General features: G+C 55.5%; 49 protein-coding genes (2 of these 49 only partly in view). 37 read left to right on the top strand and 12 right to left on the bottom strand.

What is annotated here, in order from left to right; translation table 11 throughout:
• The 19 genes from tssF to BH714_RS09060 all read left to right on the top strand — a co-directional run.
• On the top strand, positions 1-449 hold the final stretch of the coding sequence (tssF, locus tag BH714_RS09150; RefSeq protein ID WP_040017737.1) for a type VI secretion system baseplate subunit TssF. 1,423 nt of this gene lie to the left of the window's left edge; only the last 449 of its 1,872 coding nucleotides appear in the window; its start codon lies beyond the left edge, outside the window; the stop codon is at positions 447-449.
• A complete protein-coding gene (gene tssG, locus BH714_RS09145; RefSeq protein WP_040017736.1) occupies positions 446-1,489 on the top strand; it encodes a type VI secretion system baseplate subunit TssG in 1,044 nt (347 codons plus the stop codon). Before tssF ends, tssG begins: the two co-directional genes overlap by 4 nt.
• Before the next feature lie 34 nt (positions 1,490-1,523).
• Positions 1,524-4,139: a type VI secretion system ATPase TssH gene (gene tssH / locus BH714_RS09140; RefSeq protein ID WP_040017735.1), complete on the top strand. Its 2,616-nt coding sequence runs from the start codon at positions 1,524-1,526 to the stop codon at positions 4,137-4,139.
• 24 nt (positions 4,140-4,163) lie between these two features.
• Positions 4,164-5,600, top strand: coding sequence for a serine/threonine protein kinase (locus BH714_RS09135; protein ID WP_040017734.1), 1,437 nt, complete (start codon positions 4,164-4,166; stop codon positions 5,598-5,600).
• Positions 5,601-5,621: 21 nt separating this feature from the next.
• The gene (locus BH714_RS09130) at positions 5,622-6,425 is read left to right on the top strand and encodes a DUF8093 domain-containing protein (protein WP_052445453.1); all 804 of its coding nucleotides are present in this window, start codon (positions 5,622-5,624) and stop codon (positions 6,423-6,425) included.
• The gene (locus BH714_RS09125; RefSeq protein ID WP_040017733.1) at positions 6,409-6,849 is read left to right on the top strand and encodes a hypothetical protein; all 441 of its coding nucleotides are present in this window, start codon (positions 6,409-6,411) and stop codon (positions 6,847-6,849) included. Before BH714_RS09130 ends, BH714_RS09125 begins: the two co-directional genes overlap by 17 nt.
• Positions 6,850-6,983: 134 nt before the next feature.
• The gene (locus BH714_RS09120; RefSeq protein ID WP_040017731.1) at positions 6,984-8,912 is read left to right on the top strand and encodes a type VI secretion system Vgr family protein; all 1,929 of its coding nucleotides are present in this window, start codon (positions 6,984-6,986) and stop codon (positions 8,910-8,912) included.
• A gap of 11 nt (positions 8,913-8,923) precedes the next feature.
• Positions 8,924-9,718: a DcrB-related protein gene (locus BH714_RS09115; protein WP_040017730.1), complete on the top strand. Its 795-nt coding sequence runs from the start codon at positions 8,924-8,926 to the stop codon at positions 9,716-9,718.
• A gap of 2 nt (positions 9,719-9,720) precedes the next feature.
• Positions 9,721-11,061: a PAAR domain-containing protein gene (locus BH714_RS09110; RefSeq protein WP_040017728.1), complete on the top strand. Its 1,341-nt coding sequence runs from the start codon at positions 9,721-9,723 to the stop codon at positions 11,059-11,061.
• Positions 11,061-12,161: an ADP-ribosylarginine hydrolase Tri1 gene (gene tri1 / locus BH714_RS09105; RefSeq protein ID WP_014170531.1), complete on the top strand. Its 1,101-nt coding sequence runs from the start codon at positions 11,061-11,063 to the stop codon at positions 12,159-12,161. Before BH714_RS09110 ends, tri1 begins: the two co-directional genes overlap by 1 nt.
• A 120-nt stretch (positions 12,162-12,281) precedes the next feature.
• On the top strand, positions 12,282-12,731 hold the full coding sequence (locus BH714_RS09100; RefSeq protein ID WP_052445452.1) for a hypothetical protein: 450 nt from the start codon (positions 12,282-12,284) through the stop codon (positions 12,729-12,731).
• A gap of 230 nt (positions 12,732-12,961) precedes the next feature.
• Positions 12,962-13,408 carry a hypothetical protein gene (locus BH714_RS09095; RefSeq protein ID WP_040017726.1) on the top strand — a complete coding sequence of 149 codons (447 nt, stop codon included), beginning with the start codon at positions 12,962-12,964 and terminating at the stop codon, positions 13,406-13,408.
• 508 nt (positions 13,409-13,916) lie between these two features.
• Positions 13,917-15,839 carry a type VI secretion system Vgr family protein gene (locus BH714_RS09090; protein ID WP_040017724.1) on the top strand — a complete coding sequence of 641 codons (1,923 nt, stop codon included), beginning with the start codon at positions 13,917-13,919 and terminating at the stop codon, positions 15,837-15,839.
• Positions 15,832-16,326: a hypothetical protein gene (locus BH714_RS09085; RefSeq protein WP_040017723.1), complete on the top strand. Its 495-nt coding sequence runs from the start codon at positions 15,832-15,834 to the stop codon at positions 16,324-16,326. Before BH714_RS09090 ends, BH714_RS09085 begins: the two co-directional genes overlap by 8 nt.
• 75 nt (positions 16,327-16,401) lie before the next feature.
• On the top strand, positions 16,402-16,956 hold the full coding sequence (locus tag BH714_RS09080; protein WP_223399080.1) for a hypothetical protein: 555 nt from the start codon (positions 16,402-16,404) through the stop codon (positions 16,954-16,956).
• Positions 16,957-16,959: 3 nt separating this feature from the next.
• A complete protein-coding gene (locus BH714_RS09075; RefSeq protein ID WP_040017721.1) occupies positions 16,960-18,039 on the top strand; it encodes a hypothetical protein in 1,080 nt (359 codons plus the stop codon).
• Between the two features lie 73 nt (positions 18,040-18,112).
• A complete protein-coding gene (locus BH714_RS09070) occupies positions 18,113-18,553 on the top strand; it encodes a DcrB-related protein (RefSeq protein ID WP_040017720.1) in 441 nt (146 codons plus the stop codon).
• A gap of 3 nt (positions 18,554-18,556) precedes the next feature.
• Positions 18,557-22,942 carry an RHS repeat-associated core domain-containing protein gene (locus tag BH714_RS09065; RefSeq protein ID WP_167353662.1) on the top strand — a complete coding sequence of 1,462 codons (4,386 nt, stop codon included), beginning with the start codon at positions 18,557-18,559 and terminating at the stop codon, positions 22,940-22,942.
• 8 nt (positions 22,943-22,950) lie between these two features.
• Positions 22,951-23,148, top strand: coding sequence for a bacteriocin immunity protein (locus BH714_RS09060; RefSeq protein WP_040017718.1), 198 nt, complete (start codon positions 22,951-22,953; stop codon positions 23,146-23,148).
• An 81-nt stretch (positions 23,149-23,229) separates the two neighbouring features.
• Here the strand turns inward: BH714_RS09060 and ychF are convergent, their stop codons facing one another.
• Together ychF and pth are read right to left on the bottom strand one after the other, a co-directional pair.
• The gene (ychF, locus tag BH714_RS09055; RefSeq protein ID WP_014170508.1) at positions 23,230-24,324 is read right to left on the bottom strand and encodes a redox-regulated ATPase YchF; all 1,095 of its coding nucleotides are present in this window, start codon (positions 24,322-24,324) and stop codon (positions 23,230-23,232) included.
• A gap of 126 nt (positions 24,325-24,450) precedes the next feature.
• Positions 24,451-25,035 (bottom strand): aminoacyl-tRNA hydrolase, encoded by a 585-nt coding sequence (gene pth / locus BH714_RS09050; RefSeq protein WP_006175913.1) that lies wholly within the window; start codon positions 25,033-25,035, stop codon positions 24,451-24,453.
• 274 nt (positions 25,036-25,309) lie between these two features.
• Here pth and ychH point away from each other — a divergent pair, with 274 nt between their 5' ends.
• Complete coding sequence (ychH, locus tag BH714_RS09045) at positions 25,310-25,585, top strand: stress-induced protein YchH (RefSeq protein ID WP_014170506.1); 276 nt, start codon at positions 25,310-25,312, stop codon at positions 25,583-25,585.
• A 124-nt stretch (positions 25,586-25,709) separates the two neighbouring features.
• Positions 25,710-26,768: a MerR family transcriptional regulator gene (locus BH714_RS09040; protein WP_040017717.1), complete on the top strand. Its 1,059-nt coding sequence runs from the start codon at positions 25,710-25,712 to the stop codon at positions 26,766-26,768.
• On the opposite strand, the gene dauA is transcribed toward BH714_RS09040, so the two are convergent.
• The 4 genes from dauA to lolB form a co-directional block, all read right to left on the bottom strand.
• On the bottom strand, positions 26,754-28,433 hold the full coding sequence (gene dauA, locus BH714_RS09035) for a C4-dicarboxylic acid transporter DauA (protein WP_040017716.1): 1,680 nt from the start codon (positions 28,431-28,433) through the stop codon (positions 26,754-26,756). The two genes, BH714_RS09040 and dauA, sit on opposite strands and share 15 nt — an antisense overlap.
• Before the next feature lie 124 nt (positions 28,434-28,557).
• Positions 28,558-29,505 carry a ribose-phosphate diphosphokinase gene (gene prs / locus BH714_RS09030; protein WP_003856663.1) on the bottom strand — a complete coding sequence of 316 codons (948 nt, stop codon included), beginning with the start codon at positions 29,503-29,505 and terminating at the stop codon, positions 28,558-28,560.
• Positions 29,506-29,631: 126 nt separating this feature from the next.
• On the bottom strand, positions 29,632-30,501 hold the full coding sequence (gene ispE / locus BH714_RS09025) for a 4-(cytidine 5'-diphospho)-2-C-methyl-D-erythritol kinase (RefSeq protein WP_040017712.1): 870 nt from the start codon (positions 30,499-30,501) through the stop codon (positions 29,632-29,634).
• Positions 30,498-31,109 (bottom strand): lipoprotein insertase outer membrane protein LolB, encoded by a 612-nt coding sequence (gene lolB / locus BH714_RS09020; protein WP_040017711.1) that lies wholly within the window; start codon positions 31,107-31,109, stop codon positions 30,498-30,500. The genes ispE and lolB overlap by 4 nt, the downstream gene beginning before the upstream one ends.
• A 201-nt stretch (positions 31,110-31,310) precedes the next feature.
• Here lolB and hemA point away from each other — a divergent pair, with 201 nt between their 5' ends.
• From hemA to kdsA, 6 genes are read left to right on the top strand one after another with little or no spacing between them, the layout of a single operon-like run.
• Entirely contained in the window at positions 31,311-32,567 is a 1,257-nt protein-coding gene (gene hemA / locus BH714_RS09015) for a glutamyl-tRNA reductase (protein WP_014170500.1), read from the top strand.
• 41 nt (positions 32,568-32,608) lie between these two features.
• The gene (gene prfA / locus BH714_RS09010; protein ID WP_020882346.1) at positions 32,609-33,691 is read left to right on the top strand and encodes a peptide chain release factor 1; all 1,083 of its coding nucleotides are present in this window, start codon (positions 32,609-32,611) and stop codon (positions 33,689-33,691) included.
• The gene (gene prmC, locus BH714_RS09005) at positions 33,691-34,521 is read left to right on the top strand and encodes a peptide chain release factor N(5)-glutamine methyltransferase (RefSeq protein WP_040017710.1); all 831 of its coding nucleotides are present in this window, start codon (positions 33,691-33,693) and stop codon (positions 34,519-34,521) included. Before prfA ends, prmC begins: the two co-directional genes overlap by 1 nt.
• Positions 34,518-34,910, top strand: coding sequence for an invasion regulator SirB2 (gene sirB2 / locus BH714_RS09000; RefSeq protein ID WP_025203913.1), 393 nt, complete (start codon positions 34,518-34,520; stop codon positions 34,908-34,910). The genes prmC and sirB2 overlap by 4 nt, the downstream gene beginning before the upstream one ends.
• A gap of 3 nt (positions 34,911-34,913) precedes the next feature.
• The gene (sirB1, locus tag BH714_RS08995) at positions 34,914-35,723 is read left to right on the top strand and encodes an invasion regulator SirB1 (protein ID WP_014170496.1); all 810 of its coding nucleotides are present in this window, start codon (positions 34,914-34,916) and stop codon (positions 35,721-35,723) included.
• A gap of 36 nt (positions 35,724-35,759) precedes the next feature.
• On the top strand, positions 35,760-36,614 hold the full coding sequence (gene kdsA / locus BH714_RS08990; protein WP_014170494.1) for a 3-deoxy-8-phosphooctulonate synthase: 855 nt from the start codon (positions 35,760-35,762) through the stop codon (positions 36,612-36,614).
• Between the two features lie 92 nt (positions 36,615-36,706).
• Here the strand turns inward: kdsA and chaA are convergent, their stop codons facing one another.
• Positions 36,707-37,801, bottom strand: a complete 1,095-nt coding sequence (gene chaA / locus BH714_RS08985; protein ID WP_020882349.1) for a sodium-potassium/proton antiporter ChaA — start codon at positions 37,799-37,801, stop codon at positions 36,707-36,709.
• Positions 37,802-38,085: 284 nt separating this feature from the next.
• Here chaA and chaB point away from each other — a divergent pair, with 284 nt between their 5' ends.
• Together chaB and BH714_RS08975 are read left to right on the top strand one after the other, a co-directional pair.
• Positions 38,086-38,316: a putative cation transport regulator ChaB gene (gene chaB, locus BH714_RS08980; RefSeq protein WP_032680829.1), complete on the top strand. Its 231-nt coding sequence runs from the start codon at positions 38,086-38,088 to the stop codon at positions 38,314-38,316.
• 177 nt (positions 38,317-38,493) lie between these two features.
• A complete protein-coding gene (locus tag BH714_RS08975) occupies positions 38,494-39,189 on the top strand; it encodes a gamma-glutamylcyclotransferase (protein ID WP_020882351.1) in 696 nt (231 codons plus the stop codon).
• A gap of 40 nt (positions 39,190-39,229) precedes the next feature.
• Here the strand turns inward: BH714_RS08975 and BH714_RS08970 are convergent, their stop codons facing one another.
• The 3 genes from BH714_RS08970 to BH714_RS08960 all read right to left on the bottom strand — a co-directional run bounded on the left by BH714_RS08970 (position 39,230) and on the right by BH714_RS08960 (position 41,925).
• Positions 39,230-39,469, bottom strand: coding sequence for a DUF1883 domain-containing protein (locus BH714_RS08970; protein ID WP_014170489.1), 240 nt, complete (start codon positions 39,467-39,469; stop codon positions 39,230-39,232).
• Between the two features lie 211 nt (positions 39,470-39,680).
• A complete protein-coding gene (locus BH714_RS08965; protein ID WP_040017709.1) occupies positions 39,681-41,465 on the bottom strand; it encodes a methyl-accepting chemotaxis protein in 1,785 nt (594 codons plus the stop codon).
• Positions 41,466-41,571: 106 nt separating this feature from the next.
• Positions 41,572-41,925, bottom strand: a complete 354-nt coding sequence (locus BH714_RS08960; protein WP_020882353.1) for a DsrE/DsrF/TusD sulfur relay family protein — start codon at positions 41,923-41,925, stop codon at positions 41,572-41,574.
• Between the two features lie 72 nt (positions 41,926-41,997).
• Here BH714_RS08960 and nasR point away from each other — a divergent pair, with 72 nt between their 5' ends.
• The 7 genes from nasR (at position 41,998) to BH714_RS08925 (ending at position 54,315) form a co-directional block, all read left to right on the top strand.
• Positions 41,998-43,182 (top strand): nitrate regulatory protein NasR, encoded by a 1,185-nt coding sequence (nasR, locus tag BH714_RS08955; RefSeq protein WP_040017704.1) that lies wholly within the window; start codon positions 41,998-42,000, stop codon positions 43,180-43,182.
• A 228-nt stretch (positions 43,183-43,410) separates the two neighbouring features.
• Positions 43,411-44,658, top strand: a complete 1,248-nt coding sequence (locus tag BH714_RS08950; RefSeq protein WP_025203917.1) for a CmpA/NrtA family ABC transporter substrate-binding protein — start codon at positions 43,411-43,413, stop codon at positions 44,656-44,658.
• A 2-nt stretch (positions 44,659-44,660) separates the two neighbouring features.
• Complete coding sequence (gene ntrB / locus BH714_RS08945; protein WP_014170482.1) at positions 44,661-45,542, top strand: nitrate ABC transporter permease; 882 nt, start codon at positions 44,661-44,663, stop codon at positions 45,540-45,542.
• Between the two features lie 9 nt (positions 45,543-45,551).
• Positions 45,552-46,340: an ABC transporter ATP-binding protein gene (locus BH714_RS08940; RefSeq protein ID WP_014170481.1), complete on the top strand. Its 789-nt coding sequence runs from the start codon at positions 45,552-45,554 to the stop codon at positions 46,338-46,340.
• A gap of 11 nt (positions 46,341-46,351) precedes the next feature.
• On the top strand, positions 46,352-50,338 hold the full coding sequence (gene nirB, locus BH714_RS08935) for a nitrite reductase large subunit NirB (RefSeq protein ID WP_080765206.1): 3,987 nt from the start codon (positions 46,352-46,354) through the stop codon (positions 50,336-50,338).
• Complete coding sequence (locus BH714_RS08930; protein WP_040017702.1) at positions 50,335-52,833, top strand: nitrate reductase; 2,499 nt, start codon at positions 50,335-50,337, stop codon at positions 52,831-52,833. Before nirB ends, BH714_RS08930 begins: the two co-directional genes overlap by 4 nt.
• 75 nt (positions 52,834-52,908) lie before the next feature.
• Positions 52,909-54,315, top strand: a complete 1,407-nt coding sequence (locus tag BH714_RS08925) for a YchO/YchP family invasin (protein WP_040017701.1) — start codon at positions 52,909-52,911, stop codon at positions 54,313-54,315.
• A gap of 3 nt (positions 54,316-54,318) precedes the next feature.
• Here BH714_RS08925 and narL read toward each other — a convergent pair whose 3' ends face one another.
• Complete coding sequence (gene narL / locus BH714_RS08920) at positions 54,319-54,969, bottom strand: two-component system response regulator NarL (RefSeq protein ID WP_003856701.1); 651 nt, start codon at positions 54,967-54,969, stop codon at positions 54,319-54,321.
• Entirely contained in the window at positions 54,962-56,758 is a 1,797-nt protein-coding gene (gene narX, locus BH714_RS08915; protein WP_040017700.1) for a nitrate/nitrite two-component system sensor histidine kinase NarX, read from the bottom strand. Before narX ends, narL begins: the two co-directional genes overlap by 8 nt.
• A 309-nt stretch (positions 56,759-57,067) precedes the next feature.
• Between narX and BH714_RS08910 the strand changes: the two genes are divergently transcribed.
• Positions 57,068-57,671, top strand: partial view of a NarK family nitrate/nitrite MFS transporter gene (locus BH714_RS08910; protein ID WP_020882361.1) — the start only. It continues 794 nt past the right edge of the window; the window shows 604 of its 1,398 coding nt (coding positions 1-604); its start codon is at positions 57,068-57,070; its stop codon lies beyond the right edge, outside the window.

Here is a 57,671-nt window from a genome sequence, read left to right as displayed (position 1 = left end):
GCCCAACGCCGCCGCGTCCGGCTCTGGCCGAAGGGTTTAGCACCTGGCGATTGATCAGCCAGCTGCAGATGAACTATCTCAGCCTGATGGACAGCGAAAACGAAGAGGGTGCCGCCGCCCTGCGTCAGCTGTTAGGGCTGTATGCTAACCTGGCGGAGACGCCGGTTGCGCGTCAGGTTGAGGGCGTTCGCCACTGCGTGCTGGAGCCGGTTCACCGTCGCGTCCCGGAGCCGGGTCCGGTGGTCTTTGCGCGCGGGATCGGCATTACTCTGACGGTAGATGAGCGTGCGTTTTCCGGCGCCAGCCCCTGGCTTTTCGGCAGCGTGCTGGAACGCCTGTTTGCCCGTCTGGTGTCCATCAACAGCTTTACTGAATTCACGCTGAAGAGTCAGCAGCGCGGTGAGATTGGCTACTGGGCACCGCGCATGGGGAAAAGGGCACTACTATGAGCGAAGTCGCCTCCGCGCCGCTGCGTGTCCATCGCTTGACGCCGTTGCCGGACGCTTTCTGGCGCGGCATTCGAGAGACGCCGTGGCGCTACGATCTGTTCCAGCTATTAAGACGCATTGATGCCCAGGGCGGTGAACGTTATCCGCTGGGGCGCGCGCCGCTGCCGAAATTTGAGCCGTTACGTATCGGTCAGCAGCCATCGATGAGCTTTGCGCCGTCGACCCTCGCGCAGGTGCGCCAGCGTGAAGAGAACGGGCTGCACGAGGTGTCTATCCTCAGCTTCGGTCTGTTTGGTCCAAATGGCCCGCTGCCTGTCCATATGACAGAGTACGCCCGGGAGCGTATTCATCATCATCAGGACACCAGCCTGAGCGCGTTTGCCGATCTGTTCCATCATCGCCTGACGCTGTTGTTTTACCGTGCCTGGGCTGATGCGCAGCCCGCCGTCTCTCTTGACCGCGCGGACAACAAACGCTTTGAGGGGTACCTGGCATCCTTGATCGGCATGGGCCAGCCGGGGCAGATGACCAAAGGCAGCCTGAGCGCACATGCCCGTTTTACTCATGCCGGACACCTGACCCGTCACGCCCGGGATCCGGAAGGGCTGGAGAAGATCCTGCGCAACTATTTTAACGCCCCGGTAAAACTGGTCACGAACGTGGCGCAGTGGATGCCGCTTTCGCCGCGGGAACAGGCGCAGTTGGGTGAAGGGCGTCGTCTGCCGCGGATGGGAGAATCCGCTTTTCTCGGCGTTGCGGTGCGCGACGTGCAGCACAAGTTTCGTATCGAAATCGGCCCACTGAGCGCGGACGAGTACAACCGCTTCCTGCCAGGCGAAGCGTGGGTCACTGAACTGCGCGACTGGGTACGCCAGTACGCAGGGGTAGAATTTGAATGGGAAACTCGGGTTATTCTGCGCGCCGACGCGGTGCAGGGTGCCTCGCTCGGTAGCGCCGGGCGGTTAGGTTACAACACCTGGCTGGGCCTTCAGCCTCAGCCTGTCCCACGTGGCGATCTGGTGTATCGCGCAGAGCGATAATTTTTCTAACGCATTGTTATCAACGGAACCGAACATGTCAGAAATCAGCCGTGCCGTGCTTTTCGGCAAACTGGATACGCTGTTATTTACCTCACTGGAAAGCGCCACCGCGTTCTGCAAGCTGCGCGGCAACCCCTATGTTGAGCTGGTGCACTGGCTGCATCAGCTGATGCAGCAGCAGGATGGCGATCTGCAACAGGTGATTCGTCATTTTGCCCTCGATGAACAGCAGCTGACGCGCGATATCGTGGCCGCACTGGATGCGCTGCCACGTGGCGCGAGTTCTGTTTCCGATCTGTCAGAACATATCGACAGCGCCGTGGAGCGCGCGTGGGTGTTTGGCTCGCTGAAGTATGGCGTCAGCCGTATTCGCGGCGGGCATTTACTGATTGGCATCCTGAAAACCTGGAATCTGGCTAACGTGCTGAAAAGCATCTCGGCGCAGTTCACCCGCCTTAACGTCGACGTGCTGATCGAGCAGTTTGATGCGATTTGCGCTCAGAGCAAAGAGACGCAGCAGGCGGCCGCTGCCGCGGATACGCCAGCCGGTACGGTGCCTGCCGCACAAGGGACGCTGGCCCAGTATGGTCAGGACCTGACCGCGCGCGCCCGTGAAGGGAAGATTGACCCGGTTGTCGGGCGCGATGAAGAGATCCGCCAGATGGTCGATATTCTGATGCGCCGTCGCCAGAATAACCCGCTGCTGACCGGGGAAGCTGGCGTTGGCAAAACGGCGGTGGTGGAAGGGCTGGCGCTGCGTATCGCCGAAGGCGACGTGCCGGCACCGCTGCAGAATATTCAGCTTTGGCTGCTGGATATCGGCATGCTGCAGGCCGGCGCAGGCATGAAAGGCGAGTTCGAAGCGCGTCTGCAGGCCCTGATTAATGAAGTGCAGTCCAGCGCTACGCCAGTCATTCTGTTTATCGATGAGATCCACACCCTGATTGGCGCTGGCGGCCAGCAGGGTACCGGTGATGCCGCTAACCTGTTAAAGCCGGCTCTGGCGCGCGGGCAACTGCGCACCATCGGGGCCACCACGTGGGCGGAATACAAAAAATACATCGAGAAAGACCCGGCGCTGACCCGTCGTTTCCAGACGGTACAGGTTCACGAGCCGGACGAAGCCAAAGCCATTCTGATGCTGCGCAGCACCGTGTCACCGCTGGAGACGCATCACCAGGTACTGCTTCTCGACGAAGCGGTCAGCGCAGCGGTCAAGCTGTCACATCGTTATATTCCGGCGCGTCAGTTGCCGGATAAAGCCGTTGCGCTGCTTGATACTGCCTGTGCCCGCGTGGCGGTCAGCCAGAGCGCGCCACCGGCACAGCTGGAAGATTGCCTGCGCCATCTCGCGGCCCTGGATGTGGAGATCGAGATTGCCGGACGCGAAGCGCGCGTGGGAGCCGGCGATCCGGAGCGCGTCGCAGCCTTGACCACCGAGCGCGATACATACGAAACAAAGCGCGAAGCCCTGACCCAGCGCTGGGAAGAGGAACGTGCTCTTGTGACTGAAATCATCCGCCTGCGTGCCGCGCTGTTTGCCGCGGGTGATGACGAGACCGGCGAACTGCGCAGCGCGCTTAACGCGCAGCAGCAGGCGCTCAACGCTTTACAGGGCGACGAGCCGCTGCTGTTTGCGGCGGTGGATGAAAACGTGGTGGCGGCGGTGGTCTCTGACTGGACCGGCATCCCGCTGGGCCGGATGGTGAAAAACGAGATTGATGCGGTGCTCAACCTGGCTGATACCCTCAACCAGCGCGTCATCGGCCAGCGTCACGGCCTGGATCTCATTGCCCGTCGCGTGAAAACCTCGCGGGCAAAACTCGACGATCCGAACAAACCTGTTGGCGTATTTATGCTCTGTGGCCCGTCCGGCGTGGGGAAAACGGAAACCGCACTGGCGTTGGCGGAGTCGCTTTATGGTGGTGAGCAGAACGTTATCACCATCAACATGAGTGAATTCCAGGAAGCCCACACCGTTTCGACCTTAAAAGGTGCGCCTCCAGGATACGTGGGTTATGGTGAAGGCGGGGTGTTAACCGAGGCCGTTCGCCGTCGCCCGTACAGCGTGGTCTTGCTGGACGAAATTGAAAAAGCGCACCCGGATGTACATGAAATCTTCTTCCAGGTCTTCGATAAAGGCTGGATGGAAGATGGCGAGGGCCGCCATGTTGATTTCCGTAACACCATCATTATTCTGACGTCCAACGTCGGCACCGATCTGATCAGCGCCATGTGTGCCGATCCGGAACTGATGCCTGAGCCAGAGGCGTTAAGCGGCGCGTTGCGTCAGCCGCTGCTGGAGGTCTTCCCGCCGGCGCTGCTGGGCCGTCTGCTGGTGGTGCCGTATTATCCACTGAGCGACGAGATGCTGGGGCAGATTGTCCGCCTGCAGCTCAAACGCATTCAGCGTCGTCTGCAAGAGAATCACAATATTATTTCCGAGTTTGATGACAGCGTGGTGGAACAAATTGTTCAGCGCTGTACCGAGGTGGAGTCTGGCGGCCGCATGGTGGACGCTATTCTGACAAACACCTTGCTGCCTCAGATGAGCCAGATATTACTTACCGCCAGCCGCAGCGATGAGCAGTACCGACGTCTGCACGTCACCTGTGAGCAGGGCGAGTTTCACTGTCAGTTTGCCGCGTAATAATCATCAAGAGAACTGTAAAAGATGACGGATAATGATAACAATCGGACTGTCCCAAACGCGCTCCCGGTCGGGTATCGCTTCAACGAGTTTGAAATTAAAGAGGTGATCGGCGGCGGCGGGTTCGGCATCGTCTATCGCGCGTGGGATCATCAGCTCGAACGCACTATCGCTATCAAAGAATTCATGCCTGCCTCGCTCGCCGTGCGCGGCGACGATATGACGCTGGTACTGCGCAGCGAACGTTTTGGCAAAGCGTTTTCCGCCGGCCTGAACAGCTTCATTCAGGAAGCCCGCCTGCTGGCGCGCTTCAACCACCCGAACCTGCTTCACGTGCTGCGTTTCTGGGTGCAAAACGATACGGCCTATATGGGAACGCTGTTCTATAGCGGTACCACGCTCTCCCGCCTGCGCGAACAAAAACCGGAGCTGATTAACGAAGCCTGGATCCGTCGTATGCTGCCCATGCTGTTCGGTGCCATTAAGACAATTCATGACGAAGGCTATCTGCACCGCGACATCTCTCTGGATAACATCCAGATTCAGGACAACGGCCTGCCGGTTCTGCTCGATTTCGGCTCAGCGCGCCGCACCATTGGTAATCTCTCTGACGAGACGGAAACCATGCTGCGCCCGGGCTTTGCGCCAATCGAGCAGTACACTGACGACAACGAAAGCGAGCAGGGCCCGTGGACGGATATTTATGCTCTCGGTGCCGTGCTGCGTACCCTGATTGTCGGCTCACCGCCGCCGGTCAGCGTGGTGCGCTCAATCCAGGACACCTGCAAACCGCTGGTGGAACTGCAGCCACAGGGCTATTCCCTCTCGCTGCTGCAGGCCATCGACCGGGCGCTGGCGTTGCACATGGAAGACCGACCGCAGTCCATCGATGAATTCGCGGCGCTGATTGAGATGCCGGTAGCGGGTATCGACGATGTACTGAGCGCGAAAAAACCGGGCACGATGCTGGTACCGGTAGAGGAAGAGGCACCGGCTTCTGCACTGGACTGGCACCGGTACAAAATCCCGGCAATGGTTGCTGCGGGCGTGCTGGTTGGCGTCGTCGCCGGAGCGATGCTGTTTAGCGGTGGCGACCATGATGCGCCAGAGCAGGCGGCGCAGGCCCCTGCTGAGACACGCCCCGTTGAAACCGCATCGAACGCGCCGGATGTGAAACCGGATACGGCGAAAGCCAGTGAACAGACTGCACCGACTGCGACAGCGCAACCGGCCACCCCGCCGGTGGATACCAGCCCGGTGGCACTGGTCTATATCCGTATTCTTGACGGTGAGACCCTGAAAGTGAACGGTGAGCCAAAAACACTGCGTCCGGCGAATAACGGTTATGCATCGCTCAAGCTACCTGCGGGAGAGGCCAGAATTGAACTCCAGGGCAACGGGAAAACGCGTACCCAGACGCTAGATATCGCGAAGCCTGGCACCTGGCTGGTGAATCCGTAAGTATGTAAAACAGGAATCCCTATGGAAGTGTACGACCTTAGGAGGCAGAGGCTTCATCCTAAAGAATTTGAAAAGATTGTCTCTCCTGTCTATGCAAGAGGCGATGTAGGGCGTGAGTTTGTTGTGGTGCGAGGTGCGTCAAATCCCTTTCACACAATCGATGGTCTAACGTTACGACATCGCTTCGAATTTAACCCTAACGCGGGTTTTGATCCTTTATATGCGCAAAATCTAAACAAGATTGAGCGATTAATTGATTCGGGGGAAGTTGTTCTGATCGACCAGCGTCAACGAACAAAAGTAAACTATCCTTTTTTCATTTCTGAATCAGGAGAATTATTTTGTGTCGATGAGGCTATATATAATCCTGCTTTTATAAATTACATCATAGAACGTTACCGTAGTAACGTTGCCCTGTTTGGAAAACCTTCCCCAACACGGGATGCGTTTACTCCCACCACTGACCACTATGGGCCGGGTTACTGGAAGACAGTTGATAATGATTATCATGGAACGAAAAACGTCCTAATTATGGCGATAAATCGGCTGACAAGCATGGGAGATGAGGGGCGGGTTTTCGGTTCGGATGGTAAAGATTACATGAATACGTCACGTGACAAAATTCAACAGTGGACAGCTTTACCTGCAACTCTGGATGGCGAGTCTCGCGCCTTCATATCTGCAAAGTCTGTGATTAGGCGATACGGAGAAGAACGCTCAATTTATCAGAAGTATCAGGAAAGCGACGATGCTTGGGCGGTCAGTGGTAAATCATGGCAATGGATACCTGGAGTCAGAGAAGAGGATTATGAATTTAAAAAGTAAATTATGGTTTTTCTGGGGAAGTATGGATGTTCTCGCCATCTTGCTTTACTCCATACACTCATTTCGGAAAGACAGAATTCCGTTTATTTCAGATATTGTAGCCTTTAGTGGCTTGTCAAATACCGTATCCGGAGGAGGGTATGGTGTTCTGGTAACGCTGTTCTTTACTTTAGATATGCTCCTTTTATTTTCTCTATTTATATCATCATGGCTCTTCTTTAAAAGAAAAATTTATTCTGTCAAATTTGCGCTTATTCAGGAAGTCTTTCGTCTTATTTCTTTCCGTTGTTCAATTTCGTTATTTCCACTGTTAGTAAGTTTGTTTGGAGTATCAAGTATCTGGGTGAATATAGGCTTGTTTTTAGTATCTGAGGCTATAAAAATTTACACTCTCATATTTGTAATGAGGAAAAGCAAAGCTTAACGAAAGTTTAGATTACTTTTTCATCCATGAAAAATAGCATGCCATGAAAAACCAGTTTGGATCAAAACAGAGTTCATCATGGCAGATTCACTACCACCCTCTCTTGTCTAGCATAAGCCATATGGAATAAAGTTATGCTCAACCGAATTACCGTTCAGCTCCCGGTGGAGGGGCTTCTGTTCTGGAAACTGACGGGCCGCGAGGCGATGTCCGAGTCGTTCGCCCTGACGCTGACCCTGCTTGGCACGGATGCGCGCATTGACCGCAGCAAACTGCTGGGTCAGCCGGTCACGGTGACCATCCCGACGCAGAGCCTGCTGACGCCCCGCTATATCAATGGAAAAATCACCCGCGTGGCGGTGAGTGCCGTCGAGCTGACGGGTACCCGCTATGCGGTGTACCAGCTGACGGTGGAGCCGGACCTGTGGCCGATGAAGCGCGACCGTAATCTGCGTATCTTCCAGGGGCAGACGGTGCCGCAGATTGTGAAAACCCTGCTGGCTGAACATCAGGTTAACGTGGAGGATAAGCTCACCGGCAGCTACCGGGTGTGGGACTACTGCGTGCAGTATCAGGAGTCGAGCCTGGACTTTATCAGCCGTCTGATGGAGCTGGAGGGGATTGCGTATCACTTCAGCCACGAGGCGGACAAGCACACGCTGGTGCTCACCGACGCCGCCACGCAGCACCAGCCGTTCAGCGGCTACGAAGTCATTCCTTACCACCAGACGCCGTCAGGCGGCAGTACGGACGAAGAGGGTATCAGCCAGTGGGCGCTGGAGGACAGCGTCACCCCGGGGATTTACAGCCTCGATGACTACGACTTCCGCAAGCCGAACGCGTGGCTGTTCCAGGCGCAGCAGAACCCGGCGTCACCGAAACCGGGCAGTATCGACGTGTACGACTGGCCGGGACGGTTTGTTGAGACCGGGCATGCGGAGTTCTACGCCCGTATCCGTCAGGAGCGCTGGCAGGTGGAGCACCAGCAGATTCAGGCGACGGCCACGGCCGCGGGTATTGCACCGGGACACATCTTCACCCTGACTAACGCCCCGTTCTTCAGTGATAACGGTGACTATCTGGTCACGGCGGCGGGTTACCATTTCGAGGAGAACCGCTACGCGAGCGGCGAGGGTGAAACCCTTCACCGCACTGATTTCGCGGTCATCCCGGCGTCGGTGTCATACCGTCCGGCGCAGAGCACGGCGTGGCCGCGCACCTACGGCCCGCAGACGGCAAAGGTTGTGGGACCAAATGGGGAGAGTATCTGGACGGACAAATATGGCCGCGTGAAGGTGAAATTCCACTGGGACCGTCTGGCGAAGGGGGATGACACCAGCTCCTGCTGGGTGCGCGTGTCGAGCGCCTGGGCGGGTCAGGGGTACGGCGGAGTGCAAATCCCGCGAGTCGGCGATGAGGTGGTGGTGGACTTTATCAACGGTGACCCGGACCGTCCGATTATCACCGGGCGGGTGTATAACGAAGCAAGCATGCCGCCGTGGGCGCTGCCGGCGGCGGCCACGCAGATGGGTTTTATGAGCCGCACGAAGGATGGCTCCGTGGATAATGCCAATGCCCTGCGCTTTGAGGACAAGGCGGGCGCAGAGCAGGTGTGGATCCAGGCCGAGCGCAATCTGGATATTAACGTCAAAAATGACGAGTCTCACTCTACCGAAAAAAATCGTACCCAGTTTGTTGGTGAAGATGAAACATTACGGGTAGCGAAAAACCAGAAATCAGGGATTAAAGGCGATGTGGTATGCCTGACGGGGAACAGTCGAAACGATAAAGTTGTTAATAATTTTATACTTTCCGCAGGTAATACGCTGAGACTGGAATGTGGTGAAAGCGCCATCGAGCTATCAAAAGACGGTAGCGTTCATATCATTGGTAATAACTTTAACTTTACTGCAAAACAGAACGCACAAATTAATACGCTTTCCGGCGAATTGCATTTGAACCCTGATGACGGACGAAATGTCATCGATCCGCCTGGTGCATCCCTTCAGGGTGAAATCCAACAGGAAGTGGATAGTTTTTTTGTTATTAATGGCAACAAGTAAGAGTAACCCGAATGGCTGATTATATTCTTCAGGAAGCAACACTCGCCTTACCCGATGTATTTAAAGACAGAACCATGAATTTATTCACCATGAGTGATAACGGAGCTAGCGAGTTTACTTTTGTTGTTTCTCGTGCGACGGCAAAAAACGAAGATAAAGTCCATGATGCGGCTACCCGACTGGCGCGTGAACTGGAAATTACAGTGCCCGACTTTCTTCTTGAATCCTCTCAGATGACTTCTGTTGATGGTCATCCGGCGGTAGAGCTTTTTTATCAGTTTAAAAATGATAACTCGGTCATTTTTCAGAAGCAGACGGTGATTTTACTCGCTGACCATCCTGGCGGGCAAAAGATGGTGTGTTACATCGGTACATGCCCGGGCGAATTTAGCGATTATTATCATAATCAATACCAGGAAATTATCCGTAGTATTAAGTTTCACAAACCTGCTCAAACGGATCCCAAAGAAATGCTCGCTGCCGACAGCCAGGGGCCTTTTTTTGCGCTTGATAGTGAGAGTAAAGTTCTCCGTGTCTTTGAAAACATTCAGGAACTTTATGGACATCTTTCGCTTCAGCGGGCGAAAGAGGGGCAATATTTGCTTTATGAAAAAAAAGGTAAACCACTCAGTATTGCACCCGTTCCGGACAGCCAACCCCTTCGTTATGCGCTCTGGACGACTTCCTCAGACAAATCACATCACTTGCTTTCACAACTTTCCGTATGCCGCCAGGTCTCTGGTTCTGACCAACTTAATACACCCGATCGGATACGTGGGTATCTGATGGCACAGCGAGCCGAATAGTTATGTCAGAATGTCTGGCCGCACGCGTAGATGATGAGATTGCTCATACAGCCTCAAAAGGCTGGATGATCGCAGGATTGGTGGGTGGGGCAATTCTGGGCGCTGCTGCCGTTGTCGTCACCGGAGGGACCGCGCTGGTTGCTGTTTCTGCCGTTGCGGCTGGGGCATGTGCTGCGGGTGGGCTGGGTGAACTCCTCGGCAGTATGTCATGGGCACCGCGTCACACGACAGGTACGCTGAAAGAAGGTTCACCCAATGTCTTTATCAACAGCCGAAAGGCGATCCGCGCACATCTATCAGCCGGAGAGTGTGATGAGCACAGCGGCAGCCTGCAACGGGTCGCGGAAGGTTCGATAAAAGTTTACATCAACAACTTCCCCGCCTCTCGCACAGGCGATAAATTGACATGCAGCGCTGAGATTAGTCAGGGATCGCGTAATGTTATTATCGGCGGAAGCAAGGTCCAGACCGATGAAATAAGTCCTGAAATCCCGGAATGGGTGAACTGGACGATGCTCGCCGTTGGTGCCGGAGCCATGGCGGTGCTCGCCAGTCCTGCTATCGCACTTCTGAGTACCCTCGGGGCGATGGGTGGTGGAACGGTTGGTAGCTACGCAGGTGGGATGCTGTTTGGCGAAGGTAGCGACGGTCAGAAATGGGGGATGCTGATCGGCTCGGTCATCGGCGGCGGGGCTGGCATGAAAGGCGGGGCGCGGTTTGATGCGTGGCGAGCTGGTAAAATACCGGTAGTTAAACCTGTTGAAGCAAATCCGTTAGGTGCTACAGCTTTAAATAAACCGAAAATGAGTTTATCCGAGGCTGTAGGTAAAAACCTCGCTAATACTTGGGTAACAAAGGGAAGACTACTTGCTGAACAAGGGGATAAGCGACTCTCCTCCCTGCTAACCGATGATGAAGTAGGGGCTCTTTACGGTTATACTACGAATGAAGGTTATCCAATGGTTAACAATGCTCTTAGAGGCCAAACTGAACTGACACCAGAAATTCAGGCTTTTGCGGATCATGCTACTAACGCTCTTGATAAGCTTCCTTCCTATGAGGGGATAACATACCGAGGGGCGACATTACCTGAAAACGTACTAATGGAAAACCAAGTTGGTCGTGTTGTTTCTGATCCTGCATTTATGAGCACCGATCAGAAAGTTCCTTTTTCCGGAGATACCACAATCAAGATTAATGGGAAGACGGGTAAGCCTATTGATTTTCTCTCCGAATACAAAGGAACGGAAACGGAAGTGCTTTTCAAGCCAGGCACCAAATTTGAAGTTATTGAGCGCGTTGATTCGGGTGGCAAAACCGCGCTTACGTATAAGGAATTATAATGATCGATCTGCACTCTGATTTAAATACGTTACTAAAGTATGTGGATAAATATCGACAGTACTTACCCGTTAGCAGTCCTTCAGTCCAGAGGAGGATGCAATATACGTATGATGATAAACCCTTAGAATCATCCTCAACTACTGATGAACAAAAACAATGGGATTTAACACCATCGTGTAGTCTCTCACTAGCGGAATCAAGGGATCGCGCGATTGGTGCCCTTATTGGCCTCGCTGTTGGAGATGCCGTAGGCACTACGCTCGAATTTTTACCGCGTGACAGAGCATACGTCAAAGATATGACAGGAGGTGGGCCATTTCGACTTCGCGCAGGCGAATGGACGGATGACACATCCATGGCATTATGTCTTGCGGAAACGCTTCTTGAGAAAGGTGATGCTGATACTATATGCTTCAGGAATAAGCTTCTGGAATGGTATCAGCATGGTTATAACAGTTCAAATGGCATCTGTTTTGATATAGGTAATACAACTCGCTTTGCTTTAGAACAATATTTAACTGTTGGTCCTGGGTGGAGCGGTAATACTTCGCCAGAAACTGCAGGTAATGCTTCTATTATCAGACAAGCCCCTGTCTCAATTTTTTTTAGAAAGTCATTAAGCAAAGCGTTTTATGAGGCTAAAAAACAGAGCATCGCCACGCACGGTGCCGCGGAAGCAATAAATAGCACACAGTATTTAAGTTATTTACTTGTACATATGATTAATGGCAGCAATAAAGATTTTGTTTTTGCTCCACACGTCATGCCGCTTCAGCCACGTGTAATGATTATCAACGCGGGTGAATATAAGCAAAAAACTCGCGATCAGATTCGTTCAAGTGGTTATGTCATCGATACGCTTGAGGCCGCGATGTGGTCCGTATGGAATACGGATAATTTCAGAGATGCTATTCTGTTGGCCGCCAATCTTGCCGATGATGCTGACAGCGTTGCGGCGACGGCGGGGCAAATCGCGGGTGCGCTGTATGGTTATTCCGGTATCCCACAGGAGTGGAAAGACAAATTGGTACAACACGAACGTATCGCCAGAATGGCAGGTGAATTATTCGACAGGGCTCCTGAAGATACTTTTTTGTAATTGTTTTCATATTTGGATAGTGAGGGTTTGAGCTGGTCATAACTTCCACTCAGGCAGATGGCGGAATTAATGGTTATTGCTGAGTGTGTTGCCCTTTTGAAAAAAGATTAAAGAGGATAAATGGGAAATATTGTAATGCATTGGTTTTTATTTATTTTCTTTATGATTTGGACACTAGCGCTTATCTGGAATGGGAAAGATTTTTTTAACAAGAAAAAGTGGCTCCTGGCGGGGATGATGTTGGTTCTGGTGTTAGTAGCCACAGTTGTCATTGGCTTTACGTTTAAATGGCTTTCTCAGTCGATGTCATTGTTTTCCATCGCAACGGCCAAACAATATTCGATCATTTTTTCTATGTCTTTTCTGTGCGTATGGGGTTTAAAGGTCACAGTTGTGCTCCTCTGTACTGTTTTCTCGGGGATTCTGAGGGGGCACAAAAGCTACAATGTGGAAAATTATGAAAAAATATCGTCTATATCACGCATCGTCGCACCTGGCTTACTTATCGTTGCTAAAAGCTTAATTTCCCTCGGAAGCTTCCTTATGTTTTCGGGTCTTTGGCTAAAGTAAGCACAATGATTAAGGTTGCATAACGGATACCCTAGTTTCTACTGTTACCGCAACCGCGTCTCCGCTTTGCGTCATGCCCTTGACCCGACCCGATACGGATGCGTGCATCGACCACAGCAGGCAGCTCGGTTAACTGGTTACGGTGATCATCCTCACGCAACCCGCCATGGCGCCAATTGTTAGTGTGTGACTGTCATAGTCGGGCGAGCGAATAAGGAGCATCGGATTCAATGAAGTTTCTCGGGTTTATTATTTTTTCATTGGTCGCTCTTACCTATATCTGGAATGGCAAAGATAATTTTAACAAAAAAGAATGGGTGGTTTTTTTCGTAAAATTATCTTTTATATTAGTCGGCACTTTTATTCTGGTTTTCGTGTTGATCGGATTGCGGGAAATTTTCCCCTCGATGACAAAAGAAGATGGTGAGTTGGTACTAATCGTTATTCCACCTTCGTTTGTCACACTATTATTGGCTAAGTTTTTCGTCATTATGCTTTGCACAATATTTGAAACTATAATGCGTTTTCATCAGCGATATAACACGGAGCAAAATTATTCGATTTTGTCATCGCTGGCAAACAGATATAGCCCTGGATTGATTTTGCTGGCGAAATGCCTGGCATCATTTGGATGCATTCTTATATTCTATGGTATCTGGTTAGCCTCCGCGGCCTAAGTGAAGAGACATTATAAACACTTAGAACAACTATCCGTTTCCCATAGCCTCCGCTACCAGTAACGAAGACCTTGAGGCGAACGACTGGAAATGGCTGTACACCTCAACTGACAAGGAAATACTTCATTACCAGGTGATATTTCCCATGCGTGTTAAGCCAGCAGGTTTGACTCCACCACACATTACTGAAGTCGGCTTGACGAATGAGAGGGGGTTATCCATCTCCGGAGTAACACTGTGGACGTGCTGGGAAAATTTCATCGCTGCGGAAGAGATGTGTGCTTTATACCAATGCTTTGTTTTTAGCATAGGGAAAGTATGGTGCCATGCGTAGAGTGTATTTTTAATTTGTTAATTAAGTGTTATATATTAAATGATAGGTTCCTCGACGATTTCCCCCCTAGGTGATTTTTCATCTGTCTGGTTACATGTAATAGTAAATGACTTTTTTCATTTATCCGTTTTTTTATTATCTTCTCCAGCATAAAACCATTACGGAATAAAGATTATGCTCAACCGAATTACCGTTCAGCTCCCGGTGGAGGGGCTTCTGTTCTGGAAACTCACAGGTCGCGAGGCGATGTCCGAGTCGTTCGCCCTGACGCTGACCCTGCTTGGCACGGATGCGCGCATTGACCGCAGCAAACTGCTGGGTCAGCCGGTCACGGTGACCATCCCGACGCAGAGCCTGCTGACGCCCCGCTATATCAATGGAAAAATCACCCGCGTGGCGGTGAGTGCCGTCGAGCTGACGGGCACCCGTTATGCGGTGTATCAGCTGACGGTGGAGCCGGACCTGTGGCCGATGAAGCGCGACCGTAACCTGCGTATCTTCCAGGGTCAGACGGTGCCGCAGATTGTGAAAACCCTGCTGGCTGAACATCAGGTCAACGTGGAGGATAAGCTCACCGGCAGCTACCGGGTGTGGGACTACTGCGTGCAGTATCAGGAGTCGAGCCTGGACTTTATCAGCCGTCTGATGGAGCTGGAGGGGATTGCGTATCACTTCAGCCACGAGGCGGACAAGCACACGCTGGTGCTCACCGACGCCGCGACGCAGCATCAGCCGTTCAGTGGCTATGAGGTCATTCCTTACCACCAGACGCCGTCAGGCGGCAGTACGGACGAAGAGGGTATCAGCCAGTGGGCGCTGGAGGACAGCGTCACCCCGGGGATTTACAGCCTCGATGACTACGACTTCCGCAAGCCGAACGCGTGGCTGTTCCAGGCGCAGCAGAACCCGGCGTCACCGAAACCGGGCAGTATCGACGTGTACGACTGGCCGGGACGGTTTGTTGAGACCGGGCATGCGGAGTTCTACGCCCGTATCCGTCAGGAGCGCTGGCAGGTGGAGCACCAGCAGATTCAGGCGACGGCCACGGCCGCGGGTATTGCACCGGGACACACCTTCACCCTGACTAACGCCCCGTTCTTCAGTGATAACGGTGACTATCTGGTCACGGCGGCGGGTTACCATTTCGAGGAGAACCGCTACGCGAGCGGCGAGGGGGAAACCCTTCACCGCACTGATTTCGCGGTCATCCCGGCGTCGGTGTCATACCGTCCGGCGCAGAGTACGGCGTGGCCGCGCACCTACGGCCCGCAGACGGCAAAGGTTGTGGGACCAAATGGGGAGAGTATCTGGACGGACAAATATGGCCGCGTGAAGGTGAAATTCCACTGGGACCGTCTGGCGAAGGGGGATGACACCAGCTCCTGCTGGGTGCGTGTGTCGAGCGCCTGGGCGGGTCAGGGGTACGGCGGGGTGCAAATTCCGCGGGTCGGCGATGAGGTGGTGGTGGACTTTATCAACGGTGACCCGGACCGTCCGATTATCACCGGGCGGGTGTATAACGAAGCAAGCATGCCGCCGTGGGCGCTGCCGGCGGCGGCCACGCAGATGGGCTTTATGAGCCGCACGAAGGATGGCTCCGTGGATAATGCCAATGCCCTGCGCTTTGAGGACAAGGCGGGCGCAGAGCAGGTGTGGATCCAGGCTGAGCGTAACATGGACACCAGCATTAAGAACGATGAAACGCACAGCGTCGGTGGCGAGCGCAGCCATTATGTGAAGAAAAATGAACTGCATCGGGTGGAAGCGAATCAGATCCAGGCGGTGAAAGGCGGAACAGAGATCCTGACGGGCAAAGGCAAGCTGGATGCGGCGGTGGAGCAATATGTCATTGCTTCCGGTACGAAGCTACGGCTGGTCTCCGGTGAAAGCGCAATTGAGCTGAACGCTAACGGCAAGATTAACCTCATCGGCAAAGAGTTTAATTTCTTCGTTGAAGGGGATGGTCATATCACCACCGGCGGTAAGCTGCACCTGAATACGTCTGGCACACAACCGGGCACCACGGCGCCGGGTTCCGGGCATAAAGGGGATATTGATGCGGCAGTTCAGGAGAAATTTACGACTAAAGGTGAGTAAGGTCGTAGCAGTGCTTATTGCATTATTAACGACGGGAATGGCTGAGGGAAATTCAGAGAAAAAGGATCTCTGGGCGTTCATTTCACAAATGAGCGCCTCACTCAAAACGTTATCCGTTACGAGTCTAAATGACATGCCGTTGCATTTTAACTACATGAAAAATAATGCTTATATGAACTTCTACCATGCTGATGATTTCAAGCTTTTGGAGGGTACGAGCATTACTACCATTGATTTACGAGTAAGCAAAGAAAATGATGGCATGGCTCCATTATTGAATTTTTCACCATCAGGCCAGTGCATCACACTTCAAACCGTTAAAAAGCATTACCCACAACTGACGTTAACTGATTATCCCCGAGGCCGCTCGGAGAATGAAGTGACCAGTTATAAAGCACCAAAAGATATGAATGGACAAAAAGTGAGTTTCAGTTTCACCGTAAAAAAACCTGACTGTCTGAGCTCTGTTGTTATTAGCGCTGACTAAGAAAACAGCTTCCATGACTCGCGGTTTCCCACATCGGTGAGAAGCGTAATTTAGATTGAGAAAATGACGATTAACGTGAAAAAACAGACTCCGACATATCTTTTTTTTGTTCTGATGCTTACCTGTCTGTGCAGCAGTGCGGTATTGGCTCAAGTTATACCGCCCGTTCTGACAAATCACGATTTTTCTGTGCAGATAAAAAGCCAGCCTGTCGAATTGGGTGAAAGATGGACTCCTGACGTTGCGCGCAGAATTGACGTGCCAGTGGAAGGCAGTTTTACCGGTGAGGTTCCTTTTGACGGAGCTAACTATAAATTCTTCCAGCATCAAAAGTCTGGGTTAGACATTTTCAGTTCCAATCTCTGGTGGGATAAAGCGGAACGAAGCGTTGATGATTATATCGTGTCGCAGATCACGCTGACTGCTACAGATGTCGCAACGCCGCGTGGTGTCCATGTTGGTTCAACGAAAACGGACTTGAACACAGCATACGGTGACGGTCAGGTCGCAAAGGATGCCGGAGAACAATGGATTACCTATGAGTTGGGTAAAAAGGTCCTCTCTTTTGAGATCAAAGACAGTAAAATTGTTAAGATAACAATGAATTACGACAATGGAAATCCAGAGTAATTTATGAAAAGGAAATATCTGGCAGCCGTATTGCTCACCGCTTTCTTGGCAGATGCAGCTGAAACTGCAACTGCGCTAGAGTTATCACAATACAATAAGCTCAATACGGTCAGTCGCATCGTTAACGATAGCGAAGTGACAGACCTCCTCAGAAAGGCCCTGGGAAGCGATTACCAGACGTTTATCAACAATTTTGATGTATTTGGTGAACCGCATTCCACGGCTGACGGAGGATTGTTGATTGAAGGCTGGCTAAAAGATCTTTATCTGGAAAACGCCTCTGCTTTGGTTATCGAACCAGATGGCAAAATCTACGCTGCCTGGGTCATACCCGAGTCTGACGTTATTCATTATCAGTCTTCTGAACATCGCCAGGATATTAACGGCGATATTAAAAAATGGGCTGCAAGATTTGGCACACTGCATTTTGAAACGATAAGCCAATCTGGTCCCGCATTTGGCGGAGTATGGTCAGGCGAGTACGCGAACGACTCGACGTTAACTCTGCGGTTAGCTGAATCAGGTGGCCGTATCTCCGGATCTTATTGCTATATTTCTCAAAGAGGAAACCGCATTGATTGCCCGGAAGATGATGAGCGTAATCTTAGCGGTACGATCGCGGGCAATCGTGCCAATGTTGAGTTCAACTCATCGTTTGGCGGTATAGGCGGACGGGCTGTTCTGGAAATTAATGGGAGTGAAATGGAATGGCGTTTAGTTACTCCTCCTCAAAAAGGAAATTATTATGCTCCGCAGCGTTATACGTTACAGAAAGCTGCTTCGGCTCAGACAGTTGAAACCCGAAAACTCAATACTGAAAAGTTCGCTATTTCTCTGGTCAATAAATGCGGGCGTTTTACTAGTGAATGTGACCAGATGTATTATCTCGGCGTGCGCAAAAGTGATAATAGTACGATCTCCCTTAAGGGGAAAACGTTGCACGATCCTGCAGGTAAAATAATTGGCTCTACCTATAAGAATGGCGAGATCGCTTACACCGTGACTTACTCACCCGTGAAATTGGTCGTGAGCAAAGGCAACCATGTTTTAGTCGAACAATCAGGTCAATGGCTTAAAGAATAAAACAGCCAGCCCAAAGGCCAGCATGGATTGGCCCCTTTTATTTCTCACACTATTAATCATCCCGAGTTCACTTATGAAATACACCCTCCAGGAAGGTTCGTTTTCCCTTTTTCCTGCTGCCTGGCAGGATAACAGTATGAACATTATTCGCGACGACGAAAGCGGGTTGTCCGTGGTGGTCAGTCGCGGCGTTATTCCGGATGGTAGCGACTATGAGAAAGAGTTTCACCGCCAGTGGGAACTACTACGTCCGCAGATGGGCGAGATTGCCCAAAGCGCATTCCAGAGCATAAAGGTCGGGCCTGACGGAAAAATTAACGCGCTGGAAGTCGAGACGACTTTTGAAAGTAACGGACAGCGCATTTGGCAAAAACAGCTGGCCGTACAAACGCCGGGCAAGCCGGTGTTGATGATTTTTACCCTCTCGGCGCTCAGAGCATTCACCGCAGAGGATGAGGGGCGCTGGAGCGCGCTTAAGCAGAGTCTGACGCTAAACGACAACCGGAATGTGTAAGGCATGAGCGATAACAACGCGGCCCGTCAGGGCGACGAGATCATTCACTCCAGCATTTTTGCGGATATCACCAGTATTGTGGCGGAAGGTGCGGCCTATGCCGTTATCGGCGCTGCCGTGGGCGCGGCGGCAACCGTTGCTGCTCCGCTGCTGGGGGCGGGTGCTGCCGCCGCGGGCGTGGCGGCGATTGGATCCAGTTGTCTGTTAAGTGGGATCATTGGCGGCGTACTGGCAAACGTGGCAGGTATAACTGACGATATCAGCAACGCCGCCGAAGGTTTAGGCAACGCGCTGTTCCCGCCGTCGCCAGCGGGCAAAATTACCACCGGGTCTGATAACGTTCTGACGAACGCGATTCCCGCTGCACGAGCGGCCGGGACGCTGACGCCCGCCGACACACCGTCACCTGAACCACAGTCTCCGGGCAGCTTTGCCGATTATGCCGGCATGCTGCTTTCCGCCGCTGGACAGTTTGGCAGCGAGATGTGGCAGCCGAGCGTGGCGTCCGCCGCCGCAGGCACGTCGCCCCTTGAAGAGGATAAAGTGGCGTGCGAAAAGCACTCCGGGCCGCAATACCTCGCTGAGGGCTCTAAGAGCGTCTTCATTAACGGGCAGCCCGCGGTACGTGCAAAAGATCGCACCACCTGTGAAGGCACTGTCTCTGATGATGTGTCCCCGAATGTGATCATTGGCGGCGACACGCTCACGGTACGTGATATCAAGAGCGGTAAAACGCCGGGTCTGGCGCTGGGGATGATCGCGCTCTCCCTGCTGCGCGGACGTCCGGGTAAAATCCTGAAAAATATGCCCTGTGCACTGGCGGCAGCCGGCGGTGGCATGCTGGCCGATATGGCCGTTAATGCTGTGTTTGGCTCCTCGCACCCGGTACATGCTGCAACCGGCGTGAAGGTGCTGAATGATGACGATGAACTCGATTTCTCGTTGCCGGGGCGCTTCCCGCTGCGCTGGCAGCGCAGCTACAACAGCCTGACCACTCGTGAAGGGCTGTTTGGTCTGGGTTGGGCGACAACCTTTGACAGCTATCTGACGCTCGAAGAGAACAACGCGACCTGGTTCGACGAAACCGGCCGTGAGCTGAGCTTTGAGCTGCCGCCCGTCGATCGCGCGTTTTACAGCATCAGCGAAGGTATCATCATCCGCCGCAATGAGAGCGGCGACGTGGCGATTGCCGACGATGACGGCGCGGTATGGCGTCTGTATATACCGACCCGGGTGAATCCCACCATCCTGCGTCTGGCCTCCCTCAGCGACGAATACGGTAACGCGCTGCTGACGGAGTGGGATGAACACGGCAGGCTGGTCAATCTTCACGATGAGCCACGGGCGATTGATGTCACCCTGCGCTATGAAGATGAGCGTTTCCCGCAGCGCGCCACCTCTGCCAGCCATTTTGACGGCAACCGTACCTGGCCGCTGATGCAGTGGGGTTACGATGCGCGCGGCCAGCTGGCGAGCGTGACGGATGCCTCTGGCGTAGTGACGCGCGAATACCGCTATAACGACCACGGCCTGATGGTCTGGCACCGCCTGCCGGGCGGGCTGGAGAGCGAATACCGCTGGCAAAAGTTCGACCACTGGCGCGTGGTGGAAAACCGCACCAGCACCGGCGACGGCTGCCGCTTCACCTACGATTTAGCCGCCGGGTTGACGACCGTCGAGCACTACGATGGTCAGACGCGCCGCCACTACTGGAATGCCCAGAATCTGATTGTCCGCTACGTTGACGAGCGCGGTGAAAACTGGCGCTATGAGTGGGATGACAACGAACTTCTGACCCGTCGCATCGATCCGCTCGGTAACGCCGTCACCTTCGTCTACGACGAAATGGGCAACCGGGTGCAGGAAATCGACGCCGACGGCAATACCCGCACCACCACCTGGCTGGAACACCGCGCGCTGCCGTCAGCCATCATTGAAGCTGACGGCAGTGCGACCCGTTTCTGGTACGACGAGCATCACGGGCTGAAGCGTGTGGTAGACCCGATGGGGCAGACAGCATTGCTGCGCCGGGACGAGTTTGGTCAGGTCGTTGAAGAAGTTGATGCCGCGGGAAACAGTCGCTACCAGGAGTACAACGAGGCCGGGCAGGTCATTCGTGCTACAGACTGTTCAGGACGTATAACCCGCTATACCTATCATCCGCTGGGCTGGTTAACGACTGAGATCGGCGCTGACGGCGAAGAGACGCGCTATCGCTACGATGCCGCAGGGCGTCCGGTGCAACTCGATCGACCGGAAGGCTGGACAGAGTTACTTGCATGGAACGAACGCGGCCTGCCGGTGACGCATGCGGGCGCTGATGGCAAAGAAAGTGAGTTTAAATACGACGAGGCAGGACGATTAACCGCTACACGTAATACTCAGGGTGAAGAGGTCCGTCGCCGCTGGGACAGCCGCGGGCGACTGATTGCCCTGGAAAATGAAAATGGCGAAGCCTATCAGTTCCGCTGGGGGCCCGACTCGCTGCTGCTGGAAGAGGTGGGGCTCGATGGCGTGGCCTCACAGTATCGCTATGACGCCTGCGGGCGTACGATAGCGCGCACGTTTGCCGCCGGTCATCCGGAAGCCATCACCCATGCCTTCGCCTGGAGCGCGAGTGGCCAGCTGGTTGCCCGCACCACGCCGGAAGGGCAGACCCGTTATCACTACACATCGTCAGGTTTGTTGAGTCGTATTGGACTTCATCCGGCACTTTCCGTTGACGCCTGGAGTGCAGAGGCAGAACAGGAGCTTGCCTTTGACTATGACGCCCTGGGGCGTGTCACGCGTGAAGTGGGCGAGCACGGTGAGCTGGCATGGGAGTATGATGCTCTCGGCAACCGCACCTCCGTCACGCTGCCCGATGGCCGCGAGCTGAAGCAGTTCTACTACGGCAGCGGGCATCTGCTCAGCATTGCCCTCGATAAGCTGTCGGTCTCCGATTTTACCCGCGACGAACTCCACCGGGAGACCAGCCGCACCCAGGGGCTGCTGACCACCCGTAGCGAATACGATCGTCTTGGGCGACTGCATCGCCGGGACGTCTTTACCGGCAATGCCCAGCGCCCGTCGCCGCGCCGCTGGTCCCGCCGCTGGGATTACGACTACCGCAATAACCTGGTGCGGGAAGAGCGGGACGATAACCCGTTCAGCTGGTACCGCTGGCAGTACGACAGCGCCGGGCGTTTGCTTGTTCAGGACGGCACGTTGCCTGGCCAGGAGCAGTGGCGCTGGGATGCTGCCGGTAATCCGCTGGAAGGTTCTGCTGAGAAGGTCACGCACAACCGCCTGACGCAGCTGAACGGCATTCGCTGGCGTTATGACATCCACGGCCGCACCGTGGAGAAGGATAACGGCCAGACCCGCTGGCACTACCGCTACGACGGTGAGCACCGTCTGACGGAAGTCATCAGCCAGCCGCGGGACCGCAACAAACCTCAGACGCAGGTCAGCTTCCGCTACGATCCGCTGGGGCGACGCATCAGCAAAACGCGACGCCAGATGCTGGACGGACAGCCAACCGGCAAGCCGATCACCACCCGGTTTGTCTGGGAAGGTTTCCGCCTGCTGCAGGAAGTGCACGGGGACGTGCCGCTAACCTACGTCTACAGCGATCAGGACAGCTACGATCCGCTGGCGCGTATCGACGGCGTTGATGCCCCGGAAATCTTCTGGTTCCACTGCCAGCCCAACGGTACGCCGGAGCGGATGACGGATAGCGAAGGGCAGGTGCGCTGGGAAGGGGTGAACAGCGCCTGGGGCAAGCTGCTACGGGAAAGCGAGACGCAGGTATCAGGATATTCTCAGAACCTGCGCATGCAGGGGCAATACCTGGACCGTGAGACAGGGCTGCACTACAATCTGTTCCGGTATTACGACCCGGACTGCGGTAGGTTTACGCAGCAGGACCCGATAGGGCTGGCGGGGGGGATAAACCTTTACCAGTATGCGCCTAATGCGCTGGGGTGGGTGGATCCGTGGGGTCTTAATAGATGCGAGGCAGGAGTTGCTTCAGGAAAAGGTAGTAAAATAAAAGGCAAGTGGTTAAGGGGATCGCATGGTAATGCCGGTTTATTCCCATCGTCTGTTGCTGATAAATTACGAGGCCGGGAATTTAAATCCTTTGATGATTTTAGGGAGAATTTCTGGAAAGAGGTATCTTTCGATCCACATCTGTCAAAGCAATTTAGTTCATCAAATGTTACCAGAATGCGGGGCGGAAAAGCGCCAATAGCGCATGATACGCAATGGAACGGGAAAAATAGATCTTACGTACTACACCATAGAACCCCTATCCAACATGGAGGCGGTGTTTATGATGTTGATAATCTAGTAATTGTTACGCCAAGATATCACCTTGATATATTAGACCGTGCTTATCATTTTTGAGGAATAATATGCAAAGACAAGAACTTATTGAGCTGATAAAAAAAATCCAGCGTAGTGAAGGTACAGAAGAAGAAGCTGATAGTGACATTGACCTACTATGTAGAAGTGTCGCTGACCCTCAGGCAGCTAATTACATTTATTATGAAGAGCTTAGCGCAGAAGAAATTGCTGATAAAATTATAAATTACAAACCAATTCAACTTTAAATATTATTCGGGTGACGCAATGGCTCATCCATAATGAAAAAAAATCCACGCCAAAGCGTGGATTTTTTTATTCAAAACAAATCAAACGTTAAACAGGAAGTTCATCACATCGCCATCTTTAACGATGTAATCTTTCCCTTCCGCACGCATCTTGCCTGCTTCTTTCGCGCCTTGCTCACCCTTGTAGGTGATAAAGTCTTCAAACGCTATAGTCTGCGCACGAATGAAGCCTTTCTCGAAGTCGGTGTGGATCTTACCGGCCGCCTGAGGCGCAGTCGCACCGACAGGAATCGTCCACGCACGCACTTCTTTCACGCCAGCGGTGAAGTAGGTCTGCAGGTTCAGCAGCTCATAGCCTGCGCGGATCACGCGGTTCAGGCCCGGCTCTTCCAGACCCAGCTCGGCCATGAATTCGTCACGGTCAGCGTCGTCCAGCTCTGCAATGTCGGATTCAACGGCAGCGCAAACCGCTACAACCACTGAACCTTCAGCCGCCGCGATTTCACGCACTTTGTCCAGGTATGGGTTGTTCTCGAAACCGTCTTCGTTAACGTTGGCAATGTACATAGTTGGCTTCAGAGTCAGGAAGCTCAGGTATTTGATTGCCGCCTTGTCTTCTTCCGTCAGGTTTTTCAGCGCGCGCAGCATGCCCGCGTTTTCCAACTGTGGCAGACATTTTTCCAGCGCAGCCAGTTCTGCTTTCGCGTCTTTGTCGCCACCTTTGGCTTTCTTCTGCACGCGGTGAATAGCGCGTTCACAGGTGTCGAGGTCAGACAGTGCCAGCTCGGTGTTGATCACCTCGATGTCGTCAGCCGGGTCCACTTTGTTGTTAACGTGGATGATGTTGTCGTTCTCGAAGCAACGGACAACGTGACCAATTGCTTCCGTTTCACGGATGTTGGTCAGGAACTGGTTACCGAGGCCTTCGCCTTTGGATGCACCTTTCACCAGGCCCGCGATGTCCACGAACTCCATGGTGGTTGGCAGAATGCGCTGCGGCTTCACGATTTCCGCGAGCTGGTCCAGACGCGGATCGGGCATTGGCACTACGCCGGTGTTCGGTTCGATGGTACAGAACGGGAAGTTCGCCGCTTCAATACCTGCTTTGGTGAGCGCGTTGAACAGGGTGGATTTGCCCACGTTTGGCAGACCGACAATACCGCATTTGAATCCCATTTCTAAATCACCTTAATATCTTGATAATCAATCCGTTAACGATAACCGATTGATGAAAAGTAAATAACTACGCCTATTATACACGTAACCCGCACCACGCGCGGTAAAAAAGCCGTATCGGGCGGATTATTGCGCTTTGAAAGCGTGTAAGCGGTTTGTCGCTTTGGTTAGGCCATCCTGCAGCCAGATTTCGGTGCAGCGCACCGCTTCGTCAACCGCTTCGTCAATCAGTTTCTGCTCAGAAACCGGTGGCTTACCCAGTACGAAACCGACAACTTTGTTTTTATCGCCCGGATGGCCGATTCCCACGCGCAAACGGTGGAAATTGGGATTATTGCCCAGCTTGCTGATAATGTCTTTCAGACCATTGTGACCGCCATGACCACCGCCCAGTTTGAATTTTGCCACACCGGGGGGCAGGTCCAGTTCATCGTGGGCCACCAGAATTTCATCCGGGTTAATGCGATAAAACGTCGCCATGGCTGCAACAGCTTTGCCGCTCAGGTTCATAAAGGTGGTGGGCACCAGCAGACGAACATCTGCGCCAGCAAGATTGATACGTGAGGTATACCCGTAGAATTTTGGTTCTTCACGCAGGGGAGCACGTAACCGTTCGGCCAGCAGATCAACGTACCAGGCGCCGGCATTGTGGCGGGTCGCCGCGTACTCTGCGCCTGGGTTCGCGAGGCCGACAATCAGTTTAATCGTCACGATTCAATTCCTAATGGGTTCCAGATCTGGCGCGTAGTTTACTGTCTGACGCGCCGCTTGACAAAATTCTGATGCCCGAACCGCGAGATATGAATAATTACTTATCTGAACAATTAGAATTTCAAGCTGTTCAATGTCTTATTTGTAAACTTTTGTCTGGGAGTTATCTGTAAATGTGATCATTCACGCAACTCATAAAAGAGCCGTTGTCTATACTTTACACACAAGGATCAGGGGCTTTTCCCCTTACAACCCAAAGTTCCGGAGGTGACATATGAAACGCAAAAACGCTTCGATACTCGGTAATGTGCTGATGGGGTTGGGACTGTTTGTGATGGTCGCTGGCGTGGGTTATTCAATTTTAAACCAATTGCCGCAACTTGACCTTCCGCAATACTTCGCGCATGGCGCGGTATTGAGTATCTTCCTTGGTGCAGTGCTATGGCTTGCCGGTGCACGCGTGAGTGGTCATGAAGAAGTCTGCGATAAATACTGGTGGGTGCGCCATTACGATAAGCGCTGTCGCAGGGACCAGCACAAACACAGCTAACGTACTACGACGAAAGAACACCGAAACGGCTCCTCATGGAGTCGTTTTTTTTTGCATGAAAGGTTGACCCTCACGTAACGTAAGGCTTCAGAGTGGTGCCACTGGCAAAGTAAAAGGAGCAGTTATGTTGATTCAGGTGGGTGAACTCGCGAAACGTGCCGGGATCACCGTGCGAACATTGCATCACTATGAGCAAACAGGGTTGTTACTGCCTTCTGCCAGAAGTGCGGCAGGTTACCGGCTGTATAATCTGGCGGATGTGCAACGTCTGCATATGATTCAGGTGCTGGCAAAAGCCGGGCTGGAACTTGCTGAGATCAGGGATTTTCTGAAACAGGAGTCGCTGTCGTTAACCGAATTACTCGATGCGCAAATCAGTTTGCTGGATAAGCAACTGCGCAGCATGCTGACGCTGCGCGAGAGGCTGGTGGAATTGCGTACCGGGCTTACCAACGATGCGTCACCCAATCTGGAATCCTGGCTACAGACTCTGGAGTTAATGAATATGTACGAACGCTGGTTTAGCAAAGAGGAGTTACAGCAGTTGCCGTTTGCCGTACAGAAGGAGGCACTTGCGGATATCTGGTCAGGTCTGGTTGCTGAGGCAAATAGCCTGCTGAAGCATAATATCGACGTTTCGGATCCCCGTGCCAGGGATCTGGCGACGCGCTGGATGTCACGCCTGGAGCAGGATACAGCAGGTAAGCCGGAATTTCTCACCCGGCTGAACGAAATGCACAGCGTCGAGCCGCAGATGCGTGAGCAGACGGGTATTACGGCGGAAATGACTGACTATATTACGCGGGCGTTTGCCGAATCGAAGCTTGCCATCTGGGAAAAGTATCTCTCTGCAGAAGAGATGGCCTTTACCCGCGCACACTATTTTGATCGCATGATGGAATGGCCGCCACTGGTAGCGAAATTGCATCAGGCGCAGCGGGAAAACCTTGACCCGTCTTCTGGTGAGGCGCAAATGCTCGCTGAACACTGGCGGGTATTGTTCCAGTCATACGCGGGAACGAATCCTGAAACCCAGCAAAAGTTTCGCGTTGCCATGCAGCAGGAGCCGCATCTGATGAAAGGAACATGGATGACGCCTGCCGTGCTTGCATGGCTCCAGCAGGCGATAGCCGTGATGATGCAGAGACGTTTCCCTGCATCAGGGCATTCACAGATCCGCTAACGCGGCTTCACGGTTAGGATAAAAGGCCAGGCGGCCAGGGATCGGCTGCACGCCAGCGCGCGCCATGGTGCGCAGCGGCTGGAATTCGAGATTACTCACCCGCAGTTCGCAGCCTTCCGGCAGACGCGAAACGAAGCGCTGGAAGGCATCCAGACCACCCGCATCCAGCACCGGCACGGCATCCCATTTCAGCACCACAATGCGTTTGCCCACGATACGGGTTTCCAGTTCGCTGAACAGACCTTCCGCGGCAGCAAAGAACAACGGGCCAATCACACGCAGCACCAGCACATCGTCAGGTACCTCTACGTTAACCGGGGAAAGGCGCGTCATCTGCGCTATACGGCGCATAAACAGCAGGGAGGCCAGCACGATCCCGACGCTGATGGCGATAACCATATCGAACAGCACGGTCAGCGACATACACATCAGCATCACGATGATGTCGTCTTTCGGTGCGCGACGCAGCAGATTGACCACCTTATGTGCTTCGCTCATGTTCCACGCCACCATCAGCAGCAGGGCAGCCATGGCTGAAAGCGGCAGCCAGGAGAGGAGAGGAGCGAGGACCAGCAGGGCGAGGATCACCAGCACGGAGTGGATAACTGCCGATACCGGCGACGTCGCCCCGGCACGTACGTTTGCCGCAGAGCGGGCGATGGCCGCTGTTGCCGTAATACCGCCAAAGAACGGGGCGATGATGTTGCCCAGACCCTGCCCAACCAGTTCGCTGTTGGCTTTATGCTTGGTGCCGGTCATGCCGTCCAGCACGACGGCACAGAGCAGGGATTCAATGGCCCCCAGCATCGCCATTGAGAAGGCCGCGGGCAGAAGGGCGCGCAGGGAATCCCAGCTTAAGGTGAAGCTGGAACCCGGCATATCCCATGGCAGTACCAGTTGCGGTAACAGTTGAGGAATACCGCTTCCCTGTGAACCGTCAGCCAGAACATAGTGGAACTGAGACCCAATGGTCGCGACGTGGCCACCAAAAAGATTAACGATGGCCATCACCGCACAGCCCAGCAGCAGGGCGGGCAGGTGGCCAGGCAGACGAATGCCTAAACGAGGCCAGAAAATCAGTGTGCCCAGGGTAACAATCCCGATGGCGGCATCGCCCGGGTTGGCGGTGGGGAGCGCCATAAACAGCGCCCCGACTTTTTGCAGGTAATGTTCAGGGACGTGGGCTATCTGCAGGCCGAGGAAGTCCTTGATCTGCATTGTCCCGATGGTAATGCCAATCCCGGAGGTGAACCCCAGCGTCACGGAAAGGGGAATGTATTCAATCAGCCGGCCAAAACGGGCCAGACCAAACAGGATCAAAAAGACGCCGGACATCAGGGTGGCGACCAGCAGGCCTGCCAGGCCAAACTGCTGAGAAACGGGATAGAGGATCACCACAAATGCGGCTGTCGGGCCGGAAACGCTGAAGCGAGACCCGCCCGTTAGCGCAATCACAATCCCGGCGACGGCCGCCGTGTAAAGCCCATACTGCGGTGCTACGCCGCTGCCAATTGCCAGTGCCATGGCGAGCGGAATGGCGATAATCCCGACGGTGATACCGGCAATAAGGTCACGCATAAAACGTGAAGCGGTGTATTTCTCTTTCCAGCAAGCGTCGATGAGGGCGCGAAAGGGAAGAACATGTGAGGAGGTTACGTGTTTCACAATTATCTCTCATCCGTGTGCGCATCATCTGTCATGTGAATGGCAGGTGAAGGAGGCATTGATCATACAAATAAATATCAGAGACAAAAAAACCCGCCGCAGCGGGTTTTTCGGCCGTGTTCGATTAGTGTTCGAACATTGCTGAGATAGATTCTTCGTTGCTGATACGACGAATCGCTTCGGCCAGCATCCCGGACAGGGTCAAGGTGCGCACGTTTGGCAGCGCTTTGATCTCGTCACTCAGTGGGATGGTATCGCACACCACTACTTCGTCGATAACGGAGTTGCGGAGGTTGTTTACTGCATTGCCGGAGAAGATCGGGTGAGTCGCGTAGGCGAATACGCGCTTGGCACCACGCTCTTTCAGCGCTTCTGCTGCTTTACACAGCGTACCGCCGGTATCGATCATGTCGTCAACCAGCACGCAGTCACGGCCAGCAACGTCACCGATGATGTGCATCACCTGAGAAACGTTAGCGCGTGGACGACGTTTGTCGATGATTGCCATGTCGGTATCGTTCAGCAGCTTAGCGATAGCACGAGCACGTACCACGCCGCCGATGTCCGGAGAAACCACGATTGGGTTATCCAGATTCAGCTGCAGCATGTCTTCCAGCAGGATTGGGCTACCGAATACGTTATCAACCGGAACGTCGAAGAAGCCCTGGATCTGTTCTGCATGCAGGTCAACGGTCAGAACACGGTCAACGCCAACGCTGGAGAGGAAATCAGCGACAACTTTGGCAGTGATTGGCACACGCGCGGAACGGACACGACGGTCCTGACGAGCATAGCCGAAGTAAGGAATAACAGCAGTGATACGGCCTGCTGAAGCGCGACGCAGGGCGTCGACCATAACAACCAGTTCCATCAGGTTGTCATTTGTTGGAGCACAGGTGGACTGGATGATGAAAATATCACCACCGCGTACATTTTCATTGATTTGTACGCTGACTTCGCCGTCGCTAAAGCGACCTACAGCGGCGTCGCCGAGGGAAGTGTACAGGCGGTTGGCAATACGTTGTGCTAGTTCCGGGGTGGCGTTACCAGCAAAAAGCTTCATATCAGGCACGAGAAGAACCTCAGGCATGCGTCCAGTGGTGGATAGCGTTCGCCGCAAACTGTGCGGGCCAGGCGAAATGCTATCCAGGCGGTGTATTAAAGAGCGCGATGCAACGTCTGGAACAGGGTGACGTTGTCACCGAAACTCAGTCTGCGCCAGAATGGCTTGCTGTAGGGGGGAGGTGTTCATCCCACGTGCTACAAAACCATGCAGCCAAACCGGCGCTTGCTCAAGCACCTGACGAGCGGCGGATTCGGTGTCAAATTCAGCAAAGACACAGGCCCCTGTGCCAGTCAGGCGCGACGGCGCGTATTCTAACAGCCAGGAAAGCACCGCATCAACCTCGCGAAAACGTTTTCTTGCGATAACCTCGCAATCGTTGCTGAATTCACAATTTAATAACGTTTCTATTGACCGCACCGGGGTATTCCGTGGCAGGTCAGGATCGTTGAAGATGACCGGGGTCGGAATGCTGACGCCCGGGTGGGCCACCAGGTACCATTTTTCCGGCGGCTCGACCGGGGAAAGTATTTCGCCCACCCCTTCAGCAAACGCCGCATGACCGCGCACAAAGACCGGGACGTCCGCCCCCAGCGTTAAGCCTAACGCTGCCAGCTCATCCTGAGATAATCCGCAGCCCCAGAGGTGATTCAGGGCAACCAACACGGTGGCGGCATTTGATGAGCCACCGCCCAGTCCACCGCCCATCGGCAGACGCTTCTCAATACGGATATCCGCGCCGCTTCCTGCCGGCAGACGACCGGTGTCCGACGCCACTTTCATCAGCAGACGTGCAGCGCGCACAATCAGGTTATCTTCATGCGCCACGCCGTCAACCGGCGTCAGCAGGCAAACCTCGCCGTCCTGACGCGGGCCAATCGCGATCGTGTCGCCGTAATCAAGGAACTGAAACAGCGTCTGCAGGGTATGGTATCCGTCAGCACGCTGTCCGGTGATGTATAAAAACAGATTCAGTTTTGCCGGAGAAGGCCAGTGGGTCATCATTTAACGATCCAGTTGTCCATTTTTAGCTTGATCCGCTGGCTGCCCTGGGTCAGTTCCATGTTGGATGGCAGGGAAGGCCTGGTGTTGCTGTCATAGGCGCTGTACACCACTTTCCAGGTTTTGCCGTTCTGGGTGTAGCTCACCTGGCTCAGACGGTACTGGTCGTCAAGCTGGTAGTCGGTCGCGTCACCCGGCAGGCCCAGAATCCACTGGCGCAGGCTGTTCAGCGGAATAGGCATTCCGGTCAGCTTGCCGATCATCTCTTCGGCGTCGGTGGCGGTATAGTGCTTGCCTTTGTTATCGGTGATCTGCGCTTCACCCGGTTTGGCAATAAGCTCCAGTTCGGTGCTGCCCAGCGGGTTTAACAGCAGCAGGCGATAGTTGTCCTGCCCGGTTTGCTGCCAGAAGAAACGCGCATACACTTTTTGTTCATCAGAGAGATAAGCGAAGGCACCACGGGTCTGGTACTGGCTCAAATTGCGGACGTCCTGCTGGTGCTGACGCCACTGCGGTGAATCAGGGCTTTTGCCCGGGCCTTTAGGTTGGGTGACGGTACATGCGGTCAGAACCAGTGCCGCCAGGGGCAGCAGGCGAATCAGTCGGGTCATAATGAGGACAAATCCTTGAGATACGTTGCAGTTATAACTGTTAATGCTAGCGTCGAAGGGTGCCACCGTCTACGTTCAAATTATCTCAAAGCATTGTATAAGCTATTACTCCGAAAGGGGGCAGTCTCTTTTATTGATCTCGCGCATCCTGTATGATGCGTTCTGCTAACCTTATTAACGCTGGTACTACTCCCGCTCAACATGACCCTATTAGCACTCGGTATTAACCACAAAACAGCCCCGGTTTCGCTGCGAGAACGCGTCACGTTTTCGCCGGATACGCTTGACCTGGCGCTGGACAGCCTGCTTGCACAGCCGATGGTGCAGGGTGGCGTGGTGCTCTCGACGTGCAACCGTACTGAACTCTACCTAAGCGTTGAAGAGCAGGACAACCTGCATGAAGCGCTGATCCGCTGGTTATGTGATTACCACAACCTCAACGAAGAAGAGCTGCGTAATAGCCTCTACTGGCATCAGGATAACGATGCAGTCAGCCATCTGATGCGTGTGGCCAGCGGCCTGGACTCGCTGGTGCTCGGCGAGCCGCAAATTCTCGGTCAGGTGAAAAAGGCGTTTGCCGATTCGCAAAAAGGGCATCTGAAAGCCAGTGAACTGGAGCGTATGTTCCAGAAGTCATTCTCCGTGGCGAAGCGTGTGCGAACCGAAACCGACATTGGTGCCAGTGCGGTTTCTGTTGCTTTCGCGGCCTGTACCCTGGCCCGTCAAATCTTTGAATCCCTGTCGACCGTCACTGTGATGCTGGTCGGGGCGGGCGAAACCATCGAACTTGTGGCGCGCCATCTGCGCGAACACAAAGTTAAAAAGATGATTATCGCTAACCGTACCCGCGAACGTGCACAGGTGCTGGCGGACGAGGTGGGTGCCGAGGTGGTTGCGCTGAGCGACATCGATGAGCGCCTGAAAGAGGCAGATATTATCATCAGCTCTACCGCCAGCCCGCTGCCGATTATCGGTAAAGGGATGGTCGAGCGAGCGCTGAAATCCCGCCGTAATCAACCGATGCTGCTGGTGGATATTGCCGTCCCGCGCGATGTCGAACCGGAAGTCGGTAAACTGGCGAACGCCTACCTTTACAGCGTGGACGACCTGCAAAGCATCATTTCGCATAACCTTGCCCAGCGTAAAGCGGCGGCGGTTCAGGCGGAAACCATTGTAGAGCAGGAAACGAGTGAGTTTATGGCCTGGCTGCGCGCGCAAAGCGTCAGCGAGACTATCCGTGAGTACCGCGGTCAGGCGGAGCAGGTGCGTGATGACCTGACCGCCAAAGCGCTGGCCGCCCTTCAGCAGGGCGGCGACGCAGAAGCCATTATGCAGGATCTGGCCTGGAAACTGACCAACCGCCTGATCCATGCACCAACCAAATCCCTTCAGCAGGCCGCCCGTGACGGGGATGATGAACGCCTGACTATTCTGCGCAACAGCCTCGGGCTGGAATAGCGCCCTATACCCATTTTCTATTACAAGGTGCATTTACGCCTATGAAGCCTTCTATCGTCGCTAAACTGGAAGCTCTGCACGAGCGCCATGAAGAAGTACAGGCGCTGCTCGGCGATGCCGGGACCATTGCTGACCAGGAACGTTTTCGCGCGCTCTCGCGTGAATACGCGCAGTTGAGTGATGTATCAAAATGCTTTACCGACTGGCGACAGGTCCAGGAAGATATTGAAACCGCGCAGATGATGCTCGACGACCCTGAAATGCGCGAGATGGCGCAGGAAGAGTTGCTGGACGCAAAAGCGCGTGCTGAAGAGATGGAGCAACAGTTGCAGGTGCTTCTGCTGCCAAAAGATCCGGACGATGAGCGTAACGCCTTTGTCGAAGTCCGCGCCGGGACCGGCGGTGACGAAGCGGCACTGTTTGCCGGCGATCTGTTCCGTATGTACAGCCGCTACGCCGAAGCGCGTCGCTGGCGCGTTGAGATCATGAGCGCCAACGACGGTGAACATGGCGGCTACAAAGAGGTTATCGCTAAAATCAGCGGTGACGGCGTGTACGGTCGTCTGAAGTTTGAATCCGGCGGTCATCGCGTGCAGCGCGTACCTGCCACCGAATCTCAGGGGCGAATTCACACTTCTGCCTGTACGGTTGCGGTGATGCCAGAGTTGCCTGAAGCAGAATTGCCGGACATCAACCCGGCGGACCTGCGTATCGATACCTTCCGCTCCTCCGGGGCAGGGGGTCAGCACGTTAACACCACCGATTCCGCTATCCGTATTACCCACCTGCCAACCGGCATCGTGGTGGAGTGCCAGGACGAACGTTCTCAGCACAAGAACAAAGCCAAAGCCTTATCCGTGCTGGGCGCGCGTATCCACGCGGCTGAAATGGCAAAACGTCAACAGGCGGAAGCCTCCACGCGTCGTAACCTGCTGGGCAGCGGCGATCGCAGCGACCGTAACCGTACCTATAACTTCCCGCAGGGCCGTGTTACCGACCACCGCATCAACCTGACCCTGTACCGTCTGGACGAAGTGATGGAAGGAAAGCTGGATATGCTGATTGAGCCTATCGTGCAGGAATACCAGGCCGACCAGCTGGCAGCACTGTCCGAGCAGGAATAATGGAGTTTCAGCACTGGTTACGGCAGGCCGCCAGTGAGCTTTCCGCGAGCGAAAGCCCTAAACGTGACGCCGAAATTTTGCTTGAGTTTGTGACGGGGAAAGCCCGCACTTACCTGCTGGCTTTCGGCGAGACCCAGCTGAGCGCTGAGCAGGAAGCGCAGCTCGCTACGCTGCTTGCCCGCCGCAAAACCGGTGAGCCGGTGGCGCATCTGGTCGGGGAGCGTGAGTTCTGGTCACTGCCGTTGTACGTCTCCCCAGCGACCCTGATCCCACGTCCGGACACCGAGTGTCTGGTGGAGCAGGCACTGTCGCGTTTACCCGCACAAGCCTGCCGAATTCTCGATCTTGGAACCGGCACTGGCGCAATTGCCCTGGCGCTGGCCAGCGAGCGTCCGGACTGCGAGGTGACGGCGGTTGACGTGATGCCCGATGCGGTAGCGCTGGCGCAGCGTAACGTGGCGCGTCTGGGCTTCCCGAACGTCACCGTTCTGCAAAGCAGCTGGTTTAGCGCGCTGGATAACCGCACGTTCGGGATGATTGTCAGCAACCCTCCCTATATCGACGAGCATGACCCGCACCTGACGCAAGGGGACGTGCGTTTTGAACCGCTGACGGCGCTGGTCGCTGCCAACGAAGGGCTGGCGGATATTGTGCATATTGTGACAACGTCACGACAGCATTTGCACCCCGGCGGCTGGCTGCTGGTCGAGCACGGCTGGACGCAAGGGGACGCGGTGCGTGACGTGTTCATCGCTGCAGGTTATCGTGCGGTGGAAACCTGTCGCGACTATGGCGGCAACGACCGTCTGACGCTGGGACAATGGGCATGAGTCTGTTTACCGTGCTGATCACGGCCCACCTGATAGCCGTTGCCCTGACCATCAGCTTTTTCATCGTCCGTTACTGGTGGCGTTACAGCAATAATCCGCTGATTGATGCCCGCTGGGTGCGTATTGCGCCGCACTGTATTGACACGGTGCTGTTTCTCTCAGGGGCCGGATTAATGTGGAAGACCGGCTATCTGCCATTTACTGATAAAGGCGCATGGCTGACTGAAAAGCTGTTTGGCGTTATCATCTACATCGTTTTGGGTTTTATCGCGCTTGGGCGTCGTCGTCCGCGCAGCCAGCAGACCGGTTTTATCGCCTTTTTGCTGGGGCTGGTGGTGCTGTACATCATCATTAAACTCGCCACCACAAGAATACCGTTACTGGGGTAAGTCATGAGGTCCTTAGCCGATTTCGAATTTAATAAAGTGCCGCTTTGCGATGGCATGATCCTGATTTCGGAGATGATCCGCGACGATTTTACGTCGCAGTACGTCTACGAAGAGCTGGAGAATCTGGTCAGCCTGGCGCGTGAAGAGATCAATCAGGCGCGCCCGCAGGACTGGCAATTAGAGAAGCTGCTTGAGCTTTTCTACGGCGAATGGGGTTTCTGCGACACGCGTGGCGTGTATCGTCTGTCTGACGCACTATGGCTGGATCAGGTCTTAAAAAATCGTCAGGGCAGCGCGGTTGCGCTGGGTTCCATTTTGCTGTGGGTCGCGCATCGTCTGGATATTCCACTGGTGCCGGTCATTTTCCCGACGCAGATGATCCTGCGAGCGGAGTGGCTGGACGGTGAGATGTGGCTCATCAATCCGTTTAACGGCGATACGCTGGATGAGCATACGCTGGACGTCTGGTTAAAAGGCAATATCAGCCCGGTTGCCGAGCTCTTTAATGAAGATCTCGACGAGGCGGATAACGCCGAGGTGATCCGTAAACTGCTGGATACGCTGAAATCTGCGCTGATGGAAGAGCGTCAGATGGAGCTGGCATTACGTGCCAGTGAAGTGCTGCTGCAGTTTAATCCGGAAGATCCGTACGAAATCCGCGATCGCGGGCTGATTTATGCCCAGCTTGATTGCGAGCATGTGGCGCTGAACGATCTGAATTATTTTGTTGAGCAATGCCCGGAAGACCCGATCAGCGAAATGATTCGTGCGCAGATCAACGCGATCTCGCACAAACAAATTACACTGCATTAATCTTAATTCCGATTCACACCTGAATAAGGCGATCCTATGAAACAAAAAGTGGTTAGCATTGGTGATATCAACGTGGCAAACGACCTGCCGTTCGTGCTGTTTGGCGGTATGAACGTGCTGGAATCCCGTGATCTCGCGATGCGTATCTGCGAGCACTACGTGACCGTGACCCAGAAACTGGGTATCCCGTACGTGTTTAAGGCCTCTTTTGACAAAGCCAACCGTTCCTCCATTCACTCTTACCGTGGCCCGGGCCTGGAAGAGGGGATGAAAATTTTCCAGGAACTGAAACAGACCTTTGGCGTGAAAGTGATCACCGACGTGCACGAAGCTTCTCAGGCGCAGCCTGTTGCGGACGTTGTCGACGTTATCCAGCTGCCGGCGTTCCTGGCGCGTCAGACGGACCTGGTGGAAGCGATGGCGAAAACCGGCGCGGTCATCAACGTGAAGAAACCTCAGTTCGTGAGCCCTGGCCAGATGGGTAACATCGTCGATAAATTTATCGAAGGCGGCAACGATAAAGTGATCCTGTGTGACCGTGGCGCAAACTTCGGTTATGACAACCTGGTCGTTGATATGCTCGGCTTCAGCGTGATGAAGAACGTGTCCAACCAGTCTCCGGTCATCTTCGATGTGACCCATGCGCTGCAGTGCCGCGACCCGTTTGGTGCAGCTTCTGGCGGCCGCCGTGCGCAGGTCACCGAGCTGGCGCGCGCCGGTATGGCGACTGGCCTGGCCGGTCTGTTCATTGAAGCACACCCGGACCCGGACAACGCGAAGTGCGACGGCCCGTCCGCATTGCCGCTGGCTAAACTGGAGCCGTTCCTGAAACAGATCAAGGCGATTGACGATCTGGTGAAGAGTTTCGACGAGCTGGATACCAGCCACTAATAAAAAAACCCGCTTCGGCGGGTTTTTTTGGGCTATTCCTCTCCCGATGGAAGAGGTGTCGGGTGTGGCCTCAGAGCCTCACCGAACAACGCTTAGGCAAATATCGTCATCAGATAGGCCACAAACAGCGCCATGTGCGCCGCGCCGTTCAGCACGTTGGTGCGCCCGGTCGAGAAGGATATCTGACACAGCAGCAGTGAAGCCACCATCACAATCATCTCTGGCGCACCCAGCGCGAACTGCAACTCGTTGCCGGTCATAAAGGCAATCAGCGTCACTACCGGCACGGTGAGTGAGATTGTCGCCAGGACCGAGCCAAAGAACAGATTCATTGCGCGTTGCACCTGATTGTTCAGCACCGCCCTCAACGCCCCCAGACCCTCAGGCGACAGGATAAGTAGCGCCACCAGGAAACCGGTAAACGCGACCGGGGCATTCAGCTCGGTTAACAGCGTCTCCAGCGGGTTGGCGTTCATTTTGGTCACGGCGATAACCGCAATCAGATGTACGATCAGCCAAACCGTATGCCACGCGCTGCTGTGAGCCGACGGCTTACCGTGATGCGGGTCGTCGCCATCATCTTCATGTTCATAGACGAACAGGCTCTGGTGCGTTTTGGTCTGAATCAGCAGGAACACGCCGTACATGGCTGCGGAAATCAGCGCAACCAGCAGCGCCTGACCGGTTGAGAAGTTGGCCCCCGGCAATGCCATCGGGAAGACCAGCACAATAATCGCCAGCGGGAAAAGGGCAATCAGATACTGTTTTATGCCGAACAGATTCATGTACTGGGTCGCAAATTTGCGGCCGCCCAGTAACAGTGAAAAGCCCACCAGACCACCTGTCACAATCATAATGATGGAGTAGAGGGTGTCACGCATCAGGGTCGGTGCGGCGTCACCGGTCGCCATCAGCGCGGAAATCAGGCTGACTTCGAGGATAACCACCGAAAGGCTGAGAATTAACGAGCCGTAAGGCTCACCCAGGCGGTGGGCTAATACGTCCGCATGGCGAACGACGCTAAAGGCGCTGGTTAAGATACCCACCAGAGCAAGAATATTGATACCAACTACCACTGGCAGTGACTGACTGCTTCCCCAGAAGAGCAGCACAGCCAGTGCCAGGACCGGGAAAATGAGTGATGTCTCCTTGTGGCGGGTCTTCACCGCCTCGTGTGCTGCTGTCATGTGCTTCTCCATCAATGCAGGTGCTTGTAATTCAGGTGCTTGTAATTATAGATAGAATTTTCGGTCATTAAATTAACAGATCTCTGTTAAATACCCTTGATTTTTTACTCAATTTTACTGTTTGTAATGTTTTGGCTTTGGGGTGTCGATAATGGAACGTGTTCTGTAATTAATCCTTTAATAACATAATATTAAAATTATCATTTACGCATAATTCTCAATTGACTGGCACCATGCCGTATCGTCGTCCACACTTATCTCTTTAACCAAAAGAGGGGTTAGCGATGCCATATAAAACGAAACGCGAATTACCAGACAGCGTGCAACACGTATTGCCCGCGCACGCGCAGGATATCTACAAAGAGGCCTTTAACAGCGCCTGGGATCAGTACAAAGATAAAGAAGATCGACGTGATGATGCCAGCCGTGAAGAGACCGCGCACAAAGTCGCCTGGGCCGCAGTAAAACATGAATATGAGAAAGGAGACGACGATAAATGGCATAAAAAGAAATAGCCGTGAAATCATTCGCTGCCTTCGTTTTGACTTTTCAGGCGGTTGAACTTCCGTTGTATTGCAACTGGCCCGTGAATTGCTTATCGTTACTCAACTGCTGGCAAAATGACCAGCACACAATGCCAGGAAGGCGGATTACAGATGTCGCAAGGAAGCATGCAGTGGCGGAGGTGGAAAGTGTTAACGCGTGATTTCTTAATGAAGGCAGATTGTAAGACGGCATTTGGTGCTATTGAGGAATCGCTTCTCTGGTCAGCTGAACAACGTGCGGCGTCGCTCGCTGCCACGCTGGCGTGCCGCCCGGATGATGGCCCGGTATGGATTTTTGGCTACGGTTCGCTGATGTGGAACCCGGCTCTCGAATTTGTCGAATCGGCAACAGGTACACTTCCTGGCTGGCATCGTGCATTTTGTTTGCGCCTCACGGCCGGTCGAGGTAGCGCGTGTCAGCCGGGACGCATGCTTGCACTAAAAGAGGGCGGACGCACCACGGGGGTGGCCTACCGCCTGCCGGATGCAACGCTGGAAGACGAACTGACGCTGCTGTGGAAGCGCGAGATGATCACCGGCTGCTATATGCCGAGCTGGTGCAAGCTGGAACTTGATGACGGACGTACCGTTAACGCGCTGGTGTTTATTATGGATCCGCGCCATCCGCTGTATGAAGCGGATACCCGCACGCAGGTTATTGCCCCGTTGATCGCTGCCGCCAGTGGACCGCTGGGCACCAACGCGCAGTATCTCTTTTCGCTCGACCAGGAGCTGACGCGCCTCGGCATGAAGGACGATTGTCTGAATGAGCTGGTGGTGAAGGTGAAAGCGCTGCTGGAAGGAAACCCGCTGAATAATACGCTGCGTCCCGGTTTTGCCTGAGAATGCGCCCGGCTGCGTGAGCGGACCGGGCGTTTGTCTCTTATGCAGCAACGTAGCTTACGGAATGCTCCAGTGACTGGCTATGGCTGTCAATCAGGACATCCCACGTGCCGGTGTACGGCACGGTAAGCCATGCCTTGTCATCCTGCACGGTCAGGATATCCGCCTGCGAGTGTTGTTGTGCTTTCGAACTCATCAAATGAATGCGGCATCGCTCAGAACACCGTACAACGACCGTATCCCCGCCAAACAATTTCAAACTTGTTTTTACCAGTGCCATTTTTTACCCCGTAGTCTTAAACAACGCTCTCCCTGCTGCCATATCCGAGCGTGATATTGTTCACAATTCACTCATGGCATAACACCAAAGGGGGAGGGTGAGGATGCTGACTTTGATCAAAAAATGGCGTAACGATTAAACAAAAATGACAAAATTCCTGAAAATTTACTCTGGCGCGCGTTTTGCCCGGTGAACGCGCGCCACCCTAAAATTAAATGCGGAAATGCCCGGCAGTTTCAGCAAGGTCGCCCGCCTGGCTCTGCAGCGCGCCGGCTGCAGCCGCAGATTGCACCACCAGTTCGGCGTTCTGCTGAACCATTCTGTCCAGATGGGTCACCGCATGGTTAATCTCCTGGATGCCTTTCATCTGCTCGCTGGTGGCGATGGAGATTTCACGCATGATGCCCGACACGCTACCGATGCTGGAGCGGATTTCGTTCATGCTTTCCCCGGCCAGATGAACGTAGCGGGAGCCGGTGGCCACGCTGTTGGTGGTGGAATCGATAAGCGTTTTAATCTCTTTCGCCGCCTGCGCGCTGCGGCTGGCCAGATTACGCACCTCGCCGGCCACCACGGCAAACCCACGGCCTTGCTCTCCGGCGCGTGCGGCTTCCACCGAGGCATTCAGCGCCAGGATATTGGTCTGGAAGGCAATCCCGTCAATCACGCTGGTGATGTCGCCAATCTTCGCGGAAGCCACTTCAATGGACTGCATGGTGCTGATGGCCTGAGATACCACCTCGCCGCCGCGAGCCGCCGCCGCAGAGGCCTTACTCGCCTGGTCATTGGCTTCAGCCGCAGACTCGTTCGACTGGGTTACCGACGCGGTGATCTCTTCCACGGCGCTGGCCGTTTCGCGAAGGCTGGAGGCGGCCTGCTCGGTACGCCCTGAGAGGTCCTGGTTACCTGCCGCAATTTCCCGCGCGGCGTTTTTCACCGATGCGCTGGCATCCCGCAGTTGTACCATCACCACCGAGAGCTTGTCACTGAAGGCGTTAAACGCCTGCGCTATTTGCGCCACTTCGTCATCGCCGCTCTCCGGCAGGCGTTGCGACAGATCGTTAGTGCCGTTCGCAATGTTATGCATCGCATCGCGAATGTCAGACAGGCGCTTCAGCAGACGCGCAATCAGGAAGTGAACAATGGCGCCGCTGAGTAAGGCCAGGATCACCAGCGAGATGGCCGAGGCTTTCAGCAGCGAGCGCATTCCGGAGGTGGCATCGCCTGTGTCCAGGGCAACAACCAGCATCCAGTTCGTACCCGGCACGGCGGTTGCCACGAAGGTTTTTTCGGCGCCATTGAAGGTCCCGTTTACCGGGTTTCCGCTTTTCAGCGCCGCAAAGTCGATGCCTTTGAGGGTTTCGGCGAACGGTTTAAGCGTCAGGGCAGGGTCGCTGGCGGCAATGACGGTGCCATCGCTATTCAGCAGCAGCCCGCTGCTTGCCGGGGTTGGGTGGATCCCGCGCACATTAGCAACCACGCTGTCCATCGCCACATCGCCAGCCACCACGGCTTTCAGGGTACCGTTTTCTTTCACCGGCACGGCAAACGTCACCACCAGTTTTCCGCTACCGGCGTCAACGTAAGGCGCGGTCACGACCGGGCTATCCTGGCTTACGACCTGCTGATACCAGGGACGGATCGTGGGGTCATAATCCGCCGGTACGCCCGCTGGTTCAGAGAATTTCGCCGTTTTGCTGGCATAGCCAACGTATACGTTAGTGAACCCACCCGCCTGGGCAAGCTGTTTAAAGACCGGAACCGGATCGTCACTGAGCGCAACGGTTTGTGCGGAGGCGATAACCGTCATTTTGCTCTTCACCCAGTCCGCAATCGCCATGTTATGGCTGGCGCTGGTGCTGGTCAGGATGTCGCGCTGTGACTGCTGGTTATCCTGGCGTGTGACCTGAAAATTGATGACAGTATTAAGAAGAAGGGCGACGACCAGACAACCTGTCGTCGCGGCAATGATGCGTGCACGAATGGATCTGAACATAAGTGAAATACCTACTGTGTTGTTTCCATGCCTATCGGCAACCCTGCAGGTAAACTTGATGCTGAAACCGCGTCCATAAGAAAATAATATTTTTACGGGTTTATTATTAAAAAGTTAATACTTTATCGGCGCGCAGAGTCCACTCGGCCAGCTCAACGAGCGTGCCGATTTCCACACCTTCAATCAGCGGCAATCCGGTGATGCCGCGCCCGTCGGTGCAGGTTTTGCACAGTTTGACCGGAACGTTTTGCGCGGTCAGGATCTCCAGCATCTGCTGAATGTTGTAGCCTTCTGCCGGTTTTTGCCCCTTCAGCCCGGCGGTGACCGCATCCGACATTAAAAAGAGCCGTAACTCCAGTTCACTCTCTTTATCGCGTAGCGCGATCGCCAGGCGCAGGCTGTTAAAAAGGGATTCGCTGCCGTAAGCCGCACCGTTGGCGACGATAACAATCTTCTGCATGTTGACTCCTGTTCTTTTAAAGGCACGAATATTGCTTAGCTATCCAGGGTTTCGCTGTCCGGGAGAGTAAGCATGACATTAATGGCTGGCATTTCGCCAGGTGCGACCGAATGGCTCCAGCGTGCAAGGTCGATGCGCCGGGAGCAACTGAGCAGGCTGGCACAGCTTGGCGTGCTGGTTAACGCCATCAGCCTGCTGGTGCATATGCTGCAGTGCGAGCGTGGAGCCTCTAACGTCTGGCTCTGCTCACAGGGTAAGCTGTACGCTGCCGAATGCAAAGCGAGCCGGGCGCTGGTGAATGAAAACCTCACTGCGCTTTATGACGTTCTGGATAACCACTCCCCGTTCCAGGGCAGCGGCGTGTGCGAACGTATAGCCGCCGCGCTGCTCAGTCTGGATAACCTGTCAGCCCTTCGTGATGGCGTTATTCAGCAAACCATCACGGCCCCGCAGGCGATGGATCACTATTGTCGCATCCTGCGTCATCTGCTCAGTATCGTACCGCAGCTTAACGACAGCATTGACGATCCGCAAATCGCAGGCCGTTTTGTCGCGCTTTATAGCCTGATGCAGGGTAAAGAGCTGGCGGGACAAGAGCGGGCGCTGGGCGCCATTGGCTTCACGCAGGGCTATTTTGACGATGGCATCCGTCAGCGGCTGGTGGACCGGATTGACGGACAGCAGGCCTGCTTCGAGATTTTCATGACCCACAGCACGGCGGATGTGCAAACCACCTTTTCCCAGAATTGCCAGCCTGACCGTGAGACGGAGCAACTGAGGCGCGTGGCCTGTACCCGCCAGCCAGCCGCTGACAATGGCCATACCGCACTGGCCTGGTTTGCTCTGCAAACGGCACGCCTTGAGCATCTGCGCACCCTGGAGGAGATGGTTATCGCCGATCTGATGATCGCGGTGGACGAGCGTATCCATCGCCAGGAGGAGTACACGCTACCGGCTGAGGAGCAGGACGATCCGCTGGCCTCTTATCCGGATAAGCCCTTGTTAACCCTGGTTCGCCAGCAGGCGCGCGAGATAGAACAGCTTTCCCGTCAGCTCGCGTCACTGCGCGATACGCTCGAAGAGCGCAAAACCATCGATAAAGCGAAAAGCGTACTGATGACCCATCAAAAGATGAGTGAGGAACAGGCATGGACGGCGCTGCGTAAAATGGCGATGGACAAAAATCAGCGCATGGTAGATATCGCCCGCGCGCTGCTCACCGTGAAGAGCTTGTGGCAGGTAACCCCTAAGGAGTAGCTGCACAATGAGTGGGCATTTAGTGCCTGATTGAGGTGCGCGGTCGTGGAGATTTCCCGGTAAACGCCCGAAAAACAGGGCAGTAAAACCTGGCATTCCCTTTGCATTATCTGATTAACCATTTTTGACGGTGCGCCAACGGCGGTGCATCTGTCTTCGGGATAAAGGCGTCCAGCGGTGCTTCGGCACGGGTGGGCGCTTTTTTTTGTCTTTTTTTCAGGAGTGGTCATGGCGGATTTGTCGAGACGGCGGTTTTTACAGGCCAGCATGCTGGCGAGCGGCGCCATGTTATTACCGGGTGTCATGCAGGCCGCGTGGGCGGCAGGCTCGGATAAACCGGAGCAGGAGACGGTGCGCATCGGGTTTATACCGTTAACCGACTGCGCGCCGGTGGTTATCGCGGCGCTGAAGGGGTTTGATAAAAAATATGGCATCACCATCGTGCCAACCAAAGAGGCAAGCTGGGCAGCCGTGCGCGATAAGCTGGTGGCAGGCGAACTGGACGCCGCCCACATTCTTTACGGCCTGCTGTACGGGCTGGAGCTGGGGCTTGCCGGTAAGCCACAGCAGATGGCAAACCTGATGACCCTGAACCAGAACGGTCAAGCCATCACGCTCTCCAGCGATCTGGCAGAGAAGGGCGTTCGCGATCTCGACGGGCTGAAAACGCTGATTGGGCAGCAGGCACCCGGCACTTACACCTTCGCACACACTTTCCCGACCGGTACGCATGCGATGTGGCTGTACTACTGGCTGGCCAGCGCGGGCATTAATCCGTTCGATGACGTCCGAACCGTGGTTGTGCCGCCGCCGCAAATGGTGATGAACATGCGGATTGGCAACATGGTCGGCTTTTGCGTTGGTGAGCCGTGGAATGCGCGCGCCATTAACGACCGCATCGGGTTTACCGCCGCAACGTCCCAGTCGATCTGGGCCGATCATCCGGAAAAAATTCTTGGCACACGCCGCGACTGGGTGGAGAAAAACCCGAACACCGCGCGGGCGCTGGTGAGTGCGGTACTGGAAGCCGCACGCTGGATCGATGCATCACCAGACAACAAACGTGAGACCGCCCAAATCCTCTCTCGCCGGGCGTGGCTGAACACCAAAGAGCAGTATCTCACCGGACGGATGCTGGGAGAGTACGACAACGGGCTTGGCCAGCGCTGGCAGGATGCGCATCCGATCCGTTTCTTCAACGAGGGTGCCGTCAGCTATCCGTACCTCTCCGACGGGATGTGGTTTTTAACCCAGTTCCGCCGCTGGGGCTTGCTCAAATCGGCGCCGGATTATGCCGCCATCGCGCAGCGCATTAACCAGACCTCGGTCTGGCAGGATGCCGCCACGGCGGTGGGAGGCATATCCACCCCGTCATCACCGTATCGCAGCAGCACCCTGATGGACGGTACCGTCTGGAACGGTACCGATCCGGACGGTTACGCCAACCGCTTCGCTATTCACCGTAAAGGGGCCTGATTATGCAGCATCTGCACAGCACGAAATCGAAAGACGAGACGCCGGCGAGCGGGGAAGTGATTACCCTCCCTCCGGTACAGGTTCGCCGCCGCGCACCGACGTTCACGCGACGGATGAATGACCTTCTGCAGCGCGTGATCCCGGCGCTGCTGGGGCTCGGGTTACTGGTGTTGCTCTGGCAACTGGCCGCGATCAACAGCAAAGGGTTCCCGACGCCGCTCAGCACGCTGGATTCCGCATTAACGCTCTTCGCTGACCCGTTTTACCGCGACGGGCCAAACGATATGGGGATCGGCTGGAACGTGCTCGCTTCGCTGCAGCGCGTGGCGGTGGGTTTTGGTCTGGCGGCGCTCGCGGGGATCCCGCTCGGTTTCCTGATCGGTCGCTTCACCTTTTGCTCGCGCATGTTCAGCCCGTTGATTGCACTGTTACGCCCGGTCAGTCCTTTAGCCTGGCTGCCTATCGGCCTGCTGCTGTTCCAGAAAGCGGAGCCCGCCTCCAGCTGGACCATTTTTATCTGTTCAATATGGCCAATGGTGATTAACACCGCCGAAGGGGTACGTCGTATTCCGCAGGATTACCTCAACGTTGCCCGCGTGCTGCAGCTCTCCGAGTGGACCATCATGCGGCGGATCCTCTTCCCGGCCGTGCTGCCCGCGGTGCTGACCGGGGTTCGCCTCTCTATTGGCATCGCTTGGCTGGTCATTGTCGCCGCCGAGATGCTCACCGGTGGGCTGGGGATCGGCTTCTGGATCTGGAATGAGTGGAACAACCTCAACGTCGAAAACATTCTCATCGCCATCGTCATCATTGGCGTGGTCGGGTTGCTGCTGGAGCAGGGGCTGATGCTGATCGCCCGTCGCTTTAGCTGGCAGGAAAAATAAGGAGCGAAGATGAAACCATTAATTCAGGTCCAGGCCGTGAGCCAGCGTTTTTCTACCGCCAGCGGCGAGTTTCTGGCGCTGCAGAACGTCTCTTTTGATATTCACGAAGGCGAAACCGTGAGCCTGATTGGCCACTCCGGGTGCGGCAAATCGACGTTGCTCAACCTGATTGCCGGGATCACCCTGCCGACCGAAGGTGGGCTGATTTGCGATAACCGCGAAATCGCCGGGCCAGGACCGGAGCGTGCGGTGGTGTTTCAGAACCATTCTCTGCTGCCGTGGCTCACCTGCTTCGACAACGTTGCGCTGGCGGTGGATCAGGTCTTTCGCCGCACCATGAGCAAGGCGGAGCGCAAGGAGTGGATTGAACACAACCTCGATCGCGTCCAGATGGGGCATGCCCTGCATAAACGGCCTTCGGAAATCTCCGGCGGCATGAAACAGCGCGTTGGCATTGCCCGTGCGCTGGCGATGAAGCCGAAGGTCCTGCTGATGGATGAACCGTTTGGCGCGCTGGATGCGCTCACGCGCGCGCATTTGCAGGACTCGGTGATGCAAATCCAGCAGGCGCTGAACACCACCATCGTGCTTATCACCCACGATGTGGATGAGGCCGTGTTGCTTTCTGACCGGGTACTGATGATGACTAACGGCCCGGCGGCCACCGTCGGCGAGGTGCTGCATGTTGACCTGCCTCGCCCGCGCAATCGGGTTCAGCTGGCGGACGATAGCCGCTATCACCATATGCGTCAGCAGATCCTCCATTTCCTCTATGAAAAACAGCCTAAAGCGGCGTAACGGAGGCGGTGATGCGACTGATCGTTATCGGTAATGGGATGGCCGCAACACGGCTGATTGCCTCGCTGACCGAGCGTGCGCCCGGTCGCTTCACGATCACCGTGTTTGGCGAGGAGTCGGAACACGCTTACAACCGCATCATGCTCTCGCCGGTACTGGGCGGGGAAAAACAGGCGCAGCAGATCCGCCTGCAGGATGACGCCTGGTATCACGCACGGGGTGTGACGGTACGACGGGGCGAAAAGGTGCTCTCCGTGGATGTTGAGAAACGCGAGGTCCGTACCACAGCAGCCACGCTGGCCTGGGACGAACTGGTCTTTGCCACCGGGTCGACGCCTTTTGTACCTCCCATTCCGGGCGGTGACGCTCCACATGTCTTCACCTTTCGTACGCTGGCCGATATCCGCGCGATTCAGGAGAACCCGGGGCCAGCTGTAGTGCTGGGCGGTGGGGTGCTCGGCGTTGAGGTCGCTGCGGCACTGGTCCGGTCTTGTGACAACGTCACGCTGGTGCATCGTGGTGCGTGGCTGATGGAACAGCAGCTCGATCGCCAGGCAGGCGTTTTGCTTGAAGAGGCGCTGGCGGAGCGCGGCGTTCGCTGCGAACTGTCATCGGGAGTGACCGCCATTGCGGCGGATGCCGTGACGTTACACAACGGACGCAAGATTAACGCCTCTCGCGTGGTGCTGGCGACCGGCGTGCAGCCCAATGTCGCACTGGCAAAAGCCAGCGGCATTCACTGTGCCCGCGGCATTGTGGTTAACCACCAGATGCAGACCTCAGTCCCGGCGATCAGCGCCATCGGTGAGTGCTGCGAAATCGACGGCCAGACGTTCGGCCTGGTCGCACCTTGCCTGGCGCAGGCGGATATCCTCGCCGCCCGGCTGGCTGGGGAGGCTAGCACGCCATTTGCCCTGACCGACAGCGGCATGCGCCTCAAAGTACCCGGTGTGGAGCTGTTCAGCGCCGGGCGAGTAGAGGTTCTGCCAGACGATGTGGTCTGGAGCGCCTGGGATCCGCTGACCCGTCACTATCGCCGTTTGTTACTGCATCGCGGTGCGCTTGCTGGCGTGCTGCTGATGGGGGATTGCCGCAACGCGGCAACATTCACCGATTTACTGGCAACGGCTGCGCCCGCCCACGCGGACTGGCTGTTCAATCGATTCACTACGCAACCGCAGGTTGCAGGACAAAACGCTATGACAAAACCTACGCTGGTGGTGGTTGGACACGGTATGGTCGGCCATCATTTTCTCGAAGACTGTGTGAAGCGCAATTTGCACCGGCAGTACCAGATTATCGTTTTTGGCGAAGAGCGCTATGCCGCCTACGATCGTGTGCATTTGTCAGAGTATTTTGGCGGACGAAGCGCAGAATCGCTCTCGCTGGTGGACGGTGATTTCTTTGCTGAACACGGCATTGAGCTTCGCCTCTCGCAGCAAATTGTGAGTATCGATCGCGACGCACACGTCGTGCGTACCGCCAGTGGGCATGAAACCCACTGGGACAAACTGGTGCTGGCGACCGGCTCGTACCCGTTTGTGCCTCCGGTACCGGGCAGCACGCTGCCGGGCTGCTTTGTTTACCGTACGCTGGACGACCTGGATAACATCGCCGCGCAGGCAAAGCAATCCCGTCGCGGGGTGGTCATTGGCGGTGGCCTGCTGGGACTGGAAGCCGCGAATGCCCTGAAACAGCTGGGCCTGGAAACGCACGTCGTGGAGTTTGCGCCACACCTGATGGCGGTACAACTCGACAACGACGGCGCGGCCATGCTGCGCAAAAAGATCGAAGCGCTTGGCGTGGGCGTTCACACCAGCAAAGCCACCACCGACATCGTCTCTGCGAACGGCGGGCTGGTGATGCGCTTTGCGGACGGCGAACAGCTGGAAACTGACATCGTGGTCTTCTCTGCAGGTATTCGCCCGCAGGATGCACTGGGGCGCAGCAGTGGCCTGGTGACCGGAGAGCGCGGCGGGATTTGCATTGATAACCAGTGCCAGACTTCCGATAAAGACGTGTTCGCTATCGGCGAATGTGCACTGTGGGAGGGTAAAATTTTTGGCCTGGTCGCCCCGGGTTATCAGATGGCGCGGGTGGCATCGGCCACGCTGGCGGGAGAGGCGAGCGCCTTTACCGGGGCTGACATGAGCACCAAACTGAAGCTGCTGGGGGTAGATGTGGCCTCGTTTGGTGATGCCCATGGAAGAACACCCGGCGCGCTAAGCTATCAATGGACGCATGGTCCGCAGCAAATCTATAAAAAGATCGTGGTCAGTGAGGACAATAAAACCCTGTTGGGCGGCGTACTGGTGGGGGATGCCAGCGAATATGCGACCCTGGTGCAGATGATGCTCAACGGCATAGCGTTGCCCAAAGAGCCTGAAACGCTGATTTTACCTTCCTTCGCCGGGAGCGCGCCAAAAGCCCTCGGCGTGGCGGCACTGCCTGACAGTGCGCAGATCTGCTCCTGCCATAACGTCAGCAAAGGTGATATCTGTCAGGCGGTAAGTGCCGGTGCCGCGGATATTGGAGCCATAAAACAGTGCACCAAAGCCGCGACCGGTTGCGGAGGATGCAGCGCGCTGGTGAAACAGGTGATGGAGTACCAGCTTGCAGAGCAGGGCGTGGAGGTGAAAAAGGACATCTGCGAACACTTCCCGTGGTCGCGTCAGGAAATCTATCACCTGGTGCGCGTCAATCATATTCGTACCTTCGACCAGCTTATCAGCCGTTACGGGCAGGGGCACGGTTGCGAAATCTGTAAACCGCTGGTGGGATCAGTGCTCGCCTCCTGCTGGAATGAGTACCTGCTGAAACCGGCACATCTGCCGCTGCAGGACACCAACGACCGTTATTTTGCCAATATTCAGAAAGACGGGACGTACTCCATCGTGCCCCGGATGCCTGCAGGGGAAGTGTCGGCCGACGGCTTGATAGCTATCGGCCAGATTGCCAAACGCTACCAGCTGTACAGCAAAATCACGGGCGGACAGCGTATCGACCTCTTTGGCGCCACGCTCGACCAGCTGCCGGCGATCTGGCAGGCGCTGGTGGAGGCCGGATTTGAGACCGGTCACGCGTACGGTAAATCCCTGCGCACGGTGAAATCCTGCGTCGGGTCGACCTGGTGCCGCTATGGCGTGCAAGATTCCACGCGTCTCGCGGTCACGCTTGAGCACCGCTATAAAGGCTTACGCGCGCCGCACAAAATTAAAATGGCCGTGTCCGGTTGTACCCGTGAATGTGCGGAGGCTCAGAGCAAGGACGTGGGCGTCATTGCGACCGACAAAGGCTGGAACCTTTATCTCTGCGGTAACGGCGGCATGAAACCGCGCCATGCGGATCTCTTTGCCAGCGATCTGGATGACGAGACGCTGATCCGTACCGTCGACCGCTTCCTGATGTTCTACATCCGCACGGCGGATCGCCTGCAGCGTACCAGTACGTGGATGGACAATCTGGAAGGGGGGATCGACTACCTGCGCGAGGTGATTCTTAACGACAGCCTGGGCATTGCGCACGAGCTGGAACAGGAGATGGCCCGCGTGGTGGAAACCTACCAGTGTGAATGGCAGACCACGCTTAACGATCCGAGCCGTCTGGCGTTGTTCCGTACCGAAGTGAACCGTCAGCCGGTGGAGGAGAATAAACGCTGGCAAGCGGTCTGCGCTATCGATGAGATCCCTGAGCAGGCGGGGATCGGCGCCCGGCTGGGGCGAAAACCGATTGCGCTTTTCCGCTTTGGTCAATCTGTCTATGCCCTCGACGACCTCGAGCCGGGCAGCACAGCAAACGTGCTTTCACGCGGCATTCTCGGCGATGCTGCCGGCGAGCCGGTGGTCATCTCTCCGCTCTATAAGCAGCGTATCCGTCTGCGCGACGGCTGTCAGGCCGATAACGGGGAACCTGCGGTGCGCGCCTGGCCGGTGAAAATAGAAAACGGTCAGGTGTGGGTCGGGAACGACGCGCAGATCTTGCGTGCGGAGGCGTCATGAATGAAACCCGAACGACGTGCCCTTACTGCGGGGTGGGTTGCGGCGTGATCGCAACGGTAGAGGGTGAGAAGGTTACCGTGCGCGGAGATGAACGACATCCCGCCAGTTTTGGACGCCTGTGCGTTAAAGGCTCGGCATTAGGCGAAACGACCGGTCTGCAGGAGCGATTGCTGCACCCGGTGGTCGACGGGCAGGAGGTGGAATGGTCCCGGGCGCTGGCGGCGGCTGGTGAACGGCTGCAGACCATCATCGACACCTGGGGACCACAGGCGGTGGCGTTTTACGCCTCCGGCCAGCTGCTGACCGAGGACTATTACGCCGCCAATAAGCTGATGAAAGGGTTTATTGGTGCGGCAAACATTGATACCAACTCGCGGCTCTGTATGTCGTCCGCGGTGACGGGCTACAAGCGCGCGTTTGGTGAAGATGTGGTGCCGTGTAGCTATGAGGATGTGGAAAACAGCGATGTGGTGGTGCTGGTCGGGTCGAATGCGGCATGGACCCATCCGGTGCTGTATCAGCGGCTGGTACAGGCGCGCCAGAACAACCCTGCGATGAAAGTTGTGGTTATCGATCCGCGCAAAACGGCCACCTGCGATATTGCTGACCTGCATCTGGCGCTTACGCCCGGCAGTGACGCCGGGCTGTTTGTCGGTTTACTCAATCTGATTCAGGGAACCGACGCGTGGCCCATCGCCCGGGTGGCTGAGTTTTGTGGCCTCTCAACCGAGGACGTGGGGACCTTCTACGACTGGTTTGTGACTGCGCCGCGGGCCATCACGCTCTACACCATGGGCATTAATCAGTCCTCAAGCGGCAGCGACAAGTGTAATGCCATCATCAACGTTCATCTGGCCAGCGGAAAATTCGCCCGTCAGGGCTGCGGACCGTTTTCGCTGACCGGACAGCCTAACGCGATGGGGGGGCGGGAGGTGGGTGGGCTGGCGAACCAGCTTGCCGCTCACATGAATTTCGAGCCGGAGTCTCTTTCGCGGGTGGCGCGTTTTTGGGGTACGGAAAGACTGGCCCAGACGCCGGGCCTGATGGCGGTGGAGTTGTTTGATGCGATCGCCCGCGGCGAAGTGAAAGCGGTGTGGATCATGGGCACCAATCCTGCCGTCTCGCTGCCGGACAGCCACGCGGTGTGTCAGGCGCTGGAACATTGCCCGCTGGTGATTGTCTCCGAGGTGATGCAGGAGACCGACACCAGCCGCTATGCCCATATCCGCTTCCCGGTACAGGCGTGGGGGGAAAAAGACGGTACGGTAACCAATTCCGAGCGGCGTATTTCGCGCCAGCGCGCCTTTCTGCCGGCGCCAGGCGAGACCAAACCGGACTGGTGGGTCATCGCCCGGGTGGCACAGGCGCTGGGCTATGGTGAAGCCTTCGCCTGGGAACATCCGCAGCAAATTTTTTGTGAGCATGCAGCGCTCTCGGCCTTTGAAAATGACGGCGCGCGGGCGTTTAACCTCCATGAACTGGCGTCACTTACCCGTGAGGAATGGGACCGGCTTGAGCCTTATCAGTGGCCAGCGGGGGCCTTTGCGCGCCGGGAAATTGTGCCGGTAGAGCCTCAGCCACACGGTGCGGCAATAAACGCGCTATACCCGCTGATTCTCAATACCGGGCGTATCCGCGATCAGTGGCACACCATGACCCGGACGGGGTACGTCCCGAAACTGATGCAGCATAGTGCTGAGCCGTGTGTTGAGATCGGCGCCGCCGATGCCATGCGCTTCTCACTGTACGACGGACAGCTGGCGCGCATCAGCTCTCCGCGTGGAGTGATGCTGGCAAGAGTGCGCATCACTGACGGGCAGCGAGAAGGTGAGCTGTTTGTGCCAATGCACTGGAATGCCCAGTTTGCCCGCCAGGGGAAGGTGAATGCGCTGGTGGAGGGGCGCTGTGACCCGCTGTCCGGTCAGCCCGAGAGTAAACAGACGGCCGTCAGGATTATGCCCTGGCAGCCGGGCTGGCAGGGTGAGCTTTATGCCCGTGAACTGCCGGAGCTTCCCCCCTCTGTCTGCTGGTGGCGTAAAGTCTCACGTCTGACGGTGGCGGGGGATAAGCCGTTGCTGGCGTGGGTTATGCAGTACGCCAGTGAACGGGGCTGGCAGCTGCAGGTCGCGCAGACCAGCGAGCGCAGCAGCGTGCTGGCCTGGCATGACGGACAACTGATGCTCGGGTTCTGGGAAGGCACTGCGTTACCGACACTGGCGCACGCGGTAATTGAAGCCGCGTTTCGTTCATCTCCCGTGACGCTTGCTGAGCGCCACGCGTTGTTGAATGGACAGGGAACCGGGGACAGTGTCGATCCGGGTCGGATCATCTGCAGCTGTTTCAGCGTGGGGGAAACCGTCATACGCGAGGCGATTGGGGGAGGGTGTAATTCCGTCGCGGCGCTGGGTGCCAGGCTGCGCTGCGGAACGAACTGCGGCTCCTGTGTGCCTGAACTAAAAACAATGTTTCAGGATATTCCGGAAAATTCCTCTTAAGGCTGCAAAACGTGAGGAATAACGGTAAGGTACCCGGTGTTCTCACGTAAGCATCGGGTATTTCTTACGACGTTAATGGCTGTTTCATCTCATCTTCGTTTGCTTGCTTTACTCCCCCTCATTCCGGTCGGAGCCGTTCACGGTGCGCCGAATTCCTTTGTGCAGCAGGCACAGAACCCCTTTGATAACAACGGGGATAATCTGCCCGATCTCGGCATGGCGGCGCCCACGACCGAGGGCGAAAAACATCTGGCAGAAATGGCGAAAGCGTTTGGCGAAGCCAGTATGACCGATAACGGCCTGACGACAGGCGAGCAGGCGCGTCAGTTTGCCTTTGGCAAGGTGCGTGACGCGGTGAGCGGCGAAGTGAACCAGCATATTGAATCCTGGCTTTCGCCGTGGGGGAATGCCAGCGTGAACTTGCTGGTGGATGACGACGGCAAATTTAACGGCAGCAGCGGCAGCTGGTTTATTCCGTGGAACGATAACAACCATTATCTGAGCTGGAGCCAGCTTGGCCTGACGCAGCAGACTGACGGTCTGGTGAGCAATGCCGGCATTGGGCAGCGCTGGGTTGCCGGAAAATGGTTGCTCGGCTACAACACCTTTTACGACAACCTGCTGGATGAAAACCTGCAGCGTGCCGGGTTAGGTGCGGAAGTATGGGGCGAGAACCTGCGTCTGTCTGCGAACTATTATCAGCCCTTTGCCGGCTGGCGCGATCGCTCTGACATTCAGGAGCAGCGCATGGCCCGGGGGTACGACGTGACCGCTAAAGCGTGGCTGCCGTGGTTCCATCACCTGAATACCAGCGTCAGCTTTGAGCAATATTTTGGTGATAACGTTGACCTGTTCAACAGCGGTACCGGTTATCACAACCCGGTGGCGGTCAATCTGGGGCTGAATTATACCCCCGTTCCGCTGGTAACCCTCACCGCCGGGCATAAGCAAGGGGAGAGTGGGGTGAGCCAGAATAATCTTGGCCTCAAGCTCAACTACCGCTTTGGCGTGCCGCTGGTGAAGCAACTTTCTGCCAGTGAAGTCGCCGCCACCCGTTCTCTGCGCGGCAGTCGCTATGATTCGCCAGAGCGGGATAACCTGCCGGTGATGGAGTTCCGCCAGAGCAAAACGTTGTCCGTCTACCTGGCGACACCGCCGTGGGATCTTAAAGGGGGCGAAACCGTGATGCTTAAGCTGCAGATCCGCAGTAAGCACGGGATTCGCCAGCTTCACTGGCAGGGAGATACGCAGGCGCTGAGTCTGACATCGCCGGCCAACAATACCAGCGAAGACGGCTGGAGCGTGATTATGCCTGCCTGGGATGATAGTGAGGGCGCGAGCAACCGCTGGCGGCTTTCGGTGGTGGTCGAAGATAATGATGGCAAGCGCGTCTCGTCCAATGAGATCACGCTGGCTGTGGCGCAACCGCTTGTGGCATTACCCACCGACGATCCGCGCTGGAAGCTGCTGCCGGATGAGTAATGCTTAAAAAATACGTTCCTGGTGTACCCATACCGCGGCTTCAACCCGCGATTTTAACTTCATTTTCTTCAGCATATGTTTCACATGCACTTTGACCGTGCTTTCGGTGATATCCAGGCGACGCGCAATCATTTTATTCGGCAGGCCCTGGGCAATCAGCTTCAGAATATCGCGCTCACGCGGCGTCAACTGACTGACATCGCGATCCGAGGTGGCGCGGTTTGCCCGCAGGCTGGCGGCCAGCACCGGGGTTAAGGCTTCGCTCAGTACCATCTCACCCGCGGCGGCCTGTTGCAGGGCCTTAAGCAGGTCTTCCGGCTCCATATCTTTCAGCAGGTAGCCGTCCGCGCCACGCTTGAGCGCCGTCACAACATCCTCTTCATGGTTCGAGACGCTAAAGACCACTACGCGTCCGGAGAGCGATTTTTCCCGCAGCTTGTCGAGCGTTTCCAGACCGTTCATGCCCGGCATGTTGAGATCGAGCAGGATCAGATCGGGATCAAGCGATTCGGCAAGCTCAATGCCCTGTTCGCCATTGCTGGCTTCGCCAACGACGGTGATATCGGGTGCCATGCTGACCAGCTGTTTAACGCCAGTACGCAGCATCGGATGGTCGTCGATCAACAGGATGGATGCCGGTTCCTGATTAGTCATGGGTTTCTCCTTGAGCAGTTGTGAGCGGTTTGTCGGGAATAAAGGTGACCACGACTTCCGTGCCACCTGTCTCTCGCCGGCGAACCTGGCAATCACCGCGCAGGCTTTGGGCGCGGTCTCGCATGATAATTAAACCATAATGGTTAGTTCTTTCGGCATTTTCCGGCACGCCGCAGCCGTTGTCATGAACCGTGAGCCTGACCTGATTATCGTGCTGGCTGACGGTAACGGTGACCGCCGTCGCGTCAGCGTGTTTGAGCACGTTGCTCAGGGCTTCACGGGCGATCTGCAGTAGATGAATCGCCTGATGGGAGGGGACAAACCGCGGCGGCAGCTGATAATCAAGCTTCACCGGGAACCCCAGTCGGGCGCTAAATTCATGGCAACTGGACTCCAGCGCGGGGCGCAGGCCAGGCTCGGTCAGCTGCAGGCGGAAGGTGGTTAATAGCTCGCGAAGCTGAATCCATGAGGTATTGAGTTCGTTGCGGATCTGGCTCAGCAGCTGTTTGTTGCTTTCCGGCATCTCCGCATCCTGCATCTGCAGACAGCTGACCTGCATTTTCATACAGGAGAGCGACTGGGCGATGGAGTCATGCAATTCGCGCGCGATAGTCGCACGCTCTTCCATGACGATCAGCTGCTGTTGCTTTTCCTGATGGCGGTCGAGCGCCAGCGTAGCGGTCAGCTGCTCGACCAGCGTATCGACCAGCTGCTGCTGATCGTGGCTCAGATGCCGCCCGGCGGGCAGCGTGGCCAGCAGGATACCGTACTGGGTATGGCTGTCCGTCAGTCGCCACTTCAGCGTCGTACCGCCGGAGGTCAGGGGCGGCAAGCCTCGCGGGCAAAGATGACAGCCTTTGTCATCGCAGGACATGTCGGACTGACAGGTAAATTCCTGATGATTATCTTCATCTTCAACATCGTAGACCCGCAGCTCCAGGTCATGCAGCAAGGTCAGATTTTGCAGGCCATTCAGCACCGGCGAGAGGCGTTCACATAACGGCACCTGCATATGCAGACGACGGTTGGCCTGCCACAGGAAGGAGAGGATTTCGTTTTTCTGCTCCAGCCCTGCCGTTTTCTCCTGCACGCGTTTTTCCAGCACGGCGTAGCTTTCGGAGAGTTCTTCCGACATGGTATTGAGCGCCTGGCCCAGCATCGCCATTTCATTACGCCCGCTGATATGCGTGCGCTGAGTAAAATCACGTGCGGTCACCGCGCGGGCCATCGCCAGCAACTGTTTCCAGGGGTTCAACAGCCGGGCGCGCAGCCAGAGGATGGTGAAAATCAGCAGCAGCCCCATAAACAACGCCATGGCACGGTGAACCATCAGCACCCGGTCGATACGCAATTCGGTGGTCTGATCGAAAGAGGAGACCAGCGCGTCAATACGCGACACAAAGCCCGCGACGTCCCGTGCTACGGTCTCAGTATTGCGCGCCTGTTTCAGACCAGGCTGAAGCTGGGTGTGCCAGTAGTTTTGCAGGGATTTAAGCTGTGATTCCTGCCCGTCACGGATGGCGGCACGTTCCAGCTCCGGGCTGAACGCGGTACGCTCCATTTCGTCGATCAGAGGCTGATCGTCTTCCGTCAGCGGTACCGACGCCAGCAGGCGGTAACTCTGCATGCGCAGAGAGCCTGCCTCGTTGATGGCATGCGCATTACCCTGTACGCCCTGTACCAGCCAGCCAGAAATCGCCATACCGGTCACACCGAGGGCGGTGGACAGCATAACGATCAGTGCCAACTGGTTAACCAGTGTTAGCGGAGATAAACATCTTTTTAACATAGAGTTGCCGGGCTCCTGACGTGGCCTGCTTGCAGGAATGGCGCTATTCTGGTGCATACCCAGGAGTATACCCATACCAATAAAGGATTACCCCTAAATTGCCAACGGAGTAAGCGGCAGGAGGAGGCGGTATCAGGGACGCTTCAGTGCCGTGAAAAACCACGTCTTTTTTACTGAAATAGCCTACTCACTAAGGATAAGGGCTTTTTTCGCGCTGTAAAACCTCCCACTTTTCCTTTGATTTATATCAACTTACCGCCGCCCTAAAACCCTAATGTTTGCAGCATCATTCGAGAATCAGAGGTGTCTATGAGTCACTCATCCGCTCCCGAAAGGGAAAATGGTGCCGTTATTACTGAATGGCGTCCAGAGGATCCGGCGTTCTGGCAACAGCGCGGCCATCGTATAGCGAGCCGGAATCTGTGGATTTCCGTTCCGTGTTTGCTGTTAGCGTTTTGCGTATGGATGTTGTTTAGTGCAGTGGCAGTCAATCTGCCAAAAGTGGGTTTTACCTTTACGACCGATCAGCTGTTTATGCTGACCGCGTTGCCGTCGCTGTCCGGTGCGCTGCTGCGCGTCCCTTACGCGTTTATGGTGCCGGTGTTTGGTGGTCGTCGCTGGACGGCGTTCAGTACGGGCATCATGATCGTACCTTGCGTGTGGCTGGGTTTTGCGGTGCAGGATACCTCCACGCCTTTCAGCGTGTTCGTGATTATCTCCCTGCTGTGCGGTTTTGCTGGCGCTAACTTCGCCTCCAGTATGGCGAACATCAGCTTCTTCTTCCCGAAAGCGAAGCAGGGCGGTGCGCTGGGTATTAACGGCGGTCTGGGAAACATGGGCGTAAGCGTGATGCAGTTAATTGCACCGCTGGCAATCTCTGTCTCCATTTTTGCAGCCTTTGGTGGCGGTGGCG

Source organism: Enterobacter ludwigii, from assembly GCF_001750725.1.
GTDB classification, from domain to species: Bacteria; Pseudomonadota; Gammaproteobacteria; order Enterobacterales; family Enterobacteriaceae; genus Enterobacter; species Enterobacter ludwigii.
The sequence above is the reverse complement of the archived record's forward strand: the minus strand, read 5'-3'. Positions and strand labels throughout refer to the sequence as shown.

Excerpts from the sequence above, each read along its gene's own strand:
- ispE (WP_040017712.1), bottom strand. The coding sequence starts at position 30,501 with ATGATGACCCACTGGCCTTCTCCGGCAAAACTGAATCTGTTTTTATAC.
- sirB1 (WP_014170496.1), top strand. The coding sequence starts at position 34,914 with ATGAGGTCCTTAGCCGATTTCGAATTTAATAAAGTGCCGCTTTGCGAT.
- sirB2 (WP_025203913.1), top strand. The coding sequence starts at position 34,518 with ATGAGTCTGTTTACCGTGCTGATCACGGCCCACCTGATAGCCGTTGCC.
- BH714_RS09095 (WP_040017726.1), top strand. The coding sequence starts at position 12,962 with ATGAAGTTTCTCGGGTTTATTATTTTTTCATTGGTCGCTCTTACCTAT.
- BH714_RS09100 (WP_052445452.1), top strand. The coding sequence starts at position 12,282 with ATGGGAAATATTGTAATGCATTGGTTTTTATTTATTTTCTTTATGATT.
- BH714_RS09090 (WP_040017724.1), top strand. The coding sequence starts at position 13,917 with ATGCTCAACCGAATTACCGTTCAGCTCCCGGTGGAGGGGCTTCTGTTC.
- BH714_RS09040 (WP_040017717.1), top strand. The coding sequence starts at position 25,710 with ATGTTGATTCAGGTGGGTGAACTCGCGAAACGTGCCGGGATCACCGTG.
- ntrB (WP_014170482.1), top strand. The coding sequence starts at position 44,661 with ATGCAGCATCTGCACAGCACGAAATCGAAAGACGAGACGCCGGCGAGC.
- BH714_RS09135 (WP_040017734.1), top strand. The coding sequence starts at position 4,164 with ATGACGGATAATGATAACAATCGGACTGTCCCAAACGCGCTCCCGGTC.
- BH714_RS09110 (WP_040017728.1), top strand. The coding sequence starts at position 9,721 with ATGTCAGAATGTCTGGCCGCACGCGTAGATGATGAGATTGCTCATACA.
- BH714_RS08925 (WP_040017701.1), top strand. The coding sequence starts at position 52,909 with ATGGCTGTTTCATCTCATCTTCGTTTGCTTGCTTTACTCCCCCTCATT.
- tssG (WP_040017736.1), top strand. The coding sequence starts at position 446 with ATGAGCGAAGTCGCCTCCGCGCCGCTGCGTGTCCATCGCTTGACGCCG.
- BH714_RS09125 (WP_040017733.1), top strand. The coding sequence starts at position 6,409 with ATGAATTTAAAAAGTAAATTATGGTTTTTCTGGGGAAGTATGGATGTT.
- BH714_RS08965 (WP_040017709.1), bottom strand. The coding sequence starts at position 41,465 with ATGTTCAGATCCATTCGTGCACGCATCATTGCCGCGACGACAGGTTGT.
- narL (WP_003856701.1), bottom strand. The coding sequence starts at position 54,969 with ATGACTAATCAGGAACCGGCATCCATCCTGTTGATCGACGACCATCCG.
- BH714_RS09115 (WP_040017730.1), top strand. The coding sequence starts at position 8,924 with ATGGCTGATTATATTCTTCAGGAAGCAACACTCGCCTTACCCGATGTA.
- BH714_RS08970 (WP_014170489.1), bottom strand. The coding sequence starts at position 39,469 with ATGGCACTGGTAAAAACAAGTTTGAAATTGTTTGGCGGGGATACGGTC.
- nirB (WP_080765206.1), top strand. The coding sequence starts at position 46,352 with ATGCGACTGATCGTTATCGGTAATGGGATGGCCGCAACACGGCTGATT.
- BH714_RS09075 (WP_040017721.1), top strand. The coding sequence starts at position 16,960 with ATGAAAAGGAAATATCTGGCAGCCGTATTGCTCACCGCTTTCTTGGCA.
- BH714_RS08930 (WP_040017702.1), top strand. The coding sequence starts at position 50,335 with ATGAATGAAACCCGAACGACGTGCCCTTACTGCGGGGTGGGTTGCGGC.
- tssH (WP_040017735.1), top strand. The coding sequence starts at position 1,524 with ATGTCAGAAATCAGCCGTGCCGTGCTTTTCGGCAAACTGGATACGCTG.
- ychH (WP_014170506.1), top strand. The coding sequence starts at position 25,310 with ATGAAACGCAAAAACGCTTCGATACTCGGTAATGTGCTGATGGGGTTG.
- nasR (WP_040017704.1), top strand. The coding sequence starts at position 41,998 with ATGACATTAATGGCTGGCATTTCGCCAGGTGCGACCGAATGGCTCCAG.
- BH714_RS09070 (WP_040017720.1), top strand. The coding sequence starts at position 18,113 with ATGAAATACACCCTCCAGGAAGGTTCGTTTTCCCTTTTTCCTGCTGCC.
- BH714_RS09130 (WP_052445453.1), top strand. The coding sequence starts at position 5,622 with ATGGAAGTGTACGACCTTAGGAGGCAGAGGCTTCATCCTAAAGAATTT.
- BH714_RS08940 (WP_014170481.1), top strand. The coding sequence starts at position 45,552 with ATGAAACCATTAATTCAGGTCCAGGCCGTGAGCCAGCGTTTTTCTACC.
- tri1 (WP_014170531.1), top strand. The coding sequence starts at position 11,061 with ATGATCGATCTGCACTCTGATTTAAATACGTTACTAAAGTATGTGGAT.
- BH714_RS08950 (WP_025203917.1), top strand. The coding sequence starts at position 43,411 with ATGGCGGATTTGTCGAGACGGCGGTTTTTACAGGCCAGCATGCTGGCG.
- BH714_RS09120 (WP_040017731.1), top strand. The coding sequence starts at position 6,984 with ATGCTCAACCGAATTACCGTTCAGCTCCCGGTGGAGGGGCTTCTGTTC.
- BH714_RS09065 (WP_167353662.1), top strand. The coding sequence starts at position 18,557 with ATGAGCGATAACAACGCGGCCCGTCAGGGCGACGAGATCATTCACTCC.
- prmC (WP_040017710.1), top strand. The coding sequence starts at position 33,691 with ATGGAGTTTCAGCACTGGTTACGGCAGGCCGCCAGTGAGCTTTCCGCG.
- BH714_RS09060 (WP_040017718.1), top strand. The coding sequence starts at position 22,951 with ATGCAAAGACAAGAACTTATTGAGCTGATAAAAAAAATCCAGCGTAGT.
- lolB (WP_040017711.1), bottom strand. The coding sequence starts at position 31,109 with ATGACCCGACTGATTCGCCTGCTGCCCCTGGCGGCACTGGTTCTGACC.
- prfA (WP_020882346.1), top strand. The coding sequence starts at position 32,609 with ATGAAGCCTTCTATCGTCGCTAAACTGGAAGCTCTGCACGAGCGCCAT.
- hemA (WP_014170500.1), top strand. The coding sequence starts at position 31,311 with ATGACCCTATTAGCACTCGGTATTAACCACAAAACAGCCCCGGTTTCG.
- BH714_RS08960 (WP_020882353.1), bottom strand. The coding sequence starts at position 41,925 with ATGCAGAAGATTGTTATCGTCGCCAACGGTGCGGCTTACGGCAGCGAA.
- chaB (WP_032680829.1), top strand. The coding sequence starts at position 38,086 with ATGCCATATAAAACGAAACGCGAATTACCAGACAGCGTGCAACACGTA.
- ychF (WP_014170508.1), bottom strand. The coding sequence starts at position 24,324 with ATGGGATTCAAATGCGGTATTGTCGGTCTGCCAAACGTGGGCAAATCC.
- narX (WP_040017700.1), bottom strand. The coding sequence starts at position 56,758 with ATGTTAAAAAGATGTTTATCTCCGCTAACACTGGTTAACCAGTTGGCA.
- chaA (WP_020882349.1), bottom strand. The coding sequence starts at position 37,801 with ATGACAGCAGCACACGAGGCGGTGAAGACCCGCCACAAGGAGACATCA.
- kdsA (WP_014170494.1), top strand. The coding sequence starts at position 35,760 with ATGAAACAAAAAGTGGTTAGCATTGGTGATATCAACGTGGCAAACGAC.